57 protein-coding genes, 1 tRNA gene and 5 pseudogenes are annotated in these 55,629 nt (G+C 62.7%); 38 read left to right on the plus strand and 25 right to left on the minus strand.

Features of this window, described 5'->3' with window-relative positions; all coding sequences use genetic code 11:
* The 8 genes and pseudogenes from X756_RS01000000166050 to X756_RS139540 all read right to left on the minus strand — a co-directional run.
* The coding region (locus tag X756_RS01000000166050) for a hypothetical protein (RefSeq protein WP_032999637.1) at positions 1–381 on the minus strand (381 nt) is incomplete at its 3' end.
* Between the two features lie 107 nt (positions 382–488).
* Positions 489–1,652: an isovaleryl-CoA dehydrogenase gene (locus X756_RS139575; protein ID WP_023731403.1), complete on the minus strand. Its 1,164-nt coding sequence runs from the start codon at positions 1,650–1,652 to the stop codon at positions 489–491.
* Positions 1,653–1,718: 66 nt separating this feature from the next.
* Positions 1,719–2,375, minus strand: a complete 657-nt coding sequence (locus X756_RS139570; protein ID WP_023731404.1) for a TetR/AcrR family transcriptional regulator — start codon at positions 2,373–2,375, stop codon at positions 1,719–1,721.
* Positions 2,376–2,444: 69 nt separating this feature from the next.
* Positions 2,445–2,735 carry an acylphosphatase gene (locus tag X756_RS139565; protein WP_023731405.1) on the minus strand — a complete coding sequence of 97 codons (291 nt, stop codon included), beginning with the start codon at positions 2,733–2,735 and terminating at the stop codon, positions 2,445–2,447.
* Between the two features lie 146 nt (positions 2,736–2,881).
* The gene (locus X756_RS139560; protein ID WP_023731406.1) at positions 2,882–3,994 is read right to left on the minus strand and encodes a pyridoxal phosphate-dependent aminotransferase; all 1,113 of its coding nucleotides are present in this window, start codon (positions 3,992–3,994) and stop codon (positions 2,882–2,884) included.
* Between the two features lie 295 nt (positions 3,995–4,289).
* A pseudogene (locus tag X756_RS139550) lies at positions 4,290–5,544 on the minus strand (porin).
* 122 nt (positions 5,545–5,666) lie between these two features.
* On the minus strand, positions 5,667–5,909 hold the full coding sequence (locus tag X756_RS139545; protein WP_023731409.1) for a GIY-YIG nuclease family protein: 243 nt from the start codon (positions 5,907–5,909) through the stop codon (positions 5,667–5,669).
* Between the two features lie 271 nt (positions 5,910–6,180).
* Positions 6,181–6,271, minus strand: a tRNA-Ser gene (locus X756_RS139540).
* A gap of 464 nt (positions 6,272–6,735) precedes the next feature.
* Between X756_RS139540 and X756_RS139535 the strand changes: the two genes are divergently transcribed.
* On the plus strand, positions 6,736–7,950 hold the full coding sequence (locus X756_RS139535; RefSeq protein ID WP_023731410.1) for a porin: 1,215 nt from the start codon (positions 6,736–6,738) through the stop codon (positions 7,948–7,950).
* A gap of 240 nt (positions 7,951–8,190) precedes the next feature.
* Positions 8,191–9,267 (plus strand): site-specific integrase, encoded by a 1,077-nt coding sequence (locus X756_RS139530; protein WP_023731411.1) that lies wholly within the window; start codon positions 8,191–8,193, stop codon positions 9,265–9,267.
* A 59-nt stretch (positions 9,268–9,326) separates the two neighbouring features.
* Here the strand turns inward: X756_RS139530 and X756_RS139525 are convergent, their stop codons facing one another.
* Together X756_RS139525 and X756_RS139520 are read right to left on the minus strand one after the other, a co-directional pair.
* Positions 9,327–10,229, minus strand: coding sequence for an alpha/beta hydrolase (locus X756_RS139525; RefSeq protein WP_023731412.1), 903 nt, complete (start codon positions 10,227–10,229; stop codon positions 9,327–9,329).
* 276 nt (positions 10,230–10,505) lie between these two features.
* Positions 10,506–12,539, minus strand: coding sequence for a lytic transglycosylase domain-containing protein (locus tag X756_RS139520; protein ID WP_023731413.1), 2,034 nt, complete (start codon positions 12,537–12,539; stop codon positions 10,506–10,508).
* Between the two features lie 278 nt (positions 12,540–12,817).
* On the opposite strand from X756_RS139520, the gene dapA reads away from it, so the two are divergent.
* The 3 genes and pseudogenes from dapA to X756_RS01000000166060 all read left to right on the plus strand — a co-directional run bounded on the left by dapA (position 12,818) and on the right by X756_RS01000000166060 (position 15,103).
* Entirely contained in the window at positions 12,818–13,699 is an 882-nt protein-coding gene (gene dapA / locus X756_RS139515) for a 4-hydroxy-tetrahydrodipicolinate synthase (RefSeq protein ID WP_023731414.1), read from the plus strand.
* Between the two features lie 25 nt (positions 13,700–13,724).
* Positions 13,725–14,204, plus strand: coding sequence for an SsrA-binding protein SmpB (gene smpB / locus X756_RS139510; RefSeq protein WP_023670226.1), 480 nt, complete (start codon positions 13,725–13,727; stop codon positions 14,202–14,204).
* 82 nt (positions 14,205–14,286) lie between these two features.
* Positions 14,287–15,103 (plus strand): annotated as a pseudogene (locus X756_RS01000000166060) (GH25 family lysozyme).
* Between the two features lie 36 nt (positions 15,104–15,139).
* On the opposite strand, the gene X756_RS139505 reads toward X756_RS01000000166060, so the two are convergent.
* Positions 15,140–16,039 carry a DMT family transporter gene (locus tag X756_RS139505; RefSeq protein WP_245260212.1) on the minus strand — a complete coding sequence of 300 codons (900 nt, stop codon included), beginning with the start codon at positions 16,037–16,039 and terminating at the stop codon, positions 15,140–15,142.
* A gap of 138 nt (positions 16,040–16,177) precedes the next feature.
* Between X756_RS139505 and X756_RS139500 the strand changes: the two genes are divergently transcribed.
* Positions 16,178–16,666: an Lrp/AsnC ligand binding domain-containing protein gene (locus X756_RS139500; RefSeq protein WP_050587694.1), complete on the plus strand. Its 489-nt coding sequence runs from the start codon at positions 16,178–16,180 to the stop codon at positions 16,664–16,666.
* Positions 16,667–16,703: 37 nt separating this feature from the next.
* Here the strand turns inward: X756_RS139500 and X756_RS139495 are convergent.
* Positions 16,704–16,859: pseudogene (locus tag X756_RS139495) on the minus strand (winged helix-turn-helix transcriptional regulator); the annotation flags it as partial.
* A gap of 8 nt (positions 16,860–16,867) precedes the next feature.
* Between X756_RS139495 and X756_RS1000000168135 the strand changes: the two are divergent.
* Positions 16,868–17,331, plus strand: a pseudogene (locus tag X756_RS1000000168135) (zinc-binding dehydrogenase); the annotation flags it as partial.
* Positions 17,332–17,341: 10 nt separating this feature from the next.
* Here the strand turns inward: X756_RS1000000168135 and X756_RS139490 are convergent.
* Together X756_RS139490 and X756_RS139485 are read right to left on the minus strand one after the other, a co-directional pair.
* Positions 17,342–18,007 carry a uracil-DNA glycosylase gene (locus X756_RS139490; protein ID WP_023731417.1) on the minus strand — a complete coding sequence of 222 codons (666 nt, stop codon included), beginning with the start codon at positions 18,005–18,007 and terminating at the stop codon, positions 17,342–17,344.
* Positions 18,004–18,585, minus strand: coding sequence for an NYN domain-containing protein (locus tag X756_RS139485; RefSeq protein ID WP_023670234.1), 582 nt, complete (start codon positions 18,583–18,585; stop codon positions 18,004–18,006). Before X756_RS139485 ends, X756_RS139490 begins: the two co-directional genes overlap by 4 nt.
* Before the next feature lie 330 nt (positions 18,586–18,915).
* Between X756_RS139485 and rpoZ the strand changes: the two genes are divergently transcribed.
* From rpoZ to recO, 11 genes are all read left to right on the plus strand, one after another.
* Positions 18,916–19,317 carry a DNA-directed RNA polymerase subunit omega gene (rpoZ, locus tag X756_RS139480; RefSeq protein ID WP_023670235.1) on the plus strand — a complete coding sequence of 134 codons (402 nt, stop codon included), beginning with the start codon at positions 18,916–18,918 and terminating at the stop codon, positions 19,315–19,317.
* 127 nt (positions 19,318–19,444) lie between these two features.
* Positions 19,445–21,676, plus strand: coding sequence for a bifunctional (p)ppGpp synthetase/guanosine-3',5'-bis(diphosphate) 3'-pyrophosphohydrolase (locus tag X756_RS139475; protein ID WP_023670236.1), 2,232 nt, complete (start codon positions 19,445–19,447; stop codon positions 21,674–21,676).
* A gap of 87 nt (positions 21,677–21,763) precedes the next feature.
* Positions 21,764–22,342, plus strand: a complete 579-nt coding sequence (pyrE, locus tag X756_RS139470) for an orotate phosphoribosyltransferase (protein ID WP_023731418.1) — start codon at positions 21,764–21,766, stop codon at positions 22,340–22,342.
* An 11-nt stretch (positions 22,343–22,353) separates the two neighbouring features.
* Positions 22,354–22,734 (plus strand): VOC family protein, encoded by a 381-nt coding sequence (locus X756_RS139465; protein ID WP_023731419.1) that lies wholly within the window; start codon positions 22,354–22,356, stop codon positions 22,732–22,734.
* Between the two features lie 274 nt (positions 22,735–23,008).
* The gene (locus X756_RS139460; protein ID WP_023670239.1) at positions 23,009–23,593 is read left to right on the plus strand and encodes a DUF2062 domain-containing protein; all 585 of its coding nucleotides are present in this window, start codon (positions 23,009–23,011) and stop codon (positions 23,591–23,593) included.
* Positions 23,590–24,003, plus strand: a complete 414-nt coding sequence (gene acpS / locus X756_RS139455; protein ID WP_023670240.1) for a holo-ACP synthase — start codon at positions 23,590–23,592, stop codon at positions 24,001–24,003. The genes X756_RS139460 and acpS overlap by 4 nt, the downstream gene beginning before the upstream one ends.
* Positions 24,004–24,093: 90 nt before the next feature.
* Positions 24,094–24,843: a signal peptidase I gene (lepB, locus tag X756_RS139450; RefSeq protein WP_023670241.1), complete on the plus strand. Its 750-nt coding sequence runs from the start codon at positions 24,094–24,096 to the stop codon at positions 24,841–24,843.
* On the plus strand, positions 24,843–25,559 hold the full coding sequence (gene rnc, locus X756_RS139445) for a ribonuclease III (RefSeq protein ID WP_023684493.1): 717 nt from the start codon (positions 24,843–24,845) through the stop codon (positions 25,557–25,559). Before lepB ends, rnc begins: the two co-directional genes overlap by 1 nt.
* Positions 25,556–26,482: a GTPase Era gene (gene era / locus X756_RS139440; RefSeq protein ID WP_023670243.1), complete on the plus strand. Its 927-nt coding sequence runs from the start codon at positions 25,556–25,558 to the stop codon at positions 26,480–26,482. The genes rnc and era overlap by 4 nt, the downstream gene beginning before the upstream one ends.
* 44 nt (positions 26,483–26,526) lie before the next feature.
* Positions 26,527–27,420, plus strand: coding sequence for an aminoglycoside phosphotransferase family protein (locus tag X756_RS139435; RefSeq protein WP_023731420.1), 894 nt, complete (start codon positions 26,527–26,529; stop codon positions 27,418–27,420).
* 102 nt (positions 27,421–27,522) lie between these two features.
* Entirely contained in the window at positions 27,523–28,314 is a 792-nt protein-coding gene (gene recO / locus X756_RS139430) for a DNA repair protein RecO (protein ID WP_023731421.1), read from the plus strand.
* Between the two features lie 99 nt (positions 28,315–28,413).
* Here the strand turns inward: recO and X756_RS139425 are convergent, their stop codons facing one another.
* Positions 28,414–28,878 (minus strand): NUDIX domain-containing protein, encoded by a 465-nt coding sequence (locus tag X756_RS139425; protein ID WP_023687287.1) that lies wholly within the window; start codon positions 28,876–28,878, stop codon positions 28,414–28,416.
* A gap of 247 nt (positions 28,879–29,125) precedes the next feature.
* On the opposite strand from X756_RS139425, the gene X756_RS139420 reads away from it, so the two are divergent.
* The 8 genes and pseudogenes from X756_RS139420 to X756_RS139390 all read left to right on the plus strand — a co-directional run bounded on the left by X756_RS139420 (position 29,126) and on the right by X756_RS139390 (position 37,098).
* A complete protein-coding gene (locus X756_RS139420; protein ID WP_023731422.1) occupies positions 29,126–31,900 on the plus strand; it encodes a DUF2339 domain-containing protein in 2,775 nt (924 codons plus the stop codon).
* Positions 31,901–31,947: 47 nt separating this feature from the next.
* On the plus strand, positions 31,948–32,190 hold the full coding sequence (locus X756_RS139415; protein WP_023731423.1) for a type II toxin-antitoxin system VapB family antitoxin: 243 nt from the start codon (positions 31,948–31,950) through the stop codon (positions 32,188–32,190).
* Complete coding sequence (locus X756_RS139410; RefSeq protein WP_023731424.1) at positions 32,190–32,606, plus strand: type II toxin-antitoxin system VapC family toxin; 417 nt, start codon at positions 32,190–32,192, stop codon at positions 32,604–32,606. The genes X756_RS139415 and X756_RS139410 overlap by 1 nt, the downstream gene beginning before the upstream one ends.
* Positions 32,607–32,768: 162 nt before the next feature.
* On the plus strand, positions 32,769–33,287 hold the full coding sequence (locus X756_RS139405) for an RNA polymerase sigma factor (RefSeq protein ID WP_023692862.1): 519 nt from the start codon (positions 32,769–32,771) through the stop codon (positions 33,285–33,287).
* Positions 33,284–34,066, plus strand: a complete 783-nt coding sequence (locus X756_RS139400; protein ID WP_023731425.1) for an anti-sigma factor — start codon at positions 33,284–33,286, stop codon at positions 34,064–34,066. The genes X756_RS139405 and X756_RS139400 overlap by 4 nt, the downstream gene beginning before the upstream one ends.
* A gap of 159 nt (positions 34,067–34,225) precedes the next feature.
* A complete protein-coding gene (locus X756_RS139395) occupies positions 34,226–35,323 on the plus strand; it encodes a peptidase C39 family protein (protein ID WP_023692865.1) in 1,098 nt (365 codons plus the stop codon).
* Between the two features lie 5 nt (positions 35,324–35,328).
* Positions 35,329–36,787, plus strand: a pseudogene (locus X756_RS01000000166070) (RimK family protein).
* Between the two features lie 38 nt (positions 36,788–36,825).
* The gene (locus X756_RS139390) at positions 36,826–37,098 is read left to right on the plus strand and encodes a DUF3303 family protein (protein WP_023670254.1); all 273 of its coding nucleotides are present in this window, start codon (positions 36,826–36,828) and stop codon (positions 37,096–37,098) included.
* Positions 37,099–37,111: 13 nt separating this feature from the next.
* Here the strand turns inward: X756_RS139390 and X756_RS139385 are convergent, their stop codons facing one another.
* A complete protein-coding gene (locus tag X756_RS139385; RefSeq protein WP_023731426.1) occupies positions 37,112–38,011 on the minus strand; it encodes a LysR substrate-binding domain-containing protein in 900 nt (299 codons plus the stop codon).
* Between the two features lie 86 nt (positions 38,012–38,097).
* Here X756_RS139385 and X756_RS139380 point away from each other — a divergent pair, with 86 nt between their 5' ends.
* Positions 38,098–39,015, plus strand: a complete 918-nt coding sequence (locus X756_RS139380) for a fatty acid desaturase family protein (RefSeq protein WP_023692868.1) — start codon at positions 38,098–38,100, stop codon at positions 39,013–39,015.
* Between the two features lie 12 nt (positions 39,016–39,027).
* Here X756_RS139380 and X756_RS139375 read toward each other — a convergent pair whose 3' ends face one another.
* Positions 39,028–40,194 (minus strand): amidohydrolase, encoded by a 1,167-nt coding sequence (locus X756_RS139375; RefSeq protein WP_023731427.1) that lies wholly within the window; start codon positions 40,192–40,194, stop codon positions 39,028–39,030.
* A 91-nt stretch (positions 40,195–40,285) separates the two neighbouring features.
* On the opposite strand from X756_RS139375, the gene X756_RS139370 reads away from it, so the two are divergent.
* On the plus strand, positions 40,286–41,134 hold the full coding sequence (locus X756_RS139370) for an AraC family transcriptional regulator (RefSeq protein WP_245264580.1): 849 nt from the start codon (positions 40,286–40,288) through the stop codon (positions 41,132–41,134).
* Here X756_RS139370 and X756_RS139365 read toward each other — a convergent pair.
* From X756_RS139365 to X756_RS139355, 3 genes are all read right to left on the minus strand, one after another.
* Entirely contained in the window at positions 41,103–43,235 is a 2,133-nt protein-coding gene (locus tag X756_RS139365) for an EAL domain-containing protein (protein ID WP_023692871.1), read from the minus strand. The two genes, X756_RS139370 and X756_RS139365, sit on opposite strands and share 32 nt — an antisense overlap.
* Positions 43,236–43,302: 67 nt before the next feature.
* On the minus strand, positions 43,303–43,941 hold the full coding sequence (locus tag X756_RS139360; RefSeq protein ID WP_023670260.1) for an HD family hydrolase: 639 nt from the start codon (positions 43,939–43,941) through the stop codon (positions 43,303–43,305).
* A complete protein-coding gene (locus X756_RS139355; protein WP_023731429.1) occupies positions 43,941–44,801 on the minus strand; it encodes a folate-binding protein YgfZ in 861 nt (286 codons plus the stop codon). The genes X756_RS139360 and X756_RS139355 overlap by 1 nt, the downstream gene beginning before the upstream one ends.
* An 82-nt stretch (positions 44,802–44,883) precedes the next feature.
* Here X756_RS139355 and X756_RS139350 point away from each other — a divergent pair, with 82 nt between their 5' ends.
* The 3 genes from X756_RS139350 to X756_RS139340 all read left to right on the plus strand — a co-directional run bounded on the left by X756_RS139350 (position 44,884) and on the right by X756_RS139340 (position 47,294).
* Positions 44,884–46,215 (plus strand): dihydroorotase, encoded by a 1,332-nt coding sequence (locus X756_RS139350; protein ID WP_023731430.1) that lies wholly within the window; start codon positions 44,884–44,886, stop codon positions 46,213–46,215.
* 54 nt (positions 46,216–46,269) lie between these two features.
* A complete protein-coding gene (locus X756_RS139345) occupies positions 46,270–46,497 on the plus strand; it encodes a hypothetical protein (protein WP_031239468.1) in 228 nt (75 codons plus the stop codon).
* Positions 46,498–46,559: 62 nt separating this feature from the next.
* Complete coding sequence (locus X756_RS139340) at positions 46,560–47,294, plus strand: nucleotidyl transferase AbiEii/AbiGii toxin family protein (RefSeq protein ID WP_023731432.1); 735 nt, start codon at positions 46,560–46,562, stop codon at positions 47,292–47,294.
* A gap of 21 nt (positions 47,295–47,315) precedes the next feature.
* Here the strand turns inward: X756_RS139340 and X756_RS139335 are convergent, their stop codons facing one another.
* The 4 genes from X756_RS139335 to X756_RS0135450 form a co-directional block, all read right to left on the minus strand.
* Positions 47,316–48,119 carry a hypothetical protein gene (locus X756_RS139335; RefSeq protein ID WP_023692874.1) on the minus strand — a complete coding sequence of 268 codons (804 nt, stop codon included), beginning with the start codon at positions 48,117–48,119 and terminating at the stop codon, positions 47,316–47,318.
* Positions 48,120–48,225: 106 nt separating this feature from the next.
* Positions 48,226–48,483 (minus strand): hypothetical protein, encoded by a 258-nt coding sequence (locus X756_RS139330; protein ID WP_023673564.1) that lies wholly within the window; start codon positions 48,481–48,483, stop codon positions 48,226–48,228.
* 328 nt (positions 48,484–48,811) lie between these two features.
* A complete protein-coding gene (locus X756_RS139325) occupies positions 48,812–49,189 on the minus strand; it encodes a TIGR02301 family protein (protein ID WP_023731433.1) in 378 nt (125 codons plus the stop codon).
* Between the two features lie 67 nt (positions 49,190–49,256).
* Complete coding sequence (locus X756_RS0135450) at positions 49,257–49,664, minus strand: NUDIX domain-containing protein (protein ID WP_031239471.1); 408 nt, start codon at positions 49,662–49,664, stop codon at positions 49,257–49,259.
* A gap of 123 nt (positions 49,665–49,787) precedes the next feature.
* Here X756_RS0135450 and X756_RS139320 point away from each other — a divergent pair, with 123 nt between their 5' ends.
* The gene (locus tag X756_RS139320) at positions 49,788–50,546 is read left to right on the plus strand and encodes an SOS response-associated peptidase (protein ID WP_023731434.1); all 759 of its coding nucleotides are present in this window, start codon (positions 49,788–49,790) and stop codon (positions 50,544–50,546) included.
* A 136-nt stretch (positions 50,547–50,682) separates the two neighbouring features.
* Here the strand turns inward: X756_RS139320 and X756_RS1000000168140 are convergent, their stop codons facing one another.
* Complete coding sequence (locus tag X756_RS1000000168140; protein ID WP_023673568.1) at positions 50,683–50,838, minus strand: hypothetical protein; 156 nt, start codon at positions 50,836–50,838, stop codon at positions 50,683–50,685.
* A gap of 391 nt (positions 50,839–51,229) precedes the next feature.
* On the opposite strand from X756_RS1000000168140, the gene cysS reads away from it, so the two are divergent.
* The 6 genes from cysS (at position 51,230) to pip (ending at position 55,541) form a co-directional block, all read left to right on the plus strand.
* Entirely contained in the window at positions 51,230–52,663 is a 1,434-nt protein-coding gene (gene cysS, locus X756_RS139315; protein WP_023731436.1) for a cysteine--tRNA ligase, read from the plus strand.
* Positions 52,664–52,786: 123 nt separating this feature from the next.
* Positions 52,787–53,191, plus strand: a complete 405-nt coding sequence (locus tag X756_RS139310) for an endonuclease domain-containing protein (RefSeq protein ID WP_023731437.1) — start codon at positions 52,787–52,789, stop codon at positions 53,189–53,191.
* Positions 53,188–53,574, plus strand: coding sequence for a VOC family protein (locus X756_RS139305; RefSeq protein ID WP_023673572.1), 387 nt, complete (start codon positions 53,188–53,190; stop codon positions 53,572–53,574). The genes X756_RS139310 and X756_RS139305 overlap by 4 nt, the downstream gene beginning before the upstream one ends.
* 22 nt (positions 53,575–53,596) lie before the next feature.
* A complete protein-coding gene (locus X756_RS139300) occupies positions 53,597–54,103 on the plus strand; it encodes a GFA family protein (RefSeq protein WP_023731438.1) in 507 nt (168 codons plus the stop codon).
* On the plus strand, positions 54,100–54,576 hold the full coding sequence (locus X756_RS139295) for a GFA family protein (protein WP_023687309.1): 477 nt from the start codon (positions 54,100–54,102) through the stop codon (positions 54,574–54,576). Before X756_RS139300 ends, X756_RS139295 begins: the two co-directional genes overlap by 4 nt.
* Before the next feature lie 8 nt (positions 54,577–54,584).
* Positions 54,585–55,541: a prolyl aminopeptidase gene (gene pip / locus X756_RS139290; protein ID WP_023702703.1), complete on the plus strand. Its 957-nt coding sequence runs from the start codon at positions 54,585–54,587 to the stop codon at positions 55,539–55,541.
* Positions 55,542–55,629 lie beyond the last annotated feature (88 nt).

A 55,629-nucleotide genomic window follows, 5' to 3' on the forward strand; every position in this document is an offset into this window, starting at 1 on the left:
TGGCGCTCCCATGAAGAACCTGGCCCATAGCGCATCCTTTGATTCGGACGAAAAGTATGCACCATCAAAGCCTGGGATCAAACACCTAGGTCGTATTTCGGCGATGCCTCGGACAAGCCTGCGTATGGCCGCATCGGCGTCTTCGTCGGGGTATGAGTTCAAGTGCCCGAACACGTTTGTGACGTCTGCCGTCACTTCTGCGCCATCGAGTTTTGCACCGATTTTTGCAGGATCCGATGGGTCTGCGACAGCGCTATCGACACCCGGCTGCCGTTTGAATTCGGCAATTACGAGCTCTCTGAATTCCGCCATATTAGAAAAGCGACGCTTCTGAGCCTTCGCGCGCCCGAGAAAGCCAGCGATTATGGAAAACAAAGCCATCGCAAATATCCCCCGCCTTGTGACTGGATGCCCCGATGACGTAACCATCTATCGCCCTACTTGTCTCTCGATACCCGCAAAACTACAGCCTGCCATCTTGGCAGGCACTAAACCCCTTCCGCCATGATCTCGCGCCCGATCAGCCAGCGGCGGATTTCGCTGGTGCCGGCGCCGATCTCGTAGAGCTTGGCGTCGCGCAACAGCCGGCCGGTCGGATACTCGTTGGTATACCCGTTGCCGCCAAGCAGCTGGATGGCGTCGAGCGCCATCAGCGTCGCCTTTTCCGCGGCAAACAGCACGCAGCCGGCGGCATCCTTGCGTGTCGTCTGGCCGCGATCGCAGGAAGCCGCGACAGCATAAACGTAAGCGCGCGCGGCATTCATCGTCGAATACATGTCGGCGAGCTTGCCCTGTACCAGCTGGAACTCCCCGATCGGCTGGCCGAACTGCTTGCGCTCATGCACATAGGGGATGGCGACATCGAGGCTCGCCGCCATCAGCCCGAGCGGGCCGCCGGCGAGCACGGTGCGCTCGTAGTCGAGGCCCGACATCAGCACCTCAACGCCGCGGCCTTCCTCATGCAGCACATTGTCGTAGGGAACCTCGACATTGTCGAACACCAGTTCGCCGGTGTTGGAGCCGCGCATGCCGAGCTTGTCGAGCTTTGGCGATGCCGAGAAGCCGGCCATCGTCTTTTCGACGATGAAGGCGGTGATGCCGTGCGATTTCCGCTCCGGATCGGTCTTGGCGTAGACCACCAGCGTTTCGGCGTCGGGGCCGTTGGTGATCCACATTTTCGAGCCGTTGAGCACATAGCGGTCTTTGCGCTTTTCGGCGCGCAGCTTGAGCGAGACGACGTCGGAGCCGGCGCCCGATTCCGACATGGCCAGCGCACCTGCCCTTTCGCCCGAGCACAATGCCGGCAGGAATTTCTCCTTCTGCGCCGGCGTCGCCCAGCGGTTGATCTGGTTAACGCAGAGGTTCGAATGGGCGCCGTAGGAGAGACCAACCGAGCCCGAGGCGCGCGAAATCTCTTCCACCGCAATGACGTGGGCAAGATAGCCCATGCCGCTGCCGCCGAAATCGGGATCGGCGGTGATGCCGAGAAGGCCGAGCGCGCCGAGCTCTTTCCACAGATGCGTGGGGAATTGATTGCTGCGGTCGATCTCGGCAGCGATCGGCGCTATTTTCTCCTGGGCAAAGCGGCGCACCAGATCGCGCAGCGCCTCGATGTCCTCGTCATGCCCGAAGCTGAGTGTGTTCGTGTACATGCCGTTCCCTCCTGCCGCATGACCCCGAAAATCGACTTCGATTTTCGGAAAGGATCATGCGCGAAATCAAAATGATACAGCGTCCTTTGCGCGTCCGAAGGGACGCGCGGCGCTGTAAGTCTTGCCGTCGATCTTCGCGCCAACCAGGCGCATTGTCATTGAAAGATATGTCGCCGTGACTTCAGCCATCGACAGCCGCTCGCCCGGCCGGAACCAGACGATGACGCCGGTCATCATCTGGATCAGGGCCATGGCAGTGAGCCCGGTGTCATCGACACTGAAGGCGCCGGCCTCCGCGCCGTCGCGCAGGATGGCGCGCAACTCCTTCTCATAGGCGGTGCGCATGCGAAGGATCTGCGTCAGCCGGTCATGTGACAGGCTGCGCAATTCCATGTTCGAGACATGGGTGCAGTGGCGGCGCTCGATGTGGAAAGCGATGTGGTTTTCGACATAGGCGGCAAGCCGCGTTGCCGGATCGGCGGCATCGGGGCGTGCGGCGTCCCACGCTTCGATCAGCCCTTCCATATGTTCGCGCATAAGCGTGAACAGCAGGTCTTCCTTGGTCGGAAAATAGCGGTAGAGCGCGGCGGCCTGGACGCCGACCTCGGCGGCAAGCTGCCGCATCGACATCGCCTCGTAGCCGAAGCGGGCGATCAGGCTGACCGCTGCCTCGCGGACGGCCGCTTCAGTCTTTTCGCCATCGGATCCCGTTGTGCGTGCCATGATCGTCTCCCGATATTTACCAATAAAACGAACGTTCAATTAATTCAAGCGGCAATAAAGTGGTTCCGTCTAGGCAATGATCCGAAAGTCGATGGGCGCGTCGAGGAGTTCGAATTCTTCGATCTCGACCTTCGAAACCGAAGCTCCCCTTGGCCCTTGCCGGAGCCGTTCGATCATTGTGGAAACCGCAGCATCGGCACCGGCAATCGAGGCCGTCACCGTGCCGTCTCGTTCATTGCGTACCCAACCTACGAGGCCAAGCCCTATCGCTTCGCGTCGCGCCCACATCCGGTAGCCGACGCCTTGCACCTTACCATGCACGCGCGCCTGCACCGCCTTTTGCCGGTCGTTATCTCCCATGCTCAAGAACTGGCGCGGGATTGGACGAAAGCAACAGCCTTGAACGGTTGGATTGTTGTTGGATCGACGGAAGCCGGGGACTCGGCTGATTTTATCGTGGCTTTTGGCGGCGTCGGCAGGCCGTGTCGCGACGGCAATCGGCCGGGCTAGTTTCCCCGCGCCGCGGCGAGTGCGCCGGGCAGTTCCTCGGCAAAGATGTCGAGCTCATGATCGAGGCCGACGCTGACCCTTATGCAACGGTCGAGCCCTGGCGCCATCGGTTTGCGAATGAACACGTCGCGCGACAAAAGATTTTGCAGCACTTTCAGCGCGAAGGCGCCGTCCTTGCCGCAATCGATGGTGACGAAATTGGTCGCCGATGGCAGCGGCTTCAGCCCGTTCGTCTCCGCAGTCCCGGCTATACGTGTGCGGCCGGCAGCGACTCGCGCCACCACGCTGTGCAGCCAGTCCTGGTCGGCCAGCGCCTCGACGCCGGCGATCTGCGCCATGCGGCTGACGCCGTAATGGTTGCGGATCTTCTCGAAATCGCGGATCACCTCAGCCTCGGCCACCGCATAGCCGCAGCGAATGCCGGCCAGCCCGTATGCCTTGGAGAAGGTGCGCATGCGGATGACGTTGGGCCGCGCGACATCGATCGGCGGCAGCGCCGAGGCCGGTCCCAACTCGCCATAGGCCTCGTCGAGCACCAGCATGGTGGTTTCCGGCAACGCTTCGACAAAGCGGGTGATATCTCCTGCTTCCCACCAGCTGCCCATCGGATTGTCCGGATTGGAGAGATAGACCAGCGGCGCCTTATCCTTGATAACTGCCTTAAGCAGTTCGTCCAGACTTTCCTTGTCGTTCTCGTAAGGCACCGTGACCAGCCGGCCGCCGACGCCGGCAATGTGGAAATTGAAGGTCGGATAGGCACCGAGCGAGGTGACCACCGCGTCGCCGGGCGCCACATACATGCGCGCCACCAGGCTGAGCAGCCCGTCTATGCCTTCGCCGACCACGACGTTTTCGGCGCCGACCCCGAGATGGCGGGCGGTGGCCTGCTTCAGATCGTAATTGTCGGGATCGCAATACATCCACTGGTCACGCGCGACGCTCTCCATGCGGGCGATAACGCGCGGTGAAGGCCCGAAACTGCTCTCATTGGCGCCGATGCGGGCGCGAAACGCGCGGCCGCGCTCGCGCTCCTGCGCCTCCGGGCCGACAAACGGCACCGTCGAGGGGAGTGCGCCGACAAGCGGCGTGAGGGCAGGGCGCTGGCGCATGGCAAAGGCTCACGACGAGAAGAGGGGCCTTCTTGCTAGCGTGCCCGATAGGACGGCGCAAGTTCTGGCGCGGCTGGAAATAGCGGCCATGACGCCCGGGATGAAATCGGCGCGGGTGGCCACGCTCTACGACCTGACTGCCGGTAGGCGGCAACCTTTTGAAGGCCAGCACTGCAGCCAATGACTATGGCGACGGATGCTTCAAACTGCAGCCAATGACTATGGCGACGGATGCTTCAAAAAGAAAAACCCGGCGGTTGCCCGCCGGGTTCGATTTTGAGCCAGTCAGAGCCTGTTAGAACGAGCGCTGGAAGCGCAGCAGGCCGCCAATGCTGCTCTTCTTGTCGGCGTTGGTGAAGTTGGAGAAGTTGGCGTCGTCGAACTTGCCTGCGTTGAGGTAGTCGACTTCGGCCGTGACCGTGAAGCCGGGAACAACGTCGTAGGCGATGTTGGCGGCGACGCCGAGATTCTTCCATTCGTCATACGAGACCTGGGCGTTGAACGAGGTCTTCTCGTTGATGGTGTAGGTGCCGCCACCCCAGAATGCCCAGTTGCCGCCCCACTGCTTGTAGAAGCCGCGGCCGCCGGCGTCGATCGCATAGCTCGAGTCCGTCAAATTGTCGTCGGTGCCGTAGCCGCCCATGATGAACAGCGACAGGTTCTGCATCGGGGTGATGTCCAACCGAACCTTGCCGGCGACTTCTTCATAGTTGCTGTCATAAGCGACGACGCCGGTGATGGCGCCCCAGCCCTGCGTGTACTTCACGCCGCCGACGACATGCGGAACGTAGCTGTCGATGGTGTCGAAGCCCGAGCCTTCTTCGAGAGAGACGACGGCCGAGAAGCCGTTGCCCGCATCGAAGTAGTACTGGACGACGTTGGTGTCGAAGTCGCCGTAGGGAACGAGCGTATCCTGAAGGACGTTGCCGGCGTAGCCGATGAACGTGTCGAAGGCCGATTCGTCTTTACCGACGCGCAGACCACCGAGCTGGATCCAGGCGAAGTTCAGCGAAACGTTCTTGTTGCCGGCAGGGTTGGAGTTGAACTCGTCTGCTTCCGTCGCCGGATCGTCTGCCGACGGATAGCCGTTACGATTGCCGAAGTTGAAGCGGGTCTCGGTGTAGGTCTTCAAGGTGCCGAGTTCGGTTTCCTGGCCGGTCCAGGTCTTCAGCGTGAAGCGGGCGTTCTTGTAGAAGGTGTCCTGCTCGTCGCCATCCTTATGGTCGAAGGACCTCGCACCGTCGAACGAGCCGACGTCGCCGGCACCGATGTCGTAACGGACATAGCCGCCAATGCGCAGGCAGGTTTCGGTGCCGGGAATGTAGAAGTAGCCGGCGCCGTAGACGTCGCAGATCTTGACGTATTCAGCCGGTTCCGGCTCGGCGACGACGACGGCGTCGGCGGCGCGCGCACCGGAAACTGCGATCAGGGNAGATCTTGACGTATTCAGCCGGTTCCGGCTCGGCGACGACGACGGCGTCGGCGGCGCGCGCACCGGAAACTGCGATCAGGGCCGCAGCGGAGCCGAGAAGAAGGCTCTTAATGTTCATTTTCTGACCTCCAGTCAGAATCGAACAAGACAGTGAAGCCGGCGACAGGCGTTTTCGCTGTAATCAGTTGTTATTGTTGAGGTTTATTGAAAAAATGGACTTTGCTGCGGGTGATGCGGCCATCACCACAGGCGCTTGTTTGCGAAAGCATGCCCTGAACCGGATTTGAGATAGCGCTCGAATGAAGCTGCCTTGGCCTGGTTCGAAAAGGCCATATAGGTGACGATCCGCCACGGCAGAAACTTGGATGTATGGCTGGATTTCCCCGCATTGTGCTCGACAAGCCGTCGTTTCAGGTCCTTCGTTATGCCGATATAGCGTTCGCCTTCCGCAGCCGTACTCTCCAGAAGATACACATACCACATGAGCTGCTCTCCTTTGCCGGGGCTTCGGAGGGCATCCTCTCCGCCATCTTGCTTCGCGCTGAGGGTTGGGCTTGTCCTGCGAAGCTCGAAGAGCGAAGCAGGACTGCCAATCGAATTTTGCAAGGGGTTCTCTGGGCTTACGCTGTGCGGCACGTAGCACACCACACGGTCCGGCCCTCCTACGCCAAGGCTTCGGAGGGCATCCTCTCCGCCATCCTGCTTCGCGCTGAGGGTTGGGCTTGTCCTGCGAAGCTCGAAGAGCGAAGCAGGATGGCGGAGAGGATGGGATTCGAACCCACGAGAAGCTTTTGACCTCTACTCCCTTAGCAGGGGAGCGCCTTCGACCACTCGGCCACCTCTCCGTTGCGCCGCTGGATAGAGAAAAGCGCCGGCACAATCAACAAGCCGGCGCGATAATCGTTGAAAAATCCGCATTCCGCCGCAGCGGCGCGTTTTGCATGCGGCGATTCTACGGCAGTTCCCTGGCTGGCGAGTCGGCGACATGGCCGCAATTCCGGCCGGCCATCGCCGGATTCGGCCACATTGCGCGGCGCTGGATAAGGCTTGCAGGCCCTTCGATAGTTAATGAGAGCTTTCTGACTGAGGCCAAATCGTGTCATTTGTGCAACAACGCCGGGGGATAGCGTCCGCACAGCCCTTTCGCCCGTACGATCGTGGTTGAACGCCGCCGCCTCATGGGTAATGTCGATTTCGAAGGAGCGGCGCGGTGCGCATCTTTTTCGGTAGTGGGGATGGGGCAGGGAACGCTGTCCTTCAGCAAAGAATACCCAGACCCGTTTTTTAACTTTTGACTGGAGGTCAGAAAATGAACATTAAGAGCCTTCTCCTCGGCTCCGCTGCGGCCTTGATCGCAGTTTCCGGTGCGCGCGCCGCCGACGCCGTCGTCGTCGCCGAGCCGGAACCGGCTGAATACGTCAAGATTTGCGACGTTTACGGCTCGGGCTACTTCTACATCCCCGGCACCGAAACCTGCCTGCGCATCGGCGGCTATATCCGCTACGATATCGGCGCCGGCGACGTCGGCTCGTTCGACGGTGCGACGTCTGCCGACGTTGAGGACGGTGGCAGCAACGACACCTGGTTCAAGCACGCCCGTTTCTCGCTGAAGACCTGGACCGGCCAGGAAACCGAGCTCGGCACCTTGAAGACCTACACCGAGACCCGCTTCAACTTCCAGAACAACAACCGTGATTCGGGCTTCGATCCGGACGGAGCCGGCCCCCTCTTTGGCTCGCCCAATGCTGCTGGCAACGGCGACACTGTCTCGCTGAACTTCGCCTGGATCCAGCTCGGTGGCCTGCGCGTCGGTAAGGACGAATCGGCCTTCAACACGTTCATCGGCTACGCCGGCAACGTCATTCAGGATACGCTGGTTCCCTACGGCGATTTCGACACCAACGTCATCCAGTACTATTTCGATGCGGGCAACGGCTTCTCGGCCGTGATCTCGCTCGAAGAAGGCGCGGGCGGCGGTACTCCCGGTTCCTACGGCGTGGGCACGATCGACAGCTACGTTCCGCATGTCGTCGGCGGCTTGAAGTACACGCAGGGCTGGGGCGCCATCACCGGCGTCATCGCTTACGACAGCAACTATGAAGAAGTCTCCGGCAAGGTTCGTTTGGACATCACCCCGATGCAGAACCTGTCGCTCTTCATCATGGGCGGCTACGGCACCGACGACAACCTGACGGATACGGGCTACGCGTTCCCGGCCGGCGGCCGCGGCTTCTACAAGCCGTGGGATGGCAACTGGGCAGTCTGGGGTGGTGGCACCTACACCATCAACGAGAAGACCTCGTTCAACGCTCAGGTTTCGTATGACGAAGGTGAAAACCTCGGCATCGCAGCCAACATCGCCTACGACGTCGTTCCTGGGTTCACGATCACTGCCGAAGTTGACTACGTCAATGCAGGCAAGATCGATGAGGTCGATACCCTTGGCACGAACCACAACTGGACCGGTATTACTGATGGCGACGACGCCATCGGCGGCATGCTCCGCTTCCAGCGCTCGTTCTAAGGTCTGGCTTTAGGCAAGTGAATACCAGCCCGGGCGCATAAACGCCCGGGCTGTTTTTGTTTCGTGACTGGACAAGACAAGCAGAAGGAACAGGGGGAATCGGCAGCTGAACAGTCCGTAGGGTGCGTTCGTGGGATCCGCTGATGGGCGGATGAATTCACAACTGCGTGATTAAATCTCTTGAAAGGACGCTTCCAAGCGGGTAGGTCTGACTCTATCCACTCGGGGGTGTGGCAATTTATGACCAGCGACGCGATACAAGAGGGCGACCCCTCCGAACATTTCTCAATGTTCTCTTCTCAAAATGCGAAGATAAAATACAGCTACAACAAGATTAGAGAAGTAAAGTCGCACCGGGTCCGAGAGCTTTTTTCAGCGTACCGAGACATACTCTGGGATGATGGGCGACATAAATACAATGTCAGCTCCTTCATCGGCGAAATAGACGAGATTCTCCTCGGAGAACGGTTCAGCGCCTTCGACCAGAGCACCCTGGACAATCTTATCGGCACCTTGCGCCAGCGCGGCAACAGCAACGCAACCATCAATCGAAAGATGGCTGCCCTCAGCAAACTGCTGCGCAAGGCTTACAAGATGGGGGATATCCACAGCCTGCCCGAGTTCCGCCGCCAGAAGGAGCGGGCGGGACGAATTCGTTTCCTCGAAAGGGACGAAGAAGCAAGGCTGTTCGCCGCCATCAGGACCCGCAGCGAAGACGCCTACCGTCTTTCGTGCTTTCTCGTGGACACCGGATGCCGTCTCGGCGAGGGGCTCGGACTGATCTGGAACGATATCCAGGAACATCGCGTCTCGTTCTGGATCACCAAATCCGGCCGCAGCCGCACCATCCCGATGACCGAGCGGGTCAAAGAGGTGATCAAACTGCCCCCGTCAGAGGGCCGCCGGCCCAAGGGTCCGTTCACCAAACTCAGCCAGGCACAATTTCGCGCCATCTGGAACGATGCCAAGGCCGAAGTCGGTCTCGGCGCCGACGACCAGGTGGTTCCGCACATCTTGCGTCACACCTGTGCCTCGCGTCTGGTCCAGGGCGGCATCGACATCCGCCGCGTGCAGATGTGGCTCGGCCACCAGACGCTTTCGATGACCATGCGCTATGCGCATCTGGCCACCAACGATCTCGACGGCTGCGTTGTCGTGCTGGAAACGCCCCGCGGCGAGGGGTTATCCGGCGATGGAAAAAGCTCGGCCTTCGCATCGCCGCTGACCACGGCCTCAGTGCCAGCGCCTGCTCAAAAAAGTAAAGCGGCAGCGGCGAAGGCACCCAAGGCGCCCCGGAAAAGCTCGAAAGCCAAATAGTTACCCAAGGCTTTCATATACTGCCTCGGCAACCCCAGGATCATCTTTGATCTTGGGGTTTACTTTTTCTGGGCCGCATTTGGTACTCCATCCAGGAAGGTCGCGATAGCGCCCGGCAGGTTGCCTGTCTCCAGGAAGGGCGCATGGCCCTGGCCCTCGACGGTGATCGCTTCCATGCCGGAATGACGCTTTTGCATCTCGTCGAGTGTGTCGGCCGACAGGAGTTTCGAGTTGGCGCCGCGAATGGCAAGCAAAGGTATGGCCGCCAGCGCCTCGAACTGCGGCCACAGATCCGGCAACGGCTTGCTGAGGTCGAGGCCCGCCACCGTCTCGACCAGCTGCGTGTCGAAATCCGGCAGCAGGAGGCTTTCGTCCGTCTCGCGGTAGAGGGCCGACACCATCCGCTCCCAATCCGCTGCGGTCAGAGCGGGAAAATCCGCGCCGTGCGCGACGCGTTGGGCATCGATCGCCTCAGCGCGGCTCTTCGGTTTCGGTGCCGGGTCGAGATAGGTTTGGATATAGGCGAGCCCCGCGGCCTCGATCACCGGTCCGATGTCGTTCAGCACGATGGCTTTCAGCGCGGCCGGCCGCAGCGCGCCGAGCACGTGGATGATCAGCCCGCCGCGCGATGTGCCGATAAAGGCCGCTTCCTCGACGTTCAGAGCGGCCAGTCCGGCGAGGACATCGCCGGCTTCGATGCCGACATTGTAGTGGCAGATATCAGGATCGTAAGCGGACTGGCCGCGGCCACGGTAGTCGAAGGCGATGACCTTGCGCGGATTGTCGGTTCGCTGCGACAGATAAAGCGCCAGCTCATGGAAATCGCGCGCGTTGCGGGTCAGGCCGGGCAGGCAAACGACCTGCCAGTCTGCCGAATTGGTCTCGCCATAGACGCGGGCGTGAAGCTTGAGCCCGTCCGGCGCGGTGTAGAAAAAGTCGGAGAAGCCGTCGGTGCTCGACATATTAAAAGGACTCCCTGTCCGGATTGTCTCCGTCTGCTACAGGCGAGGGTGGGAGCGGTCAAATCGAGGGTTGTCGGCAAGCTGACACTCTTGGAAATGCCAGACATCTCCCCCACGAGGGGGGAGATTGGCGGTTCAGGCGCTACGCCCTTCCTTCGACGTTGGAGATCGGCGAAATCGGCAATGACAGCTGATCTCCCCACTCGTGGGGGAGATGGCCGGCAAGGGGGGCGCGAAGGATCGCCAACGTCTGCCCGTGGCGACAGCTCTGCGGCCTCAGCCTCTTCCGTTCACCAAATCCCCAACGATATCGTACTTCCCCGAAATGCGCATCTTGTAGACCTCGTAATTCTCCATCACGCGCTGCACGTAACTTCTTGTTTCGGTGTAGGGAATTCGCTCGATCCAGTCGACGACGGCGTCGATGCCCTTGCCGCGCGGGTCGCCGTACTTGGCTACCCATTGGCTGGCGCGGTTAGGGCCGGCATTGTAGCCGGCGAAGGTCAGCACATAGGAGCCGCCGAAGCGGTCGAGCTGCTCGCCAAGGAAGGCAGCCCCCAGCGTCGCATTGTAACCGGCATCGCTGGTCAGCCGATCCTGGGAAAAGCTCAGTCCTGCCTTCTTCGCCAATTGCTTGGCGGTGCCCGGCATCAGCTGCAGCAGGCCGCGCGCGCCGGCGCTGGAGACGGCGCCGACATTGAATTCGCTTTCCTGGCGGGCGATCGCATAGGCCAGCGCCTTGCCCGAGCCGGATATGTCGGCGGTGTCGGGAATGACGCCCAGCGGATGCGACAGCGCGCCGACATCGATGCCGCGCGCGCCGGCGATCTTGCCGATCTTCAGCGCCATGAAATGATTGCCCTGCTTTTCCGCCAGCACCGCAAGCAGCGCCAGCTCGCCGGGGCTGGTCAACTGCCCGGCGAGGTCGCGGTAAAGCGTCTCGGCATAGCGGTCGTAGCCCGCCTCCTGCAGCCGCTTGATGGCGCTGACGGCTTCGCGGCCGTCAAAGCTTTGGCGGTCGGCAGTGCTTGGCTCGGGATAGACGATGTTCAGCGTGCGCAAGCCAACCCGTTCCGCCGCCAACTGCCCGTAGAAAGTGGTGCCATAGGCTGCCGCCTTGGTGAAATAATCCTTCGCATTGCCGGGACCGCCGACTTCCGCCGCGCGGCCAAGCCAGTAATAGGCGCGTGACAGCGACATCGGTCCCTGCGCGAGATCGGCGATGCGGGCAAAATGGGTCGAGGCCGTCGCAGGATCGTTAAGGCCGCGCAACGCATACCAGCCGGCGTGGAATTCGGCCTCGGAGGCGCTGGCGGGGCTTTCGGCGGCATGCGCGGCAACGATCTTGTAGGCGGTCTTCCAGTCGCCCTGGTCGACCAGTGCGCGCGACAGCACGCGGCGCTCGACCCACCAGGCATCGGGATCGACCAGCGCGTCGCGGCTCGTTGGCGCTTTCATCATCACCGCGGCGGCGTCCGCAAACTTCCGCTGCTTGCGCAGATATTCGGCTTGCGCGAAGAAATAGCCGGCCGATCGCTGCGCGGCAGGCACCGCTTTCAACAGCTTGGCCGCGTTCTTGTCGCCACGCGAGGCGGCGGCCCAGGCATCGGCCAGCGGTTGCGCGCCGGCAAGTGCTGCGACCCGCAGTGCCGAATTCTCCCGGTCGGCATAAAACATCCGTTCCATGCGGAAACGATGGTCGGCAGCCGGAATGATGGCGCCAAACTCCTTGCTGACGGCCGCCTCGTCCCTGGCTTCCAGCTTCTCGGTGCGCCAGAATGGCGACAGCACGGAAAGCGCAGCCTTGGTGTTGCCAAGAGCTACATAAGAACGGGCAAGGATGACCACGCCTTGAAAGGTCAGCGGCTGGCTGCCGTCAAAGGCTTTCACCACGGTCTGCGGCGAGGGGTTTTCGCGATAAAGCGCGCGCTCGCTGTTCTTGCGCAGAGCGATGGTGCCGGGCCAATTCGGCAACATCTTTGCGGTATCGGCAATCTCGCTGCTCGGCACACGGTCGCCGCCATAGAGCGCGATCGCCCAGGCCAGGATATGGCGGTCCAGCGAACTGGCCGGCAATGTTTCGCGCACCGCTCGTGCCGCGGCGATATCGCCGGTCGCCAACGCGTCGAGACTGCCTTTCAACACGGCGATATTGGCGGAGGGCGCATCGGTCTGCGCTCCATCTTGCATGTCAGGCATCGGGATCGATGAGGTCGTCTGCTCGTCGACGCTCTCGTTTGCCGCCGTTCCCACTATCAGCAGGGCAACGGCGCCAAGCAATATGAAGCGGAGTGGCCGACTGGCCGGCATGATCCTGATCTTTCCCTGTTGCGGCACTTTAGATGGCAAGCCCAGGTGCCCGAGAGCCTAGACTTAGGTCGTGAAGAGCTCGTAAACAAAGGGTTATCGAGGCCGTTCGAATTGCGCTTGCTGGCACCATCGGCATGCTTGCCGCGCAACAGTGTCGAGACTATGGTGCGCGGCTTCGCTTTCGGCTAGAAGGCGCCCGATGCATGTCGCCCAAAAGCGGGAACCGGTTTTGGGACGATGACACGCATAAACAAACAAGTTCCAAGGAGTTGGACGACATGCTGAGAGGCTCGCTTACTGCGCTCGTGACGCCGTTCGAAAAGAGCGGACGTTTCGACGAGAAAGCCTTTCGCGCCTTCGTCGAATGGCAACTTGGCGAGGGCACGACGGGCCTCGTCCCGGTCGGCACCACCGGAGAGTCGCCGACGCTGTCGCATGACGAGCATCGCCATGTCGTCAAGGTCTGCATCGATGTGGCCAAGGGCCGCGCTCCGGTCGTCGCCGGCGCCGGCTCCAACAACACCGCTGAAGCGGTCGGTCTGGTGCAGTACGCCGAGCAGGCGGGCGCCGACGCCGCTCTGGTCGTCACGCCTTATTACAACAAGCCAACACAGCGCGGCTTGTACGAGCATTTCGCTGCCGTCGCCAGGGCGACCAAGCTGCCGATCATCATTTACAACATCCCGCCGCGCTCGGTGATCGACATGATGCCGGAGACGATGGGCAGGCTGGCGCACGACTTCAAGAACATCGTCGGCGTCAAGGATGCCACCGGCAAGGTCGAGCGCGTGTCCGAACAGCGCGCCACCTGCGGCAAGGAGTTCATCCAGCTTTCAGGTGAGGATGCCTCTGCCCTCGGCTTCAACGCTCATGGCGGTGTCGGCTGCATCTCGGTGACGTCGAATGTCGCGCCGCGGCTGTGCGCCGAATTCCAGGAAGCCACACTGTCCGGTGACAGCGCCAAGGCGCTGGAATTGCAGGACCGTCTGCTGCCGCTGCACAAGGCCATCTTCCTTGAGCCCGGCCTGTGCGGCGTCAAATACGCGCTGTCGAAGATTGGCAAGGTCGAGAACGTGGTGCGCTCGCCGCTGGTGACGATCGAGCCATCGACCGCCGAGAAGATCGATGCGGCGATGAAGCACGCCGGCTTGATAAATTAAGGATGAGGCGCCACCTCTCCGCATCATGAACCAGGTCAGAAAAGCCGATCCCAACAACAAGACCGTTGCGGAAAACCGCAAGGCGCGGTTTTCCTATGAGGTGCTCGACACGGTCGAGGCCGGCCTTGTGCTGACCGGCACCGAGGTCAAGTCGCTGCGCCAGGGCCAGGCCAACATCCAGGACAGCTACGCCTCGGTGGAGGGCGGCGAGATCTGGCTGATCAATTCCTATCTGCCGGAATACCTGCAGGCCAACCGCTTCAACCATGAGCCCAGACGGCGCCGCAAGCTGCTGCTCAACAAGCGCGAGATGGCAAAACTTGCGCAGAGCATCGACCGCGAAGGCATGACGCTGGTGCCGCTGAAAATCTACTTCAACGACCAGGGCCGTGCCAAGCTGCTGCTCGCCGTCGGCCGCGGCAAGAAACTGCACGACAAGCGCGAGACAGAAAAGCAGCGCGACTGGTCGCGCGAAAAGGGCCGGCTCATGAAGGAACGCGGCTAGAATCTCAGGCAGCCCCAGAAAAGCCAGACATCGGCTTTCAAGTTTCGAACAGCTGCAACAGCAAAACACGATGGGGAAAGGTTTGAAGAACCGGATCATTCTCTGGGGTGCGGCCAGTCTGGTCTTCGCCGGCATCGTCGCCGCAGGTGGCATCTTCTATTTCCGGACGTTCTCGCCGGATCGTGACAGCTATCCGGTCAGGGGTATCGACGTTTCCCATCATCAGGGTGAGATCGACTGGCGGCGCGTTGCCGCCGATGACGTCGCCTTCGCCGTCATCAAGGCGACCNTCCCATCATCAGGGTGAGATCGACTGGCGGCGCGTTGCCGCCGATGACGTCGCCTTCGCCGTCATCAAGGCGACCGAGGGCGGCAACCATGTCGACGATGCCTTCGCCAAGAATCTGCGCGAGGCGCGCGCGGCCGGCCTCGCCGTCGGCGCCTATCACTTCTTCACCTTCTGCCGGCCGGGCGCCGACCAGGCGAAAAATTTCATCGCGGTGGTGCCGCACGACCAGCCGCTGCTGCCACCGGTCGTCGACATCGAATTCGGCGGCAACTGCCCGCAACGCCCGTCGCCGGAGCAGCTGAGCGCGGAACTCCAGGCCTTCCTCGGACCGGTTGAAGCTGCGTTCGGCAAGCCGGCGATCATCTACCTGACCGACGAGGCCGAGGACGCCTATGCCGGGAAAATCGACGTTCGCCCGCTCTGGCGTCGCTCGTTGCTCCTGGAGCCAGGTCGCAACGACTGGATCTACTGGCAGTACCACAATATGGGCCGCGTCGACGGGATCGAGGGCGATGTCGATCTCAACGTCCTGCAGGGTGGGCAGCAAACGCTGGCCGAGCTATTTGCTGCACCCGCATCGCTCTCTTCGCAAAAGCCTCCATCGCCTTGAACGAATCAGCTGGCCTTGAGTTTGGCATCCGCAGTCTTACGCAGGCTTGGGAACAGGCCTGGAAAGAGCCGAAAAAGCCATCCCCGCGGCCATGATCAGTACGGCGGCGAACTGGGCGCCGGTCGGCGTCTCGCCGAGCACCGTCATCGCGATCAGCACGGTTGCGATCGGCACGCATGGCATGAACAGCGATGCCGCCTGCGACCCCAGCTGCCGGACGATATAGGTGTACAGGAACATGGCGGCCGCACCCGCCAAAAACCCTTGAATGACGATCTGGCTGGCAATCTCGGCCACTGATGCCGCGCGGAGGCCGCTTGGGGCAAAGAAATAGAGCAACGGCAGCGGCACGCATGACAGCAGCACCACCGTTGCGGTCGCCGCAACCGGATCGACGCGCCAGCGCCGCACGAGAACGGCATAGGCGGCAAACATCGCGCCGGATCCGACGAACAGAAGATCGCCGAAGAGGACATCCTTCATGCCGCCGCCAGTGCGCACGGGTGCAATGAACAGGATCAGCCCGGCGATGATGGCTGCGACGCCGATGGTTCGCTGGTGCGAGGTTTTCTCCCTCGTGGCGATGCGCGACAGCACGAATGAGAAGAACACGATCGAGGCAGGGCAAAGTGCGGCACCATGCGCTGCCGGCGCATAGGTCAGTCCCCAATTGATGATGATAGGGTAGGGCAGTCCGGCCAGTGCCGCCAGCGTCAAGGCACGCCTCCAGCCCAATGCCTTGCCAGTCGCCCGGCCGTTTCTCCAGACGACCAGCAGCATGACCATGCCGGCGCCGGCAAAGCGCAACGTTGCCAAATCGGTCGCGGTCAAATGTTCCCGCAGGCTGAAGCGGGCGGCGACGAACTGCACGGCGTAGATGCCGATCATGGCCAGGCCAGCAAGGATTGCCGGCTTCGTGTTTCGGTCCTCTGTCACGCGCATTCTTGTCCCGCTCGATCCTGCCAGCGGAAGGGTACTTCCTCCAGACGGCTTTCGTTGAAAACGCAGCCTATTGTCGAAAATGGTGCGTCAAAATATGCTGTTTTCGCAATGTGGAAGTGAAAGTCACGCGATATGGGCGCTGCAAACGTGAATCATGAATCCGATCAGCTCGACGCCATCGATCGCAGCCTGCTTCGGTTGCTGCAGGAGGACGGGCGTCGCACGACGCTTGACCTAGCAGCCCGTGTCGGCCTGTCGCCGACCGGCACCAGCCAGCGCGTGAAGCGCCTTTTCCGTGAGGGTTTCATCACCGCGGTCCGGGCCGTGCTCAATCCGCAAAAGATCGGCCGCGGCACGCTCGTCTTCATCGAAGTCAGGCTCGACCAGGCGGCGCCGCATGTGTTCGACCGTTTCGCCGAAGCGGTAGCAAAGGCCCCCGAAGTGCTGGAGTGCCATATGGTCGTGGGCGGCTTCGACTATCTGGTGAAAGCGCGCATTTCGGAAATGGCCGCCTATCAGGATTTTTTGAAGCGCGTGATCCTGCCGCTGCCGGGTGTCAGGGAAACGCACACCTATGCGTCGATATCGGACGTGAAGCCGGACGCGCTGCTGCCGGTGTGAGGGCCGGACCAACGCAAGCGGTCGCCACGCCTCCGCTTCAAGCGGCCTGGGAAACCTCCGGCGCCAGCGTCACATTCGCATCGCCCCAGACCTTCAGCACGGTGATCACGGGCTCCAGGCTTCGGCCACGAGGCGTCGGGCTGTACTCGACCTTCGGCGGCATCTGCGCATAGACCTTGCGGGCGATGAGCCCAGTCTGGCTCGCTCGGCTATGCGCAGGCGGCAGCACTGCCGACGAGGGCGATCACCGCCTTTGAGGCGCTGTTCGACCGCCTCAATGTGAAGAAGCTAGTCATCGGCGCCGCGAACACCATCCTGATCGTCGGCGGCGCCGGCGGCGTCGGGTCGATCGCGGTCCAACTCGCGCGCCAGCTGACCGATCTGACGATGATCGCCACCGCATCGCGGCCCGAAACCCGCGACTGGGTCGCAAGAGCGTTTCGGTCCACTGGGAGCCGATGTTCACCCGCTCGCTGTATGAAACGCCCGATATGGCCGCGCAGGGCGAACATCTCAACGAACTGGCGCGCCTTGTCGACGCCGGCACCATCCGCACCACGCTGGGCGAGACGTTCGGCCCAATCAATGCCGCCAATCTGAAGCGCGCCCATGCGCTGATCGAGACCGGCAAGGCCAAGGGCAAGATCGTGCTCGAGGGATTTTGAGAGGCAGCGTCTAGTTCCGCAGGAACGACGCGATCTCGCTGAATACCTTGACGAACATCGCTTCGGTCAGCACCCCAGTGTTGGTGTTGTAGCGCGAGCAGTGATAGCTGGAAAACAGCGTGACGCCGCCGGCCGGCAACTGACCGCCGTGCTTGAACGGATAGGCGGCGACGCGCTGGCCCAGCGCCCTGACGGTCGACTGGTGGGCGATGGAGCCCAGCGCCAGCAGGGCGCGCAGTTTGGGAAAGCGTGCAATCGTCGGCACCAGAAAGCTGCGGCAAGTGGCGATCTCGGCGCCGACCGGCTTGTTTTCAGGCGGCACGCAGCGCACCGCATTGGTGATCGCGGTGCCGATCAGTTCGAGCCCGTCATCCGGCCGCGCCTTGAACTCGCCGCGGGCAAGACCGTGAGCGATCATCGTTGAGTAGAGCAGGTCGCCGGCATAGTCGCCGGTGAACGGTCGCCCGGTGCGGTTGGCGCCGCGCAGGCCGGGCGCCAGCCCGACGATCAGCAGCTCGACGGCGTCCTCGCCATCAGGCGGCAGGAAAGTCGGCACCGGCGCATTGAACCACGACGGCTCGCGCTGCCGCCAGTCTGCGATGAAATCATGCAGGCGCGGGCAGAGCGGGCAGTCGCGGTCGGGTTCGGGAGCGGCGTCCAAGGCCGCCGCCGTCAATAGTCTTCCTCTTCGACTTCGGCCGGCTCGGGCCTGCGCACCGGCCGTTCGGAGGGATCGCGGCCGACCTCGTTCTTCAGCGAGGTCAAATCGATGAAATGGTCGGCCTGGCGGCGCAGATCGTCCGAGATCATCGGTGGTTGCGAGGCCATGGTGGAGACGATCGAGACCTTGCGGCCGCGCCGCTGCAGCGCTTCGACCAGTGTGCGGAAGTCGCCGTCGCCGGAGAAGATGACATAGTGATCGACAACATCGGCAAGTTCGAGCGCATCGACGGTCAGTTCGATGTCCATATTGCCCTTGATCTTGCGGCGGCCGGTCGAGTCGGTGAATTCCTTGGCCGGCTTGGTCACCACCTTGAAGCCATTGTAGTCGAGCCAGTCGATCAAAGGGCGGATCGAAGAGTATTCCTGATCCTCGACCAGAGCGGTGTAGTAATAGGCGCGCAGCAAATAGCCGCGCTTCTGGAAGCTGGACAGCAGTTTGCGGTAGTCTATGTCGAAGCCGAGTGCGCGCGAGGTGGCGTAGAGATTGGCGCCGTCTATGAAAAGAGCGATTTTTTCACGGGGGTCGAACATGGCAATATTCCTTTTTCGAAATAGGTGGCGGACTAATCGAAATGGGTCGTTATATCGGTCGGCTCGTAAATAAACCGGCTGACCTTTCGTCAACCGAGATAGCGCCAGTTTTACGGCAATCCAAGGGTGCCGGGGCGCACTGCAAGCAATTGTGATCGGAGCCGTGTCGTCGCCGGTAGGCGGGCTTTGCCGGCAAGGCATTCACCGGCGCCAGAGACTGGCATTCGCCAGCCGATGGGGCCACGGCGCCATAATGCTTGTATTTTGGCGGCGTTCGGGTTATGGACCGCGCCTGTTTTCCATCAAATCCAGGCATGAAAGGGGCAATCAATGGCCCGCGTAACCGTTGAAGACTGCATCGACAAGGTCGACAACCGCTTCGAGCTCGTGCTGCTCGCCGGCCACCGTGCCCGCCAGATCAGCCAGGGCGCGCCGATCACCGTGCCCCGCGACAACGACAAGAACCCGGTCGTAGCGCTGCGCGAGATCGCCGACGAGACGCTGTCGCCCGACGACCTCAAGGAAGATCTGATCCACTCGCTGCAGAAGCATGTCGAGGTCGACGAGCCCGAGGCCGACGGCGAGGCGATCGCCGACCAGACCGGCAACGCAGTTGCAGCTACCGATGCCGACGACGCCGAAGAAAACGTCACCTTCGATCGCATGACCGAGGAAGACCTTTTGGCCGGCATCGAGGGCCTGGTTCCCCCGGAAAAGAGCGACGACTACTAATCGCTGCCCTGGACCTGCCGGGAATATGGTTCCGGCACTTCCGTCCCGTGAGTTTCGTGGCTATCTATGAGATGCGCCGTACATCAGTGCGGCGCATCAATCATTTCAGCACCGTGAGAACCCGCCCATGATGCGTCAGTATGAGCTTGTCGAGCGCGTTGCGCGCTACAAGCCTGACGTCAACGAGGCGTTGCTCAACAAGGCCTATGTCTACGCCATGCAGAAGCATGGCCACCAGAAGCGCGCTTCCGGCGATCCCTATTTCTCGCATCCGCTCGAAGTCGCCGCCATCCTCACCGAAATGCACATGGACGAGGCGACGATCGCCGTCGCCTTGCTGCATGACACGATCGAGGACACCACCGCGACGCGGGCCGAGATCGACGATCTGTTCGGCCCCGAAATGGGCAAGCTGGTCGAAGGCCTGACCAAGCTGAAGAAGCTCGATCTCGTCTCCAAGAAGGCCGAGCAGGCGGAAAACCTGCGCAAGCTGTTGCTGGCCATCTCGGAGGATGTCCGCGTTCTGCTGGTCAAGCTCGCCGACCGTCTGCACAACATGCGCACCCTCGACCACATGCCCGAGGCCAAGCGCCTGCGCATCGCCGAGGAGACGATGGACATCTATGCGCCGCTCGCCGGGCGCATGGGCATGCAAGGCATGCGCGAGGAACTGGAAGAGATCGCCTTCCGCTTCATCAATCCGGAAGCCTATCGCGCCGTCACCGCGCGGCTTGCCGAGATATTCGAGCGCAACAAGGGCGTGCTGACCGACATCGAAAAGGCGCTGTCGGCGCTGTTCGAAAAGCATGCCATCAACGCCGGCGTGAAGAGCCGGCAGAAGAAGCCTTGGTCGGTGTTCCGCAAAATGGAGGCCAAGGCGCTGTCCTTCGAGCAGCTCTCGGACATCTTCGGCTTCCGCGTCGTCGTCGACAGCGTCGAAGACTGTTACCGCGCGCTCGGCGCCATTCACACCACATGGTCGATGGTACCTGGCCGCTTCAAGGATTACATCTCGACGCCCAAGCAGAACGACTACCGTTCGATCCACACCACCATTGTCGGCCCATCGCGCCAGCGCGTCGAACTGCAGATCCGCACCCGCGAGATGAACAAGATCGCCGAATATGGCGTCGCCGCCCATTCAATCTACAAGGACACCGGCGGCAAGACGAACGGTGCCGCCCATGCGATCTCGAAGGAGACCAACGCCTATGCCTGGCTGCGGCGCACCATCGAGCAACTGGCAGAAGGCGACAACCCGGAAGACTTCCTCGAAAATACCAAGCTGGAGCTGTTCCAGGACCAGGTATTCTGCTTCACGCCGAAAGGCATGCTGATCGCGCTGCCGCGCGGCGCCACGCCCATCGACTTCGCCTATGCCGTGCACACCGATGTCGGCGATACCTGCGTCGGCGCCAAGGTCAACGGCCGCATCATGCCGCTAATGACGGAACTTAAGAACGGCGACGAGGTCGAGATCATCCGCTCCAAGGCGCAAGTGCCGCCGGCGGCCTGGGAGTCGGTGGTGGTCACCGGCAAGGCGCGTTCAGCCATCCGCCGCGCCACCAAGAACGCCATTCGCAAGCAATATTCAGGTCTTGGTGCCCGCATTCTCGAGCGCGCCTTCGAGCGCGCCGGCAAGACCTTCACCAAGGAAAGCCTGAAGCCGGTGCTGCACCGGCTGGCGCGCAAGGACATCGAAGATGTGCTGGCCTCGGTCGGGCGCGGCGAACTTGCCTCGACTGACGTCATGAAGGCGGTCTTCCCAGACTACAAGGACGAGCGCGTCACCGTCAGCGCCCCCAAGCAGCGCGAGGAGGGCTGGTCGAAGATCCGCAACGCCGCCGGCATGCTGTTCCAGATGCCCGGCACCCGAGCCGCGCGCAAGGACAAGGACCAGCCGCGCGATGGCGCGGTGCCGATCCGCGGCGTGCGCGGCGACCTGCCGGTGCGTTTCGCGCCGGAAGGGGCCGTGCCTGGCGACCGCATCGTCGGCATCGTCCAGCCGGGCACCGGCATCACCATCTATCCCATCCAGTCGCCGGCGCTGCAGGCCTTCGACGACCAGCCGGAGCGCTGGATCGACGTGCGCTGGGACATTGACGAGCAGACCAAGGAGCGCTTTCCGGCGCGCGTCTCGGTCACCGCCATCAACGCGCCGGGCTCGCTCGCCGACATCGCCCAGGTCGTTGCCTCCAACGACGCCAACATTCATACGCTGTCGATGGTGCGCACCGCGCCCGACTTCACCGAAATGCTGATCGATCTCGAAGTCTGGGATCTGAAGCACCTCAACCGGCTGCTGTCGCAGCTCAAGGATAATTCGAGCGTCAGCGATGCGCGGCGTGTGAATGGGTGAATAGTGAATAGTGAATAGTGAAAGAAGGCGTTCTCACTACCATTCACCATTCACCATTCACCATTCACCATGGACATGGGGCGAGTTATGAATACCGATGAAGTTCTGGGCATTTTCCGCGAGGCAGGCGCTGTTCTGGAGGGACATTTCATCCTGACGTCGGGTCTGCGCAGCCCGGTCTTCCTGCAGAAGGCGCGCGTCTTCATGCATGCCGACAAGACCGAGCGGCTTTGCAAGGCGCTGGCCGAAAAGATCCGCAAGGCGGTGCCGGGCAAGATCGACTACGTCGTCGGCCCGGCGATCGGCGGCCTGATCCCGGCCTATGAGACGTCGCGCCATCTCGGTGTGCCAGCAATCTGGGTGGAGCGCGAAGGCGGCGAGTTCAGGCTGCGCCGCTTCGAGATCGCGCCGGGATCGCGCGTCGTCATCGTCGAGGACATCGTCACCACCGGCCTGTCGATTCGCGAAACCATCGACTGCCTGCGCGCGATTGGCGCCGAGGTCGTGGCGGCGGCCTGCATCATCGACCGCTCGGCCGGCAAGACCAATGTCGGCGTGCCGCTGATCGCGCTTGCCGAATATGAGGTGCCGGCCTATCCCGCCGACCGCCTGCCGCCGGAACTTGCCGCCATCCCGGCGATCAAGCCGGGTAGCCGCAACATTTAGGGGACATCACCATGATCGCCGGCATCGATCATTTCGTGCTGACGGTCCGCTCGGTGGAGGACAGCTGCGCCTTCTACCAGCGGGTGCTTGGCCTCAAGCGCCTCGACGAGCCGGAGCGGCCGACGGCGTTGCTGTTCGGATCGCAGAAGATCAATCTGCATCAGGCAACGCACACTTTTGAACCGAAAGCCAAGATGCCGATGCCTGGCTCCGGCGATTTCTGCCTGATCGCCGCAAGGCCGCTTGCCGAGATTTGCGCCAGTCTGGAAGCCAATGGCGTTGCCATCGAAGTCGGTCCGGTCGAGCGCACCGGCGCCCGCGGTAAGATGATGTCGGTCTATTTCCGCGATCCGGACAGCAATTTGGTCGAAGTCAGCGAATATCGGGAATAGTCTATCCGCCTCGGCGTCGTCTTCCCGGGCAGGCCTGATCGTCGTCATGAAAGTCTCGCTTGGATGTTGTGTTGTCCTCAGTTTCGCCCCAATGGCGCTCTTGTTACCCGCCTGCGGCAGACCATCGCGGCGGCGTTTCATTGTTCCGCCGCAAGGCAGTCGCTATATCAAAGTCGTTGTTGCCTTTCTGCGCCCTCGAAGCGCAAGATGGAGCGACCGCGCCCGGCCAGGGATGGTTGCAATTTGGGCGTGATGAACCGGGAACTGGAACAGAGTGCTTTTTCGACGCCGAAAGCCTGATGGCATTCTGGAGCGGGTGCGTACCTATCTGTGGCCGCGCCGCTCGTTTTCGCGCTCGTTGCAATATTTCTCCAAGCGCATCCTGCGGCTGAAGGCGACACCGCATGCAGTCGCGGCCGGCGTCGCGGCCGGCGTTTTCGCCTCCTTTTTTCCGCTCGGCTTCCATTTCGCCGTCGCCGCCGTGCTCTGCTGGGTGGTCGCCGGCAATCTGGTGGCCGCCGCCCTCGGCGCGGTATTCTTCGGCAATCCGCTGACTTTCCCGCTGCTGTGGGGAGCGTCCTGGGAAGTCGGCAAGCTGATCCTGCATGAACGCCTGCCCAAGAACGGACCGCCTGCGCATCTTGGTGAGATGATGCACACGCTGTCGTTTGCAAAGCTGTGGCACCCGGTGCTCGAGCCGATGCTGATCGGCGCTGTGCCGCTCGGCCTGATCTTCGGGCTGATCTTCTACGGCATTACCCGCTGGGGGATGACAGCCTTTCGCGAGCAGCGCAGGAAGCGCATGGCAGAGCGGGCGCATAAGGCCGGGCACCGCGGACGGGAAGTTCCGGCGGAATGATCATCGGCATCGGCAGCGACCTGATCGACATCAGACGCATCGAAAAGTCGCTGGAACGGCATGGTCAGCGCTTCATCCAGCGCATCTACACCGAGGTCGAACAGGTCCGCTCGGAAGGCCGCAAGGGCCGCGCCGCCTCCTATGCCAAGCGCTTCGCCGCCAAGGAGGCCTGCGCCAAGGCGCTTGGCACCGGCCTGGCGCAGGGCGTGTTCTGGCGCGACATGGGGGTCGCCAACCTGCCCAGCGGCGCGCCGACGATGGCGCTGACCGGGGGAGCGGCGGCACGGCTGGCCAAAATCCTGCCACAGGGGCACAGAGCGGCGATCCACCTCACAATCACCGATGATTTCCCGCTTGCTCAAGCCTTTGTGATCATCGAGGCGTTGCCCGCCGAACAAGCGCCACATTGATTGCATCAGACGACCGCTATCTAACGCCGACTTGACGTTGCCCAGCGCGCGCCGAGACTCTATACCATCCAACGCACAATCGAGGACGACATGAGCGTGGCTGAAAAATCCGAGAAGAAATCCGGCGGGCTTGGCGAAATCGTCAGCGTCATCATCCAGGCTTTGCTGCTGGCCATGGTCATCCGCACCTTGCTGTTCCAGCCCTTCTCGATTCCGTCCGGCTCTATGCGGCCGACCTTGCTCGAAGGCGACTATCTGTTCGTCACCAAATGGTCCTACGGCTTCTCGCGCTATTCGCTGCCATTCGGCCCAGACATCTTTTCCGGCCGCATCTGGGGTTCCGATCCGAAGCGCGGCGACGTGGTGGTCTTCAAGTTCCCGCCGGATCCGTCGCTCGACTACATCAAGCGCGTCGTCGGCCTGCCCGGCGACAAGATCCAGATGAAGGACGGCCAATTGTTCATCAACGGCCAGGGCGTGCCTCGTGTGAAAACCGGCCAGATCCAAAATCCTGATATCACGGAAGTGCCTGAGCCGGTCGACGTCTATCGCGAGACCCTGCCCAACGGCGTCAGCTACGACACGCTCGACCTGACACCGAATTCGATCACCGACAACACCCGCGAGTTCGTCGTGCCCCCCGGCAACTATTTCATGATGGGCGACAACCGCGACAACTCCTCCGACAGCCGCCTCAGCGTCGGCTACGTGCCGGCGGAGAACCTTGTCGGCCGCGCCAACATCGTCTTCTTCTCGATCGCCGGGAAGGCGAGCCCGCTCGAGATCTGGAAATGGCCGTCGCTGGTGCGCCTGTCGCGCCTGTTCCATTTCGTGAATTGATGGCTTTGAAGCGCCCGACGGGTGAAACTCTGGCCGATTTGGTGACAGCCAAAACCGGCCATTCCTTCCGGGACGTCCGTTTGCTCGAGACCGCGCTGACCCATTCCAGCGCGGTCAAGGCAAGCAGCAACAACCAGCGCCTCGAATTCCTTGGCGACCGCGTGCTCGGCCTGATCGTTGCCGACCTGCTTTTTGAAAAGTTTCCTGAGGCGCCGGAAGGTGAAATCGCCCCGCGCTTCAATGCCCTGGTCGATGCGCGGACATGCTCCGAGATCGGCATTGAAATGCAGCTCGAAGATCTGGTTCGGGCCGACGCTGCCTTGAAGGCGCGCTCGCGTGGCTCGGGCGGAAACTATCTGGCGGATGCAGTCGAAGCGCTGATCGCGGCAGTCTATATCGATGGCGGCCTCGATGCGGCAAGGCAATTCGTCCTGCGTTACTGGGAGCCGCGCTCGCAAAAGGTGGTGGCCAAGCCGCCCAATCCGAAATCCGACCTGCAGGAATGGATCGCCAAGACCAGCGATGTCAGGCCCGAATACGCGATCGAGAAACGAGAAGGACCTGAACATCAACCGGTTTTCACGGTGTCCGTGAAGGTCGGCGGTTTTGCGCCGGCAAGCGGCACGGGCGGCTCTCGCCGCGCAGCCGAAGAAGCGGCGGCATCGGCGTTTCTTACGCGCGAAGGCATCTGGGCCAACCAAGGGAGTGCGGCATGACCGGCAGCGAAGATCTCCCTCCGGCAGCGGAGGCCACGCATTCCGGCTTCGTTGCCCTGATTGGGGCGCCCAATGCCGGCAAGTCGACGCTGGTCAACCAACTGGTCGGCGCCAAGGTGTCGATCGTCACCCACAAGGTACAGACCACCCGCGCCATCGTGCGCGGCATCGCCACGCATGACAACGCGCAGATCGTCTTTGTCGATACGCCCGGCATCTTCAAGCCGAAGCGCCGGCTCGACACCGCGATGGTGACCACAGCCTGGGGTGGCGCCAAGGACGCCGATATCGTGCTGCTGCTGATCGATGCCGAGCGCGGCATCAGGGGTGACGCCGACGCCATCCTCGAGCGGCTGAAGGACGTCCGCCAGCCGATGGTGCTGATCCTCAACAAGGTCGACCGGGTCAAGCACGAGGCGCTGCTGGCCCTGGCTGCGGCAGCAAACGAAAAGGTGCCGTTCAAGCGCACCTTCATGGTCTCGGCGCTGACCGGCTCCGGCTGCAAGGATTTGCTCGACTATCTCGCGCAAGCGCTGCCGGTCGGCCCCTGGTACTATCCGGAAGACCAGATCTCGGACCTGCCGATGCGCCAACTGGCCGCCGAGATCACCCGCGAGAAGCTGTATCTGCGGCTGCATCAGGAGTTGCCCTATTCCTCGCATATCGAGACCGAGAAATGGGAAGAGAAACCGGACGGCTCGGTGCGCATCGACCAGACCATCTATGTCGAGCGCGACAGCCAGAAGAAGATCGTGCTCGGCCACAAGGGCGAGACCATCCGCGCCATCGGCCAGTCGGCGCGCATGGAGATAGCCGGCATTCTCGAGCAGAAAGTGCACCTGTTCTTGTTCGTCAAAGTGCGTGAAAACTGGGGCGACGACCCCGAGCGCTACCGTGAGATGGGGCTTGAGTTTCCCCATTGAGCTTCATCGTCTAGAAGTGCCGCCCGGCAGTTTGAGACGATGACATGCCTGATCCAAAACCGACCATCGATACCGATCTCGTGCGCCGGCTGGTCAACGCGCAGTTTCCGCAATGGCGGCATCTGCCGGTGAGCCCGGTGACGTTTGGCGGTTGGGACAACCGAACCTTCCACCTCGGCAATGATATGACTCTGCGGCTGCCGAGTGCCGCACCATATGCCTTGCAGGTCGAAAAAGAGCACCGCTGGCTGCCCAGGCTGGCGCCGCTTCTGCCGCTGCCGATCCCGGTTCCACTGACGATGGGCGAGCCCGGGGAGGGCTACCCCTGGCATTGGTCCGTCAACCGCTGGATCGACGGCGAAACAGCCAAGACCGCCGAAATCGCCGATCGCCCACAGTTCGCGGTCGATCTGGCCAAGTTCCTCATTGCGCTCCGGCGGATCGATCCGGCGGGCGGGCCGCCCGCGGGCCAGCACAATTTCTTCCGCGGCGGATCGCCGAGCGTGTATGACAACCAGACAAGGGAAGCACTCCAGGCGCTGGAGGGGCAGATCGACACCCAGGCGGCCACCGCTGTCTGGGATGCGGCCCTTGCCGCCACCTGGCAAGGGTCGCCCGTCTGGTTTCACGGCGACGTCGCCTGGGGCAACCTTCTGGTCCAAAACGGCCGTTTGAGCGCCATCATCGACTTCGGCACCTCAGGCATCGGCGATCCCTCTTGCGACCTGGCGATCGCCTGGACGTTCTTCCAGGGCGAGAGCCGGGAGGCGTTCCGCGCCGCCATCGACGTCGATGAAGCGACCTGGGCGCGCGGCCGCGGCTGGACGCTGTGGAAGGCGCTGATCACGGTTGCCGGACACGACGCCAACCAAGCCGAAGCCGAGCGATCGCGCCGCGTCATCGACGACGTCCTGGCCGATCACCGGGAATTCGCGTGATCAGAGCCTTTCGACGATGTGTGGGGATCCAATGTCAGCACAGATCGCACGCGGCGCGCCAAAATCTTGATTTAGCCACGCAACCGGTGACAAGCTCCTGCCATGGAATGGCGCGACGAGGGAATCATACTCGGCACCCGCAAGCATGGCGAAACCAGCGCCATTCTCGAGGTAATGACGCGTGCGCATGGCCGCCATCTCGGCCTGGTGCGCGGCGGGCGCTCGCGCAAGCAGCAGCCGGTGCTGCAGCCCGGCAACCGCGTCGACCTTTTGTGGCGGGCACGCCTCGACGAGCATCTCGGCACCTTCCAGGCCGAGGCGATCGAGATGAATGCCGCCCGGTTGATGGACAGCGCAGTCGCCGTCTACGGCCTGCAGACCACGGCCGCGCATCTCAGGCTCCTGCCGGAGCGCGACGCCCATGGCGGCCTGTATGAGACGCTTGCCGTGATGATCGCCCATCTGGACGATTCGGATGCCGCCGGGGAACTGGTGGCGCGCTTCGAACTGCTCATCCTCGACGAACTCGGCTTCGGCCTCGATCTCAGCCAGTGCGCGGCGACCGGCGCCAGGCAGGATCTGGCCTATGTCTCGCCGAAATCCGGCCGTGCCGTGTCGCGAGCCGCCGGTGCGCCGTGGCGCGACAAGATGCTGGCGCTGCCGGCCTTCCTGCAGCGCGGCTCCGGCTTGCGGGCGGACCACGCGGCACTCGAGGACGCCTTCCATCTGACCGGTTTCTTTTTCACCCGCCATGTCTACGAGCCGCGCGGCATTGAACAGCCCGATGCCCGTGCCGGCTTCCTCGCCGCCTTGCGCAAGCATCATTCGGGCGGCAATGCCGCCACTACGGCAGACGCTGCGCCAGAAAGGGGAGGGAGACTCGGTGGGTGCTGACCTCCGCAACCGTCCAGGTTCACAGCAAAAGCTGCATGCGGCAGCATTCCTCCCCCTTGTGGGGAGGGTTAGGGTGGGGGTACTCGTAGGGCAAGAGCCTCAGCCGGCCTTGCGATGCTCCATGAAATCATCGAGGATGGCGCGCTGACCGCCGAGGATCTTGAGGCTGGCCTCCGCGAAGGAAAACCAGCCGGCCCTGTCGATTTCGGGAAATTCCCTCGTCACGCCTGACCTGGGCGGCCATTCCATCGTGAACATGTTGCTTTTAACGGCATCGGGATCGAAATCGGCTTCGACACTCCAGGCGATGACGATCTTGCCGCCGGCTTGCCGATAGCTGCCGACAGGCTCGAAATCACCCTCGATGCTGACTCCGAGTTCTTCCCCAGCCTCGCGCCGGGCGGCGGCCAACTCATCTTCATTGTCCTCGACGAGGCCCTTGGGGATCGACCAAGCGCCTTCATCCTTCCTTGCCCAGAATGGGCCGCCGGGATGGACGAGCAGAAATTCGAGAATGCCGGCCCTTGTCCGGTGGATCAGCAGCCCTGCACTTCGTTTCGGCATTCGATTTCCTCGTAGTTCATCCGAGGATAGCATGGCTCCTGGGCAAGTGGCGGCGGCATGCCATTCCTGGCTATCTCAGATGATGAATGAGGATAAAGACCGTAGGCCGCTGGAATTTGCCGACGAAACATGCTCGATAACTTCTTTTCGGCCACCATTGCGGTGGCGTGACTTGAATAGCCGTCTGGGGTGGCCGTGTGGCCGCCGCAATTGTCAGTGAAAACTGGCCTGGTTTGGGGGAACCGCCATGTTTGAAAGCCTGATTGGCGCCGTCGTCGTTATCGTGCTTTTTGTCCTCGTCTTGCGCCAGCAGGGCCGCGTCAGTCTGATCGAGCGCGAGCTCGGAGCGCTGCGCAGCCTGGTTCTGTCCGGAGTGCATGCGACACCGCCCGTTGCCAAACCGGCCGAGCAGGCTGCAAGCGCACCGGCGGATTCCGCTCACGCTAGCGCACCAGCTGCCGACATAGCTTCGCCAACAACAGCAGACGCGGCACATGCCCAGGCACCGGCCGCCGAAGCCGATGCGGCCACCAGCGAGGCCGTGCCAGAACTGTCAGCCGCGGCCAAGGCGGCATTCACCGGATCCGCGCCTGCCGCCACGGCGAAGGCAGCCCGCCAGTCCGAGGTCGAAACGGCGCTCGGCACCCGTTGGGCGGTCTGGGTCGGCGGCGTCGCATTGGCTTTGGGCGGCCTGTTCCTGATCCGCTACACCATCGAGGCCGGCATTTTCGGCCCCGAAGTGCGGCTGTCCCTGGCGGCGCTGCTCGGCCTGGTGCTGATCGGCGGCGGCGAGTTCATCCGCCGCACCGGCTTCAAGGTGCCGGTGCAAGGGGCTGCAGGCGCCTATATTCCGGCGATCCTGACGGCTGCCGGCGCCTTCATCCTGTTCGGTGCGGTCTATGCCGCGCACGCCATTTACGGTTTCGTCGGCCCGGCCTTCGCCTTCACCGTGCTCGGCGCCATCGGCGTAGCGACCATTGTCGCCGCTCTCGTCCATGGTCAGGCCCTGGCCGGCATCGGCCTTGTCGGCTCGATGGCGACGCCGGCGCTTGTGTCCTCGCAGGCGCCCAACCCATGGGCGCTGTTCGTCTACCTGGCGATCGTGCTTGCCGCCACAGCCGTGATCTCCCGCATACGCGACTGGAAATTCCTGATTGCGGCCGCCTTCTTCGGCACCGGCGCCTGGACCATCGCCTACATGATGAGTACGCTCGTCGCCGACCTTGCCGTCATCCTGTTCATCGACGCGGTGACGCTGGCGGTGCTTGCCTTTATTTGGCTGGGCAGTCGTGGCGGCGAAGCGGAACCTGCAAAGGCGGGCTTCGACTGGCCCTCGATCGTGCCTGGCGTTTTCGTTGCGTTTTCAGCGCTGGGCCTGTCGGTCGACACGACGCTGGTCGCCGCCGGTGGCGCCTTGCCGGGCGCCTTCGTCCTCGTCGCCCTTGTCGCCACCGCACTCTACCGGCCGCGCGCGCTGCCGCTGCTGCATGCCGCCGGCGTGGTGAGCGTGATGATCCATCTCGGCATCATTCCGCCCACCACCATCGGCTCCGACATAACCCAGGGGAATATCGGCTTTGACGGCATGCCGGTGGCGGCCGGAAATCCGTTGACGCTGCGCATCGGCATTGCCCTCGGCCTGGTTTTCATCGGCGCCGGCTTCTGGGCCGCACGCCGCTTCGCCGCCTCAGCACGGGTCCGCGCGGCATGCTGGGCGGCATGGGGCGTCGCTGCGCCGCTGCTTATTCTGCTGACGCTGTGGCTCGCCTACGGCAATCTCGACCGCGACCTTGTCTACGCAGCGATAGCTGCCCTTCTGGTCGTCGTCTTCGCCGCCGGCGGCGAATGGATCGCGCGCGCCGAACAGCCGCCGCTCAAGGGCGACATTGCCGTCTCCTTCGCGCTTTGCGGCTCGGCTCTGGCCGGCCTGCTGATGCTGCACATGGCATTCGGATCCGGCTGGACGACCATTCTTGCCGGCGTTGCCGCCATCGTGCCGGCGCTGGCGACGCGGTGGCGCAGCTATCCGGTGCTTGGCTGGATTTCGGTCGGCGCGGTCGTTGCCGTGCTGGGCCGCGTCGCCTTCGATCCGACCATCGTCGGCGCCGAGTTCCTGACGACGACGCCGGTGTTCAACTGGCTGCTGCCGGGATACGGCGTACCGGCGCTGGCCTTCGGCTTTGCCGCCTGGCAACTCGCGCGTACCACCCCCGCACTACCAACAACTGGCAATGGCCGGCCGCGCCTTGCGATGGAGGCGGGTGCAGCCCTGTTTGCGCTGCTCACCGTCGCCATGCTGGTGCGCCACGCCATGCATGGCGGCGTCATCGACACCGGCCCGGTGACGCTCGCCGAACAGGCGATCTATACGCTGATCGCCATCGGTGCCGGCGCGATACTGGTGGCCATCGACATGCGCTCGCCAAGCTCTGTGCTGCGCTACGGCTCGATGGCCGCCGGCGTGCTCTCGGTCGCCTTCATCGTCCTCCAGCATTTCCTGGTGCTCAATCCGCTGTTCACCGACGAATCGACCGGCCAGATCCCGGTGTTCAACCTCTTGTTCCTGGCTTACCTGTTGCCGGCCATAGCCGCCGGCGGGCTGGCGCTCTATGCCAGGGACAAGCGGCCGCCATGGTATGCGCAGATGCTGGCGGTAGTGGCGGCATTGCTTGTCTTCGCCTACGCCACACTGTCGGTCAGGCGCGTGTTCAAGGGCGAGTTCATCGGCCTGTGGAGCGGCCTCGGGCAGCTTGAGACCTACACCTATTCGGCGCTCTGGCTGGTCATTGGCGTCGTGCTGCTCACCGCCGGCGTCTGGCTGAAGTCGCAGGTGCTGCGCATTGCCTCGGCGGCGCTGATCGCGATTGCCGTGGTAAAAGTCTTCCTGTTCGACATGTCGGAACTGGAAGGCGTGCTCAGGGCGCTGTCCTTCATCGGTCTTGGCGCCGTGCTGATCGGCATCGGCCTGTTCTACCAGCGGCTGCTGACGCGGGCGGCGAGGGAGGCCAACGCTGCAACTTGAAGTGATATACGAGATGGAATATATGAATATCCAACGGAGGATATTCGATGCCGCTCTATATCCGCGACGACGAAGTGGATGCGCTGGCCAGCAGATTGCAACGCGAGACGAACGCTCCGAGCAAAACGGAGGCGGTGCGGGTCGCGCTCGTGCACGAACTTGAGCGCAATCGGGCGAAGGTGCCGCTGCGCGATCGGATCGCCAGTCTTCAGGACAGGGCCAGGAAGCTTGGCCTGCCCAATCCCGATTTCGATATGAAGAAGTTCACCGACGAGATGTGGGGAGACTGATGTTTGTCGACGCGTCGGTGATCGTCGCCATTCTCAACCAGGAACCTGGGTGGGAGGAATTGCTGAAGCAGCTATCCGGTTTTTCCGGGCAGGTCTGGGTTTCTCCGTTGGTTCACTTCGAAGCAACACAGGCATTGGCAAGGGCCGGCGCCGGCCCGCGCAGACCCAGCGCTGAAGCCCTTCTCCATGCCCGCGATCTGATCGATGAGTTCATTGTGGAGATCATGGGAGAGAGTCTGGCCATTGACGACAACATCAGCTCTCGGGCCATTGACGCGAGTGCCCGTTACGGCAAAGCCGTTGGCCACAAGGCGGATCTGAATCTAGGGGACTGTTTTGCTTACGCCTGCGCGAAAAGCCGCGATCTTCCACTGCTATACAAAGGCCATGATTTCGCACAGACCGATTTAGGATAATTCGGCCCTTTTGTTGATTGCGGGGAATAATTTAGCCGATCAACTCGTTATCTCACTGCTTGGGTGACCGGGGCGGCAGACCGCTTCGCGCTGGCCGCTTGCGCCGCGCCGGGAAGGCGCGTTCAATCGGGTTAAACAAGGGCGACCTCAGAACCAGCGGTCATGGACGAAAAGAAGGCAGCAATCCTTGGCGAAATACCGCGCCTGCGCCGCTACGCACGCTCGCTTCTGCGCGACCGCGAATCCGCTGACGATCTCGTCCAGGATTGCCTCGAACGAGCGCTCTTGCGGCTTGAAAGCTGGCAGACGGGAGAAAGCCCCCGGAGGTGGCTGTTTACGATCATGCATCATTTGTTCATCGATCAGATGCGCAAGGTGAACCGGCGCGGTGAGGCGGCGATCCTGCCGCTCGACGCAAACGAGGCGCAGACAGTCCCCGCCGAGCAGGCCGAGAACGCCGCCTCGCGCGAGATCATCGACGCATTGCAGGCGATCAGCCCCGACCGCCGCGCCGCCCTCGTCATGGTCGCCATCGAAGGGTTTTCCTATGCCGAAGCCGCCAACATTCTCGGCGTGCCCGCCGGCACGCTGATGTCGCGCATAGCGCGCGGACGCGAGGAGCTGCGCAGCCTGCTCGATGACACGGCGCGCCGCCGCTCGATAAGGATCGTCGAGAAATGACCCGCCGCGATTTTTCCGAACGCGATATCCACATGGCTCTCGACGGCGAGCTGCCGGGCGACGAGCGCGCCGCCTACGACGCCTGGATCGACGCCAATCCCGAAATGAAGGCGAAAAGCGCCCGCTACACCGCCGACCGCGCCGCGTTGCGCGCCGCCTTTGCCGGTGTGCTCGACGAGCCCGTGCCGGTGCTGTTCAAGCAGATCGTTAGCGGTGAAGGCGCGACCAAAGCGGCGGCGCGGCAGTCGCGCTGGTGGCTTGCGGCCGCGGCGGCCGCAGTGCTCGTCATCGGCGGTCTTGGCGGCTATTTTGCCGGCATCGGCAGGGAAGATGGCGCCGATGACCAACTGGCCGAAGAGGCGATCGCCGCCCATGTCATCTATGCCGCCGAACAGCGCCATGCGGTGGAAGTGCCGGCAAGCGACAAGGATCACCTGCAGACCTGGCTGTCCAACCGCGTCGGCCTGAAACTGGTGGCGCCGGATCTGGTGGCGGAAGGCTTCCAGCTGGTTGGCGGCCGGCTGCTGCCCGCCGGCCAGGGCAAGGCAGCGATGCTGCTTTACGAAGACGCCAAGGGTCAGCGCATCTCCTTGTTCGTTACCGCTGATTCCTCAGCCAAGTCCAAGGGCACCTACATGGCCGACGCCGACGGTCCCGAGGCGGTCTACTGGCTGGACAAGGGCTATGCCTGCGCCGTCGTCGGCTCGCTGCCGCGAGAGCAGCTGGCTGCGGTCGCCAAGCGCGCCTACGGTCAGCTTCTGGCGGGTATCGCCAGTTAAGCGCATTCCGTTTCGGGAATGCGCCTGGGTAGAAAGTGTCACAATTCGGCCCTATTCGAAGTGCGATAGCGCTTGATGGATATCGGCGTTTCGGCTGATGTTTGCGACGTTTTTGACCGCGGCCTTTTCCTCCACCCAATCGAGGTTTTCCAAACCCGCATGCCTGCCGAGATTCGCAAGGCCCGCGCGTCCGACGTCGATGACCTCGCCGCCATCGAGAAGGCGGTCTTTTCCAGTGACCGCATTTCCCGGCGCTCCTTCCGCTTGTTGATCGAACGCGAGACAGCCGAGATGCTGGTCGCCGAAAGCGATGGTCGTGTCGCCGGCTACGCCATCGTGCTGTTTCGCAAGGGCAGCGGCGTCGCCCGGCTCTATTCGCTTGCCACCAGCCCGTTTTTCAGCGGCCGCGGCATTGGCCGCATGCTGCTTGCAGCGGCCGAAGAAGCTGCCTTCGAGCATGACCGCATGATGTTGCGTCTCGAAGTGCGCGAGGACAATCTTCGCGCCATTGGCATCTATGAGCAGAGCGGCTACCGCAAGATCGGTCGCGAGCCTCACTATTACGAGGATGGCGCCACCGCGCTGCGCTACGAAAAGACCTTGCGCGGCGATATTCCGGTCGCCACCAAAGTCCCGTTCTACCAGCAGACCTGCGAGTTCACCTGCGGTCCATGCTGCCTGATGATGGCGATGGCCAATTTCGATTCCGGCTTCGTGCCCGATCCGGTCATGGAAATCCGCCTATGGCGCGAGGCAACGACCGTGTTCATGATGTCCGGCCCGGGCGGCTGCGAGCCCTTCGGCCTTGCGGTTTCCGGCTACGAAAGCGGGCTTGCGGCGGAAATCTTCGTGTCCTTCTATGGCGCGCTGTTCTTGCAATCGGTGCGCAGCGACGACAAGCGCCGGGTGATGGAACTTGCCCAGGTGGACTTTCGCCGCCGCGCGGAACTTTACGGCATCCCGGTGAATTACCGTCCATTCACCATCGACGATATCCGCGGCGCCCTGGCTCAGGGAAAACTGGTGCTGGTGCTGATCAGCGGCTTCCTGATGTTCGGCAAGAAGGTGCCGCATTGGGTGCTGGCTATCGGCGACGATGGCGACCACATCCTGATCCACGATCCCTGGGTCGAGGACGAAAGACAGGAGACCATCCTCGATGCCGCCAACATTCCCGTGCCGCACGGCATCTTCATGAACATGGCGCAATTTGGCCGCGACGGACTGCGTGCTGCCATCACTCTTGGGAAACGCTGATAACAATGACCTGGGTCATCCTCACCGGCCGTCAGAACGATCTCGACCCGGCGGCGACGCCGCACAAGATCATCACCAACCGTGACTATCTTGCGCATCCGGCGCTGTTTCGCGGCCAGCAGCCGAAGGTCATCAACCTATCGAACAATTACGCCTACCAGAGCCGCGGCTATTATGCCTCTCTGCTCGCCGGTTCGCGCGGCCACAAGGTCATCCCGACGGTCGAGACGATGATCGACCTGTCCGAGCGCAAGCTCTACGAGCACGCGCTGCCGGAACTGGAGCTGGCGCTCAACAAATGCCGCAAGGATCTCGGAGGCGTTTTCCCGCAAAAAATCTGCATCTTCTTCGGTATCGGACCGTCGAAGGTCTGGGACCGCTTCGCCAAGCTGTTGTTCGACTGGTTCCGCGCTCCGGCGCTTGAGGTTCACATCAAGGACAGCGCCGAATGGGCCTCGATCCGCAAGATCGGCTTCCTGCCGCTGGCCAGGATGGCCGAGGANAGCCCTCTTCGTGCAGGCGCTCGAGACATACACCAACCGCGAGTGGCGCGACACCAAGGGCCGCACCCCGGCACGGTACACCTTCGCCACGCTGGTCGATCCGCATGAGGAACTGCCGCCGTCGGAGATTTCCTCGCTGCGTTACTGGGCCAAGATCGCCGAAAAGATGGGCGTCGAAATCGAGCCGATCACCAGGAAGGACCTGGCCAAGCTCGCCAATTACGACGCGCTGTTCATCCGCGAGACCACCTCGATCTCAAACCACACCTACCGCTTCGCGCGCCGCGCCCAGCAGGAAGGCATGCCGGTGATCGACGACCCGCTGTCGATGATCCGCTGCACCAACAAGGTCTATCTCAACGAACTGATGGCCTACAACAAGGTGCCGGTGCCGCCGACGGTGATGATAGCCGGCACCTCGGACCTCGAACTGGCGGCGCAGACGCTGGGCTTTCCGCTGGTGCTGAAGATCCCGGATTCATCGTTCTCGCGCGGCGTCAAGAAATGCGGCAACTTCGAAGAACTGAAGACGCTCGCCACCGAGTGGCTGGAGGATTCCGATCTCCTGATCGCGCAGAAATTCATCCCGACCGAATATGACTGGCGCGTCGGCGTGCTCGGCGGGCAGCCGCTGTTTGCCGTGCATTATCTGATGGCGAAAAAACACTGGCAGATCGTCAACCACAAGGCCAGCGGCAAGCCCGACCAGGGCGGCATCAAGACCTTCACGCTGAAAGAGACGCCGCCGCATGTCGTCGACACCGCGGTGAAGGCGGCGCGCTGCATCGGCGACGGGCTTTACGGCGTCGATCTCAAGGAAACCAAGGATGGCGTCTTCGTCATCGAGGTCAACGACAACCCGAACCTCGACCATGGCTGGGAGGATTCCGGCGAAAAGGACGAAGTCTGGGTGCGGCTGACGCAATGGTTCCTGGAGCGGCTGGACCGTCCCGGGCGTTAGTTTGCGGTCCCGGGCGGTAATTCAACCGAGGGGGAAAAATGCAGTTCATCGTCATCGAGGATTTCACCGGCTGCGACCGCAAGGAGATCTACCGCCGTTTCGGCGAGCGCGGCCGATTGAAGCCGGACGCGCTTGTCGTGCACCACTCCTGGATCGCGGCTGATATGAGCCGCTGCTTCCTTTTGGTCGAAGCCGATGACGTCACGCTGCTGCAGCGCTGGGTCATCGAATGGTCTGACCTGGTGGAGTTCGAGATCATTCCCGTGGCGACGAACAAGGACATGGTCGCCGCACTGGCCGGCCATCTCTGAGCAGTTCGGTCCATCAGCCGAGCACCGGCGAACCCACCGACCGCCGGCATTCCTCAATCAGCCAATTGCGAAACGCCGCCACCAGGTCGCGCCTTGCACTGCGTTCCGGGATCGTCAGGCAATATGGCTGACGCAGCGCGATCGATAGGGCATTAGCCCGGACCAAACGGCCCTCTTCCAGCGCCCCGGCGCAATAAATGCCTTGCGCCAGCGCCACGCCCAGCCCTGAAATGGCAAGGTCGAGCGCTGCCCGCGACGAGTTCGCCGACAGGCCGCGCTGCACTGCGCGGCCGGGTTCTATGCCCGCCGCCTCGAACCAGGTGCGCCAAGACGGAAACGACGCGCCGGTCGGTCCCCAGTCGGTGTGAATCAGTGGCAGGCCGGCGAGGCTGTCGGTTTTGGCGGTGAGTTCTGGCGCGCAGACGGGGTAGACGGCGTCCCTGACAATGTCTTCGGTCGGGTGTTCACGATAGTGCGGGCCGAAGGACAGCCGGATGTCGATCAGTTCGCGGTCGAACGGCACCGGATCGTCATCGCCGCGCAGGGATATGTCGACGGCGCCGTGGCTGGCCACAAAGCCGGCGAGACGTTCGGAAAGCCAGCCCATCGCCATGGACGGCGGCACCGATATGACAAGCCGCGGGCGGAAGGCATCGCTGCCACGCGCGATGCTGCCGATCTCCCGAAAAGCCAGGGTCAGCCGGGGCAGCATCTCGACGCCGGCTTCCGTCAGCACCACGCGGCGGTTGACGCGATGGAACAGTTTTCGACCCATCTGCTCCTCGACGGTGCGAATGAGCTGGCTGACCGCAGCCGCCGAGATCGAGAGCTCATCCGCCGCTGCGGCGAAACTCCCCGAGCGCGCCGCCGCCTCGAAGGCTTGAAGTCCTCTCAGGGAAGGAAGCGCGGTCATTGGGTGATCCGATAGGAAGGTCAGCTTATCCATGTCGCAGAAATCCTCGTCTTTCGAAAGCTTTCTTATTCGAGTAGCTTGGCGCCATGACCGTATCGGCCCAGTTTGAACCCAGAGACCATCGCGACGTCATCGCGTTCCTGACCAATGAGCAGCGCAGCCGCCTGACCGGCAAGTCGGACGGGCCGGGTCTGGTCCAACTCGCCTTCCATCTCGGCGCGATTGTGGCTATCGGCGGGCTGATTGCGGCCAAGGTGTCGTACTGGCCGCTGTTGATGTTGCCGCAAGGCATTCTCATCGTCTTTCTGTTCACGCTGCTGCATGAGACGGTGCACAGGACGGCGTTCGAGACGCAGTGGCTCAACGATGCCGCCGCAAGGGTCTGCAGCCTGGCGATCGCGCTGCCCGCCGACTGGTTTCGCTATTTCCACTTCGCCCATCACCGTTTCACCCAGGATCCCGAGAACGATCCGGAACTCGCCTTCCCGAAACCGGAGACGATGCGGCAATACATCGTCCACGTCTCGGGCCTGCCGGTGTGGTGGGGGCATTTGCAGACACTCTACACCAACGCGATTGGCGGCTGCCACGACAGCTACGTGCCGCCGAAAGGCCTGCCCAAGGTGCGCACTGAAGCCCGCGCCATGATCGCTTTCTATGTCGTGGTCGCCGCGCTAGCCCTGTGGTTCGAGGCAAGTGTACTGCTCTATGTCTGGATCGTGCCGGCGCTGCTCGGCCAGCCCTTCCTCAGGCTCTATCTGCTGGCCGAGCATGGCCGCTGCCCGCTTGTCGCCAACATGCTGGAAAACACCCGCACCACGCTGACCAACTGGCTGGTGCGCAAAGTCGCCTGGAACATGCCGTATCACGCCGAGCACCACGCCTATCCCGGCGTGCCCTTCCATCAGCTGCCGGCCTTCCACCAGCTGATCGAGCGCCATCTCAAAGTCGTCGAACCCGGCTATGTCAGCTTCCACGAGAAATACGTCGAGACCTTGCGCTGAGGCGCTCGGCCGTCAGCGTAGCGTCTGCTCAACGAGCGTGACGAAATAGCGGAGCACGGTGGGGACGATGGCGTCGTTGAAGACATAGCGATCGCCGTGCAGCCCTTCGCCCGGTCTGACCGCTCCTGCGCCGACCCAGGCATAGCAGCCGCCGGCTTCGCGGACCATGTAGGCAAAATCCTCGCAGCCGAGGCTCGGGTTGGATGCGGTCTCGACCTGCTCGCGGCCGACAACCGCGGTTGCCGCCTGGACGGCCCGGTCAGTGGCAGCCGACGTGTTGACCAGCGGCGGATAGCCTTTCTTGTAGGCGAGCTTGGCGGTGAGGGCATGCGCCGAGGCAATGCCTTGCGCGATGTCGCCGATCAGCCTTTCGCAATGGTCCGACAAAGCGGGCTCGAAGAAGCGGCAGGTCCCCTGCAGCCAGACCTTGCTTGGCACGATGTTGCCGACGTTGCCGCCATGGATCTGGGTGATCGAGACGACCAGCGCCGCCTGCGGGTCTACCGAACGGCTGACGATGCGCTGCACGGCCTGGACGAAGGCGCCGGCCGCAAGCACGGGATCGTCGCCCAGCTGCGGCATGGCGGCATGCGCGCCGGTCCCCTCGAAGCTCAGTTCGAAAGTGTCGACGGCGGCCATCATCGCGCCGGCGCGGGCCGCGATCGTTCCAAGCGGCAATCCTGGCCAATTGTGGACGGCGTAGGCGGCTTCCACGGGGAAGCGCTCGAAAAGCCTGTCCTCGATCATCCGCATGCTGCCGCCTTCATTTTCCTCCGCCGGCTGGAAGATGAAATAGACCGTGCCGTCGAAGTCTCTGCTATCGGCAAGCAGCTTGGCGGCGCCGAGCAGCATCACGGTGTGGCCGTCATGGCCGCAGGCATGCATCACACCGTCCTTTTTCGACGCGTAGGACAGCCCGGTCTTCTCCAGCACGGGCAAGGCATCGAGTTCGGCCCGAAGCCCGATGGCGCGCACGCCTGGTCGTCCTCTGAGGACACCAACCACGCCGGTGCCGCCTATGCCTTCATGGATTTCGTCGAGCCCGAAGGTGCGCAGCTTGTCCGCAACGAAGCGCGCGGTCTCATGTTCGCCGTAGCCGAGCTCCGGATTGGCATGGATGTGATGCCGCCATTTTATCACCTGCGGGGTGAGGGCGGCGACGGGGTCGTTGTGCAGCATTGCGCTCTCCTTGCCGGCCGTCGTAAATTTGGCCTTGTCGATGCCAGCACCTAAAGGGTCTGCACCGGCGGCGTCTTGAACAGGATTGACCGTGTCTGGAATTCAACAGCCTCAGGAGACGACGCAGTTCTGGCGTCATCCGCGCTTTCGCGATCTTGGCATGCTCAAGGCGCGCTTCACGCGGCATCGCTACCAGTTGCACACGCACCCGACCTATGTCGTCGCGCTGATTACGCAAGGGTGCGAGCGTGTCCGCATCGGCAACGAGACTGTCCTCGCGCCGTCGGGCACGGTTCTGCTCGTCAATCCGGAAGTGTGGCATGACGGCGAGGCGGGCGCCGACCAGGGCTGGGCTTACCGCACCTTCTATCCCTCGGCCTCACTCATGGGCGCGATATCAGGAGAACTCGGGCAGGATCGCCCACCGCTGTTTTCACAAGCGATCGTCGATGATGCCGACACCGTCCAGGCGGTGGCCGTCGCTCACCAAGCCTCGACATCGGGCGATGCCACGAGTGCCGAGACGTCCATGCTGATCGCGCTACGCAAGCTCATCTTGCGCCATGGCGATTGGGGCGGCCGGCGGCGCGAAGCGGTCGAAAGCTTCGGATCGAAAAGCCGGCTCCGGGTCTATGAACAGGTCATCGAAGACCATCTGAACTCGGACCTCGATTTGCAGCGGCTCGCTGAAGCCGCAGGCGTGACGCGCTTTCAAGTTATCCGCGATTTCAGGAAAGTGCTGGGTCTCACCCCTGCTGCCTTCATCCGTGACCGCAGGCTGCGCCGTGCCGATCTCCTGATCCGGCAAGGTTCAGATCTCGCCGGTGCTGCCTTTGCGGCCGGCTTCTCCGACCAGAGCCATCTCTCGCGCACCTTCCGCGCCGCGCATGGAATGACGCCGGGGATGTTCAGGCGCGCCGGGACGCTGCCCTCGTCTTGAGAAGTCGAGCCATGTCGGCGGCCTTTGACGGCATGCCGATCAGAAAGCCCTGCGCCTCGACGCAGCCAGCCTTGCGCAATATGTCGAGCTGCGCTTCGGTCTCGACGCCTTCGGCGGTGACGGTGATGCCAAGTTCGGCACCAAGCCCGATGATCGTGCGCACGATCGCCGCCGTGTCCTTGTTGTCGATATCGTGGATGAAGGAGCGGTCGATCTTGATCTTGTCGACGGGAAAACGCCTGAGATAGCCGAGCGACGAATAGCCGGTGCCGAAATCGTCGAGCGCGATGCGGATACCGAGTTCGCGCAGCTGCCTCAGCGTCTTCAGCACCGTCTCGCTCTCATCCATCAGCACGGTCTCGGTGATTTCCAGTTCGAGCCGGCTGGCCGGCACACCGGAAACGGCCAGCGCCGAAATCACGCTGCGGGCAAAGTCGGCGCTTCTGATCTGCACTGCCGAGACATTGACGGCGATGCGCATTCCAGGCGGCCAGCCGGCGGCCACGCTGCAGGCCTGTTTCAGCGCCCATTCGCCCAGCGGAACGATCAGCCCGCTGTCTTCGGCGGCTGCGATGAAATCGTCGGGCGCCACCAGGCCGCGCGTCGGTGAATTCCACCGCATCAACGCTTCGGCGCCGACGATCTTGCCCGACGCGATGTTGGTGATCGGCTGGAACTCCAGCACGAACTCCCGCCGTTTCAGTGCCGTCTCGAGATCGGTTTCGAGCGCCAGGCGCGCCCGCACCAAGGCATCCATGCCGGGCTCGAAAAAGCGGTAGACGTTGCGGCCTTCGCTCTTGCCGCTGTAAAGCGCCATGTCGGCGTTCTTCAAAAGCGTGTCGGCGTCCTTGCCGTCACCGGGATACAGCGCGATGCCAAGGCTGATGCCGACATGCATGTCGCGGCCCTTGTCGCGAAACGGCTGGCTGACGACAGCGACGATGCGTTTTGCCAGTTGTTCCGCATCGGTGGCGCCTTTGGGATTGAACTGCAGGATGGCGAACTCGTCGCCACCGAGGCGGGCGACCACATCGGTGTCGCTGCGCAGGCTGTGCCGCAACCGCTCCGCCACGCATTTCAGCAGCCAGTCACCGGCCGGGTGTCCCCAGGTGTCGTTAACGGCCTTGAAGCGATCGAGGTCGAGCGAGAAGATCGCCAACGGTGTATCGCCGGTCATCGCCTGGTCGAGCCGTTCGCGAAACATCGAGCGGTTGGGCAGGTCGGTCAGCGTGTCGTAATGGGCAAGGTGGCTCATGCGCTCTTCGGCGCGCCGGCGCTCGGTGATGTCTTCGAAGGTCGCCACCCAGCCGCCACCGGTAAGCGGCCGGCGCGCAACCAGCAGCGTTCGGCCATCGGCAAGGCTGCGGTCTGTCGAACGCTCCTCACCGGCCTGCAGGCTGGCTCTGGTGTTGGCGATCTCGCCGTCGATGTCCATCGACGGATAGATGCGCAGTCGCACCATCTGTTCGAGCAGGGCGCGCTGGCTCATGCCGAGCGGGAAGTCGTCAGGCGTGACCTTGTAGAGGTCGAGGAAGCGCTGGTTGCGCACGATCAGCGTGCCTTCGGCGTCGTACATCAACAGGCCTTGCGACATGTTGGCGAGCGCCGCATCGAAGCGGCGGTGCTGCTCCTTCAGTTCCTGCTCGGCCCGCCTTTGCTCCGTAATGTCCTCATAGATCGACACCCAGCCGCCTGAGGCCAGCGGCCGGTGCGTGATGGAAACGATGCGTCCGTCCGACAGTATTTCCTCGTAGGTCGAGGCTTGCGCGCGCTCGATATAGGGCTTGCGGATGGCATACAGGTCTTCGGCGCTCTGTGAGGCGACACCGATGTCGACGCTGTGCTTTAGAATGTCCAGGAACGCGATGCCGGGCCGCACGATCTTCGCGTCGAGGGAGAAGATGCTGATATAGTTGCCGTTGCAGATGATCATCCGCTCGTCGGCGTCGAACATGCACAGCCCATGCGACATATTCTCGACGGCCGCGGAAAAGCGCTCGTTCTGGTGGCGCAGTTCGTCGGCGATCTGCCGTGGCGCGGCGACGCCTCCGGCTCCCCGTCTGCGGACGGGCGAACCACCCTTGACGTGCGCAACGGACATGAGGCGTGCCTGCTGACCGTGATCGAAACCCGGTACTGTGGTTACCGCTGGTTAATTTAGCGTATGTTCACTGCGCCGAATGCACGGCAACCGTTGCCTGGCGTTGCTTTTCAAGCGTTGCGTAGCGTTTGAGGAAGGCAGCTTGCGCCGAGGTCACCGAGTGCGGCTTAAAGTCGAAGCGGTCGGCATTGAACCCGCGCGGCCGGCCGAAGAACTCGGTTGCTTCCGCGGTCGAGAAACCGGCAAGCAGCGTCGCCTCGTAATAGGCGGCGATCTGGTCGGCGCGCTTGATCTCCTTGCGCAAGCCGACGCCGAGTTCGGGCGGCAGCGAAAAGCGCTGATGGATGGCGCGCTGGAGACGCAGCTCACACTCCTTGTAGGAGCCGCCCATTACCGATTTGAACGGCGAGATCATGTCGCCGATGACATATTCCGGCGCGTCATGCAGCAGTGCTGCCAACTGAGCATTGGCCGAGGCGTCCGGCTGCAACTCGCTGAACAGCGCCTCGACCAGCAGCGAATGCTGGGCGACCGAAAAGGCGTGATCGCCGCGGGTCTGCCCGTTCCAGCGGGCGACGCGGGCAAGCCCGTGGGCGATGTCGGAGATTTCGATGTCGAGCGGCGAGGGATCTAGCAGGTCGAGCCGCCGTCCCGACAGCATGCGCTGCCACGCGCGCGGTGGCGCTCCGACGCGATCGGCAGCCATCAGGCGTCCTCCGCGCCGATGGCTTCCCTGGGAAAGCTGAACTGCGCCCAGGCCGGGATGGCGAGCGAGACGGTGACATCACCGGCCAGTACCGGCTGGCCAGCGTCGAGCGCCGCCTTGACCCGGTCGATGCGGGAAATGGCGAGTCCGGCCGTGCCCGCGGTCGAGCCGAGCGTGCCGACCGGCCGCCCCGCAACCGTCAGCTCCGTGCCGGGCGCGGGTAAGGCGCGGTCGGCCGAAACGATCAGCACGCGGCGCCTGGCGGTGCCGCGATGCTGCATGCGCGAGACCACTTCCTGGCCGACATAGCAGCCTTTCTTGAAGCCGACGCCGCCGGTCTCGTCGAGCAGCACGTCGTGAGGGAAGGCATCGCCGAGCTGATAATCGGAACCGCTTTCGGCAATGCCTTTGGCGATGCGGAGCGCCTTCCACGCAGCCGGGTCGCCACCTGCGGATGCGCCGCCATAGGAACGGCTCACAACCACATCGCGGAAGCGGACATCGGCAAGTGTCGTTGAATTAGAAGGTGAGGCGCTTGAATCATCGCCCCAGGCAACCGTCACAAGCACTTGATCCTGCCTAGCAATCTCGGCCTTGGCGCGCAGCTTGTAAAGCATCAGCCGGCGCAGGAAGTCGTCTGCGATATCGGCACGGCAATCCAGCCGGAATGCGTCTTCGCCGCTACGCGAGATCAGGAAATCAAACAGGATCTTGCCTTGCGGCGAAAGCAGCGCACCGGGCTTTGCCGCGTCGACGGCCAGCGTGTCGAGGTCGGTGGTGAGGATGTTCTGCAAAAAATGCTCGGCATCCGGGCCTGACACGGAAATGAGAGCGCGGTCTTTGAGCAGGGCAAAAGGCATGGGCGGCAAAGAACCTGATCTTGCAAAACGGTCGGCCTTTACGTAAGCCGACGATACTCCCCCCGCAAGAGACCGAACGCCCATGGCCACCACCTACGACCTCATCCTGACAGGCGGCACGGTGGTCAACCATGATGGCGAGGGCGCGCGCGATGTCGGCGTCAAGGGTGGTCGCATCGTCGCAATGGGCGATCTTCGCCAAGCTTCGGCCGGCGAAGCGATCGACTGTCGCGGGCTGCACGTCCTGCCCGGCGTCGTTGACAGCCAGGTGCATTTTCGCGAGCCGGGGCTGGAGCACAAGGAAGATCTCGAGAGTGGATCTCGCGCCGCTGTTCTGGGCGGGGTCACCGCCGTCTTCGAAATGCCCAACACCAATCCGCTGACCACCAGCGAGGCGGCGCTTGCCGACAAGGTGCGCCGCGCCACCAGCCGGATGCATTGCGACTTCGCCTTCTGGGTTGGCGGCACACGCGAGAATGCCAATGATGTCGGTGAGCTCGAGCGGCTGCCGGGTGCTGCCGGGATAAAGGTGTTCATGGGCTCGTCCACCGGCGACCTGCTAGTCGAGGACGACGAGGGTGTCGCATCGATCCTGCGCAACACCCGCCGCCGCGCCGCCTTTCACTCGGAGGACGAGTTCCGGCTGCGCGAGCGCCTCGGCTTGCGCGTCGAGGGCGACCCGTCCTCACACCCCGTCTGGCGCGACGAGATCGCGGCCTTGCGCTGCACCGAGCGGCTGGTGCGCATCGCGCGCAGCACCCGCGCCCGCATCCATGTCCTGCACATCTCCACTGCCGAAGAGATCGTGTTCCTCGAACAGCACAAGGATGTCGCCACCTGCGAGGCGACGCCGCACCATTTGACGCTCACCGCCGACGACTATGCGCGGCTGGGCACGCTGATCCAGATGAATCCGCCGGTTCGCGCGGCCCGCCATCGCGACGGCGTCTGGCACGGCATTGCGCAAGGCATCGTCGATGTGCTCGGCTCCGACCACGCCCCCCACACGCTGGCCGAAAAGGCAAAGCCCTATCCGGCCTCACCGTCGGGGATGACCGGGGTGCAGACGCTGGTGCCGATCATGCTCGACCACGTCAATTCAGGCCGGCTGACCCTGCAGCGCTTCGTCGACCTCTCCAGCCATGGCCCACAGCGCATCTTCGGCATGGCCCGGAAAGGCCGTATTGCCGCAGGCTATGACGCCGATTTCACCATTGTCGACCTCCAGCGCCGCGAAACCATCACCAATGCGCAGGCCGGCTCCAGGGCCGGCTGGACGCCCTATGACGGCAAGGAAGTCACCGGCTGGCCGGTCGGCACGATCGTGCGCGGTCGTCGCGTGATGTGGGACGGCGAGATCGTCACGCCAGGACAGGGCAGGCCGGTGGAGTTTTCCGAGGCGCTGCCGGCTTAGCGGTTTCTTGCTGCGTTGGATTTTTTAAGCGCTATCCACTACGTTAAGGGCATTATGAACGCAGATATCGCGCCCATGATTGTCCCTGCGGAGTTTCCGGAGCTCCAGGCGCTCGCCTGGAACCGCGATGCGGCACGCCCGATTCCGGCCGAAGAGGCATTTGCGCTGTATGAGCGTAATTGGCGGTTTGTCGATCAAAAGCGTCTTACTGTGCGTGAGAAGCTGCTTATCCAAGGTTTGGCAGACAAATTCGGTCACGGCGTGCTCTTGACCGCCGGCTGATTTCCCTCACCTGATCGTTCCTCGCAGCCGGAATATCAACAGGACACACCGCGAGCGTCATGATGGAATTCAAGAGGCCCGAGCACCAGATCATTGCCGAAGCGCTCGGATTGATGGATCGCCATTTCCTGACCGCAAACCAGTGCTGGTTCGGCGGTGGCACTGCGATCGTCATGAAATTCGGGGAATATCGCCGCTCACTGGATGTGGATTTCCTGTGTGCCGACAGCGATGCCTATCGCGAATTGCGGACCTCCGCAGCCGAACGTGGCGTCAGAGCATTCTTTCCTGAGCCGGTCGAGGCTGTTCGGGACTTCCAGATCGATCAATATGGCTTGCGGACGATCGTGCGGTTGAAAGGCCAAACGATCAAGTTTGAAGTCATCCGCGAAGGCCGCATAAAACTGCGAGGCCATTTCGACGACGATCTGAATGTATCCGCCCTGGTCCCGGCGGATATGTTTGCCGAGAAGTTGCTGGCGAACGCGGATCGATGTCAGGACCGTGCAATTGCATATCGCGATGCCATCGATCTTGGAGTGCTGGTTGGCATCTATAAGGAAATTCCGAGCGACGCTGTTGGCAAGGCGAAGGTGGCCTATGGCGTGGATATCGAGCGCAAGGTGGCTTGGGTGGTAAACAGGCTGCGGGACAAGGAAGAATTGCGGCATGCCGCCGAGGTGCTGCAAATGGATCCCAACGCGGCGGTCGAAGCGATTTCGGCCCTTCGATGTGAAGGCGTCCGCATCTGGCCTGACACGGGTATTGCCCCGGAGCTTTCCAGCCCTGGTCAATAGCCGTAAGGGCGTTGCAGAAACTCAATCCCCGGCGACGAAAAACGTCCACTGCCCGGTGGGCGTAATGCCGACGCGGTAGAAGATGTAGGCTCCGAACTGCTTCATGTCGTCATAGTCGCCGGCGGTGACGATCTTGAACAGTTCGACCCGCTGCCTGGCGTTGAGCTTGTCCAGCGGCAGGGCGAAGAAATACGGCCAGACATAGAGTTCCTGCGGTGTGCCGACGTCTACATGGACATAGCCGGCATTGAGCACCTCTTCCAGGATGGCGAGGATTTCCTGACCTTCCTTGTCGCCCGATAGCCCTTTCAGGAAGGCGATCGGGTCGCCCTCGATTTCGCCCAGCGACAATTGGGTCATGGTGTCGCCCTTGCCGATCAGCGGCCGCAGCTTCTCGATGTCGCCGCTGACGCAGGCCTCGACCATCAGATCGCGCATGCGCCTGACGGGCTCGGGCAATTTGGAAAGGTCATAGACGACTTCGGGCACCGGCGCTTCTGGATCGGCACGCGGGTTGGCCACGCCGCCATCGTTGGCGGGGGCTTCCGGTTGGCTTTGTCCGGGCTCCGTGGGCGATTTCGGCTGGCTGGCGGCCGGTGGCGCCGTGCCGGGCAGATCGGGCATTGGCACTGAATTTTCAGACGGCGCCGTCTCACCATTGGCTGGTGGCCCGGCAGGAGCTGGAAGCTCCTCGCGCTTGATCTCGCTCAGCGCATAGGCAGGGTTGCTGGTCAGGACAAGCGCCAGCGGAACCGCGGCGCAAGAGGCGGCAAGCCAGATGCTGAGGACCACGCCGCGAGGCCGGCCTGACATCGAAAAATTCACCGCTTGCCTCTCCTTGGGCCTAGGCTGTTCAGGCATGATGCCCAAACGGCGCGCCGTCGTCAAAGAACCGGTAAGCTGGCGATGCACCCTCTGAGACGCGCGACGCCTAGTGCCGAAACCGCTCCGGCTCGAAGGCGCCGGCGATCACCTTTTCACGCATGCGATCGAGCAGGGCAAGGGCCGAGGTTTCGCCATTGGCTCGCAGCATCTCGCCGAACGCGGTTTCAAGCGCTGCCTCGGCGATGATTTCAGGTTCTATGCCGGCCGACAGACCTTCCGCCCAGGCCTCGCTATGGCTTTCCACCGCGGTCAGGCGCTTTTCTTCCCTGACCAGCGCGTCGATGTCGTTGACGCCATGTTCCATTTGCGATGTCCACCTTTTCAAGCGGCGGTCCGACGGGTCGGATCCGGCTTGGGCTGCCCCTATCTCACGCAGGCTAAGTAAGTATCTGTAAATACGACATTTTTTTGATCGTCTTTACAAACTTCGTCGCCTGCGTTCGGTCCGATTCAAACTTAGCCGATTAGACCGGTGAGCGGGATGAAAACCTTCAGTTTGAGTTAATTCCGCATTCGCGCGCTAACGTTTCGTTAATACTGTTGCGCAAGTGCAACACCAAGATTGCATCAACGTGCCGTGGATACAAGGCGGGTGCTCGAAAAGGCGTTCGCTAAACGCCGTCTGGCGCTCGTCAGTTGCCGTAACGCGAGGCGATGTCGCGCGACAGCGTCTCGCCTTCCTTCATGTAGCGGCTGATGGCTTCGGTCGCTGACGGCGTGCATTGGGTATAGGTGCCGCCGAAGGAACGGTAACCGCGGTTGAAGCTGGCGATGAAGCGGGCACGCCGCTCCGGATCGGGATTTTCCGAATCGATCAGCTTTTCCATCTCGGTGCGCCACTGGTCGCCCTTTTCGCCGCACAGATTGCGCAGGAAATGCAGCGACCCCAGCACCTCGGCCAGTCGCATCAGCCCGGGCTCGAACGGCGACTCGGCGGCCAGCGCCGGCTGCACGGCAAAAGCCGTGGCGGTGGCGATGCATGCGGTAAGGAACAGCGAGGTGCGGGTCATAAGTCTATCTGACGAAACATTTTGTCGCCTGCAAGGCGATTCTCGGAGCGGCAGATATGGGCCTGCTTCAGGCCAAAAGCTCTTCAGCCACCTCCATGACGTCACCCGCGAGCGGCAGCGTCGCCATTTCATCAAGACTATAGAAGGCGGCGGTCTCGGCATCGTCGCTGGCCGTCGCTTCGCCGCCGGCATAAACGGCGCCGAACACGGTCAGCAGATAGTCGACCGGGTGATTCTCGCCGCTGCCGTCGATGTGGATGTCGCGAAGCGGACGATAGTCCTGCGCCCGCAGCCCGGTTTCCTCCAGCAATTCGCGCACTGCTGCTTCTTGCAGCGTCTCGTCGGGCTCGACCTTGCCGCCGGGAAAGGCATAAAGCCCCTGCGACGGCGGCCGCGCCCGTTTGACCAGCAGCACCGTCCTGCCGCGCACGACGGCGACCGAGACTGCGGGAAGTATCTTGCGCTGCTCGTTCATCGATATCGATTCGCTTATGTGAGGCCCACCCTGTGGACCGGCTGGCAGCGAGCAGCTTTAGCGGTTGCGCAGCGCCGGTTCCATCGCCACGTTCGCGATCGGATCAATTCATCGAGCTTGCCAATGTGCGGACGCTTTGCCCTGACCGCGACGCCCGACCAGACCGCCGCCTTGCTCGGCCTGGCGGAGCTGGAGGATTTTCCGGCCCGCTACAACATCGCGCCGACGCAGCCGGTGCTGATGGCGTTGTCGGGGCCGCCGCGCATGCCGGGCTCGAATTTCCCGGATCGCCAGGCGATGCTGGTGCGCTGGGGGCTGATCCCCACCTGGGTCAAGGACACCAGGGAATTTCCGCTGCTCATCAACGCGCGTTCGGAAGGCGCTATTGAAAAAGCCTCGTTCAAAGCCGCCATGCGCCATCGCCGTGCCTTGGTGCCGGCCTCCGGCTTCTATGAGTGGCAGCAATCCGGCAGCGGCAAGAAGGGCCAGCCCTACTGGATACGGCCGCGGCATGGCGGGTTGATCGCCTTTGCCGGGCTGATTGAAACCTATGCCGAGCCGGGCGGTTCGGAAATGGACACCGGCGCTATTCTTACCGTCAACGCCAATGCCGGCATCGCCCATATCCATGACCGGATGCCGGTGGTGATCGCGCCTGAAGATTTTGCCCGCTGGCTGGACTGCCGCACGCTCGAACCGCGCGATGTGGCCGACCTGCTCAAGCCCGCGCTGCCCGATTTCTTCGAGGCAATTCCGGTCTCCGACCTCGTCAACAAGTTCGCCAACACCGGGCCGGAGATACAGGACATGGGCATCGTCGAGCCCGGCAAGGTCAGGCGCCAGAAGCCCGGCGCGGACGACAGTCAGATGACGCTGTTTTAGAGCGCGCTCCCAAGAAGCCATGTCCGGTCTTCGGGAAGAACCTGCTCAATAGGAAGAGCTGCTGTTTTCAGGCGCGCTATGGGGCCTCAGCCTTCCGTTCCGGCGCACGCCTTGTCGGCGGCGGCACGATGCCTGTTCAGGCAGCGCGGGGCGAAGTGATTTTCGGCGCCGGCTTTTTATTCTTCGCGGTATGGAGAAGGGCGGCGACGATCGCGGCCGGGCCGATCGCACGGTAGTGGTTGGCGAGCGCCGGTTGCTTGGCGCGGCTCGATTCCTGCTTGGTTCGTGACATCGATCTCTTCCCTGGTAACATTTCCGTGTCTGCGTTTGCCGGCCGAATCTGACCGAATCGTGACCTATGGTGAACTAGCCGGCGAATGTTTCATGACTGTGCCGACATGTTTAATAAAATGTTTCAGCGGCTCCTGACCTATGAACCAGCGACGCTTTTGCCGGAAGTTGCGACTTGACGGCAACACCGGCCAAGGCGATAAAGCCGCCGATGAAAACGTTTTTCGCCATTTGTGGCATTTGCATTATTGGCTAGCTTCGCGCTGGTCCGGACGTTTTCGCCTCATCTTTCCCCAGAGTGGACAAACGCCCCGGCCAGCAGGCTGGAGCCCGATTTGTGCCTTGGCACAGGTAAGGCTCTCTCCAGAACTTAACGGACCGGAAGGGCACGCATGTCTGACGCATCGAAGGGTCTCAGCCTCTACAACACGCTAACGCGGACGAAGGACGTGTTCGTCCCCATCGACCCGTCGAATGTGCGCATGTATGTCTGCGGTCCGACCGTCTACGACTTTGCCCATATCGGCAATGCGCGTCCGGCGATCGTCTTCGACGTGCTGTTCCGTTTGCTGCGTCACCTCTACGGCGAGGCTGGTGTCACGTATGTGCGCAACATCACAGATGTCGACGACAAGATAAACGCCCGCGCGCTGCGCGATTTCGGCGCCGAGATCGCGTCGGGAAACCTGACGCTCAACGAGGCAATCCGCCGCGTCACCGAAAAAACCGCCGACCAGTACCACAAGGATGTCGCCGCACTCGGCTGCTTGCCGCCGACGGTCGAGCCGCGCGCCACCGAGTTCGTCGCGCGCCGCGCCGACGGCAAGGTTGACATGATCACCCTCATCGAACGTTTGATCGAACGCGGCCACGCCTATGTCGCCGCCGGCGAAGTGCTGTTCGACACCGCCTCGATGCCGGATTATGGCGAGCTGTCGAAGCGCAATCTCGACGAACAGCAGGCCGGTGCGCGAATTGCCGTCGACGCTCACAAGAAGAACCCGGGCGATTTCGTGCTGTGGAAATTGTCGTCACCGGAAGAGCCCGGCTGGGACAGCCCATGGGGCAGGGGCCGGCCGGGCTGGCACATCGAATGCTCGGCCATGTCGGCCGCCTATCTCGGCGACGTCTTCGACATCCATGGCGGCGGCCTCGACCTGATCTTCCCGCACCATGAGAACGAGATCGCCCAGTCGCGTTGCGCCCACGGCACCGACGTCATGGCCAATGTCTGGATGCACAACGGCTTCCTGCAGGTCGAGGGCCAGAAAATGTCGAAGAGCGTCGGCAATTTCTACGCCATCGCCGAACTGCTGGAAACCGACACTTTCGGCGGCCGCAAATGGCCGGGCGAGGTGCTGCGGCTGGCGATGCTGATGACGCATTACCGCGAGCCGATCGATTTTTCCGTACGCAAGCTGGAAGAGGCCGAGAATACGCTGCGCAAATGGAAGCGCGCCGCCGATCTCTCCCCGTCGGCAGGGCAAGTTCCGGCGGAGGTTGTGGCGGCGCTGTCTGACGACCTCGCCACCTATGCCGCCTTCCAGCAGCTCACGCAGCTTGCCGGTGAGGCCGCGGAGGGCAACGAAGCGGCCGCATCGCTGAAGGCATCGCTGTTGTTCCTCGGCTTCGATATCGGCGCGGCCAAGGTCGACGAGGCAGCGATCGCCAAGGCGATCGCCAAGCGCTTGGAACTGATCGCAGCGAAAAACTGGGCCGAGGCCGACCGCATCCGCGACGAGCTTCTGGAGCAAGGCGTGCAGCTGAAGGACGGCAAGGATCCTGTCACCAACGAACGCGTGACGACGTGGGAGGTGAAGCGGTGAGGGTGGCGCGAGACACCGTTGTAAGATTGGCGAAGGCGGCAGCGACAGCCAATCTCCCCGCTTGCGGGGGAGATCAGCCCTCGCCTCGGTTTTCGCTAATCGCCAGCGCGGAGTGGCCTGAGCATGGGTCACGACCTCGTTCCATCGCGTCAGCGCAAGAATGCAAAGTCCATGCGTCGCGTCATGACCGATGCCGAGCTGAAACTGTGGAATGAGTTGCGGGCTCACCGGCTGATGGGGATGAGCTTTCGCCGACAGGTACCGATTGGACCCTACATTGTCGACTTCGCCTGTTCGGCCCACCACCTCGTAGTCGAGGTTGATGGCAGTCAGCATGCCGACGCAGAAGATGCAGAACGCGACAAGGCACGCAGCGCTCAATTGAGTGCCAGTGGCTGGACCATCCTGCGCTTCTGGAACGACGACGTCATCCGCGATATCGACAATGCCTGCCAGCACATCGTCATCGGGGCCGGCTTGGCCGGCGCCGACGTGCCGGCGCCAGCAAGGGAGGAGCTTGTTTCATGATCGACCATCTCGGCATCAATGTCGCCGACTTCGACGCGTCGAAAGCCTTTTATGACCAGGCGATAGCGCCGCTTGGCGCCTCGCTGATCTACATGGTGCCACTGGAATATACCGGCGGCGCCAAGGTCGGTGGCTATGGCCGCGACCGGCCGGTGTTCTGGCTGCAGGCCAGCGATGACAAGCCGAGGACCCATCAGCACGTCGCCTTCACCGCGCGCAGCCGCGCCGAGGTCGACGCCTTCCATGCCGCGGCGCTCGCCGCCGGCGGCAAGGACAATGGCGGGCCGGGGCTGCGCCCGCATTATCACCCGGACTATTACGGCGCCTTCGTCTTGGATCCCGACGGCAACAATGTCGAGGCCGTCTGCCATGCGCCCGAATGACTATGAAACGGAGTGAGACGCCATGAGCCTCGACAACCGGCCGATCTACACCGGTGGCTGCCAGTGCGGCGCGGTGCGCTTTCGCGTTGAGGGTGCGCTGGGTGACGCCTCGGTCTGCCATTGCCGCATGTGCCAGAAGGCGTTCGGCTCATTTTACGCGCCCCTGGTCTCGGTGCGTGGCGCCAAACTCGACTGGACGCGCGGCGAACCGAAATATTTCGCCTCGTCCAGCCATGTCGATCGTGGCTTTTGCGCCAATTGCGGCACGCCGCTGACCTTTACCGCGCCCGACGGCATCGGCCTCGCCATTGGCGCCTTCGACAATCCGGCTGATATCGTGCCGCTGATCCAGTGGGGCACGGAGGCAAAACTTCCCTATGTCGATACCATCCCGCAATTGCCGGCCGAGGACACTATGGCCGACATGTCGTCGGCGCCTTATCTCGCCGAGCTCGTCTCCTACCAGCATCCCGACCATGACACCGACCAATGGGACACCGAACACCGGCCGCCAGAGGGAAAATCATGACGGATGAAGTTCGAACCGGCGGCTGCCAGTGCGGTGCCGTGCGTTTCCGCATCAAGGGCAAGCTCGGCCGGGCGTCCATCTGCCATTGCCGCATGTGCCAGAAACAGTTCGGTTCGTTTTTCGGCGCGCTGGTGACAGTGCCCAAGGATGGCGTCGAATGGATGCGCGAAGAGCCCACCTATTTCCAGTCGTCGGTCAACATCGATCGCGGCTTCTGTGCCCGCTGCGGTACACCGCTGACCTATCGCCAACCTGGCGCACTGGAGATCGCCATCGGCGCCTTCGACGACCGCTCCGATCTGGCGCCGCAGATCCAGGTCAACTACGCGGTCCGATTGCCTTGGGTGGAAACGATCTTTGACCAGCCCATGCATCAGGATCCGGATTTCTACTCCCGCCAGGAGCAGATCATCTCCTTCCAGCATCCCGACCACGAAACCACGGACTGGCCCGCGCACGGCCTGAAGATATGAGCAATGAAATGAACAGTGAACTTCGTACTCTTTATCCAGAGATCGAGGCGTTCGAGTCCGGCATGCTCGATGTCGGCGACGGCCATCATATCTACTGGGAGCGCTCCGGAACCAGGGGCGCCAAGCCGGCCGTTTTCCTGCATGGCGGTCCCGGCGGCGGCTTCTCGCCAAAACATCGGCAATTGTTCGACCCGAAGCTTTACGACGTCATCCTGTTCGACCAGCGCGGCTGCGGGAAATCGACACCCAACGCCTCGCTCGAGGCCAACACCACCTGGCACCTGGTTGCCGACATCGAGCGGCTGCGTGAGATGTGCGGCTTCGAAAAATGGCTGGTGTTCGGCGGCTCGTGGGGCTCGACGCTGGCGCTGGCCTATGCCGAGACGCATCCTAATCGCGTCAGCGAGCTTGTCGTGCGCGGCATCTACACGCTGACCCGCGCCGAACTCGAATGGTACTATCAGTTCGGCGTCTCCGAGATGTTCCCCGACAAATGGGAGCGTTTCCTGGCGCCAATTCCTGAAGCCGAGCGCGGCGACATGATGGCCGCTTACCGCAGGCGGTTGGTCGGCGCCGATGGCAAGGCGCAGCTGGAAGCCGCCCTTGCCTGGAGCCTGTGGGAAGGTGAGACGATCACGCTGCTACCGGAGCCGGAGACCAGCGACAAGTTCGGCGAGGACGACTTCGCCATCGCCTTTGCCCGCATCGAGAACCACTATTTCGTCCACGCCGGCTGGCTGGAGGAGGGGCAGCTTCTGCGCGATGCCTATAAGCTCGCGGATATTCCCGGCACAATCGTCCACGGCCGCTACGACATGCCGTGCCCGGCGCGCTATGCCTGGGCCCTGCACAAGGCCTGGCCGAAGGCGGATTTCCACCTCATCGAAGGCGCCGGCCATTCCTATTCGGAGCCGGGGATTCTGGATCGGCTGATACGCGCGACGGATGGGTTTGCGGGGAAATGACAGCGCGCGGCACCCCCCTCTGTCCTGCCGGACATCTCCCTCTCAAGGGGGGAGATTGGCTGTCATCGGCGCTTTCGCAAATCTTCAT

Origin of the sequence: Mesorhizobium sp. LNJC405B00, assembly GCF_000502615.1 — a bacterium.
GTDB lineage: Bacteria > Pseudomonadota > Alphaproteobacteria > Rhizobiales > Rhizobiaceae > Mesorhizobium.

Coding starts and splice junctions, on each gene's coding strand:
- pip (WP_023702703.1), top strand. CDS start 54,585: ATGAACAGTGAACTTCGTACTCTTTATCCAGAGATCGAGGCGTTCGAG.
- X756_RS0135450 (WP_031239471.1), bottom strand. CDS start 49,664: ATGAACGAGCAGCGCAAGATACTTCCCGCAGTCTCGGTCGCCGTCGTG.
- X756_RS139425 (WP_023687287.1), bottom strand. CDS start 28,878: ATGCCGAAACGAAGTGCAGGGCTGCTGATCCACCGGACAAGGGCCGGC.
- X756_RS139535 (WP_023731410.1), top strand. CDS start 6,736: ATGAACATTAAGAGCCTTCTCCTCGGCTCCGCTGCGGCCTTGATCGCA.
- pyrE (WP_023731418.1), top strand. CDS start 21,764: ATGAATACCGATGAAGTTCTGGGCATTTTCCGCGAGGCAGGCGCTGTT.
- X756_RS139375 (WP_023731427.1), bottom strand. CDS start 40,194: ATGCTGCACAACGACCCCGTCGCCGCCCTCACCCCGCAGGTGATAAAA.
- smpB (WP_023670226.1), top strand. CDS start 13,725: ATGAACCAGGTCAGAAAAGCCGATCCCAACAACAAGACCGTTGCGGAA.
- X756_RS139520 (WP_023731413.1), bottom strand. CDS start 12,539: ATGCCGGCCAGTCGGCCACTCCGCTTCATATTGCTTGGCGCCGTTGCC.
- X756_RS139350 (WP_023731430.1), top strand. CDS start 44,884: ATGGCCACCACCTACGACCTCATCCTGACAGGCGGCACGGTGGTCAAC.
- X756_RS139475 (WP_023670236.1), top strand. CDS start 19,445: ATGATGCGTCAGTATGAGCTTGTCGAGCGCGTTGCGCGCTACAAGCCT.
- X756_RS139395 (WP_023692865.1), top strand. CDS start 34,226: ATGCCTGCCGAGATTCGCAAGGCCCGCGCGTCCGACGTCGATGACCTC.
- X756_RS139575 (WP_023731403.1), bottom strand. CDS start 1,652: ATGTACACGAACACACTCAGCTTCGGGCATGACGAGGACATCGAGGCG.
- X756_RS139405 (WP_023692862.1), top strand. CDS start 32,769: ATGGACGAAAAGAAGGCAGCAATCCTTGGCGAAATACCGCGCCTGCGC.
- rpoZ (WP_023670235.1), top strand. CDS start 18,916: ATGGCCCGCGTAACCGTTGAAGACTGCATCGACAAGGTCGACAACCGC.
- X756_RS139400 (WP_023731425.1), top strand. CDS start 33,284: ATGACCCGCCGCGATTTTTCCGAACGCGATATCCACATGGCTCTCGAC.
- X756_RS139525 (WP_023731412.1), bottom strand. CDS start 10,229: ATGTCGAGCACCGACGGCTTCTCCGACTTTTTCTACACCGCGCCGGAC.
- X756_RS139360 (WP_023670260.1), bottom strand. CDS start 43,941: ATGGCTGCCGATCGCGTCGGAGCGCCACCGCGCGCGTGGCAGCGCATG.
- X756_RS139385 (WP_023731426.1), bottom strand. CDS start 38,011: ATGACCGCGCTTCCTTCCCTGAGAGGACTTCAAGCCTTCGAGGCGGCG.
- X756_RS139345 (WP_031239468.1), top strand. CDS start 46,270: ATGAACGCAGATATCGCGCCCATGATTGTCCCTGCGGAGTTTCCGGAG.
- X756_RS139330 (WP_023673564.1), bottom strand. CDS start 48,483: ATGGAACATGGCGTCAACGACATCGACGCGCTGGTCAGGGAAGAAAAG.
- cysS (WP_023731436.1), top strand. CDS start 51,230: ATGTCTGACGCATCGAAGGGTCTCAGCCTCTACAACACGCTAACGCGG.
- X756_RS139355 (WP_023731429.1), bottom strand. CDS start 44,801: ATGCCTTTTGCCCTGCTCAAAGACCGCGCTCTCATTTCCGTGTCAGGC.
- X756_RS139410 (WP_023731424.1), top strand. CDS start 32,190: ATGTTTGTCGACGCGTCGGTGATCGTCGCCATTCTCAACCAGGAACCT.
- X756_RS139565 (WP_023731405.1), bottom strand. CDS start 2,735: ATGGGAGATAACGACCGGCAAAAGGCGGTGCAGGCGCGCGTGCATGGT.
- X756_RS139390 (WP_023670254.1), top strand. CDS start 36,826: ATGCAGTTCATCGTCATCGAGGATTTCACCGGCTGCGACCGCAAGGAG.
- X756_RS139325 (WP_023731433.1), bottom strand. CDS start 49,189: ATGACCCGCACCTCGCTGTTCCTTACCGCATGCATCGCCACCGCCACG.
- X756_RS139560 (WP_023731406.1), bottom strand. CDS start 3,994: ATGCGCCAGCGCCCTGCCCTCACGCCGCTTGTCGGCGCACTCCCCTCG.
- X756_RS139415 (WP_023731423.1), top strand. CDS start 31,948: ATGCCGCTCTATATCCGCGACGACGAAGTGGATGCGCTGGCCAGCAGA.
- X756_RS139435 (WP_023731420.1), top strand. CDS start 26,527: ATGCCTGATCCAAAACCGACCATCGATACCGATCTCGTGCGCCGGCTG.
- X756_RS139465 (WP_023731419.1), top strand. CDS start 22,354: ATGATCGCCGGCATCGATCATTTCGTGCTGACGGTCCGCTCGGTGGAG.
- X756_RS139485 (WP_023670234.1), bottom strand. CDS start 18,585: ATGTTCGACCCCCGTGAAAAAATCGCTCTTTTCATAGACGGCGCCAAT.
- X756_RS139530 (WP_023731411.1), top strand. CDS start 8,191: ATGACCAGCGACGCGATACAAGAGGGCGACCCCTCCGAACATTTCTCA.
- dapA (WP_023731414.1), top strand. CDS start 12,818: ATGCTGAGAGGCTCGCTTACTGCGCTCGTGACGCCGTTCGAAAAGAGC.
- X756_RS139310 (WP_023731437.1), top strand. CDS start 52,787: ATGGGTCACGACCTCGTTCCATCGCGTCAGCGCAAGAATGCAAAGTCC.
- X756_RS139545 (WP_023731409.1), bottom strand. CDS start 5,909: ATGTGGTATGTGTATCTTCTGGAGAGTACGGCTGCGGAAGGCGAACGC.
- X756_RS139305 (WP_023673572.1), top strand. CDS start 53,188: ATGATCGACCATCTCGGCATCAATGTCGCCGACTTCGACGCGTCGAAA.
- X756_RS139420 (WP_023731422.1), top strand. CDS start 29,126: ATGTTTGAAAGCCTGATTGGCGCCGTCGTCGTTATCGTGCTTTTTGTC.
- X756_RS1000000168140 (WP_023673568.1), bottom strand. CDS start 50,838: ATGTCACGAACCAAGCAGGAATCGAGCCGCGCCAAGCAACCGGCGCTC.
- X756_RS139320 (WP_023731434.1), top strand. CDS start 49,788: ATGTGCGGACGCTTTGCCCTGACCGCGACGCCCGACCAGACCGCCGCC.
- X756_RS139340 (WP_023731432.1), top strand. CDS start 46,560: ATGGAATTCAAGAGGCCCGAGCACCAGATCATTGCCGAAGCGCTCGGA.
- X756_RS139380 (WP_023692868.1), top strand. CDS start 38,098: ATGACCGTATCGGCCCAGTTTGAACCCAGAGACCATCGCGACGTCATC.
- X756_RS139500 (WP_050587694.1), top strand. CDS start 16,178: ATGGGCGCTGCAAACGTGAATCATGAATCCGATCAGCTCGACGCCATC.
- acpS (WP_023670240.1), top strand. CDS start 23,590: ATGATCATCGGCATCGGCAGCGACCTGATCGACATCAGACGCATCGAA.
- X756_RS139295 (WP_023687309.1), top strand. CDS start 54,100: ATGACGGATGAAGTTCGAACCGGCGGCTGCCAGTGCGGTGCCGTGCGT.
- recO (WP_023731421.1), top strand. CDS start 27,523: ATGGAATGGCGCGACGAGGGAATCATACTCGGCACCCGCAAGCATGGC.
- X756_RS139570 (WP_023731404.1), bottom strand. CDS start 2,375: ATGGCACGCACAACGGGATCCGATGGCGAAAAGACTGAAGCGGCCGTC.
- era (WP_023670243.1), top strand. CDS start 25,556: ATGACCGGCAGCGAAGATCTCCCTCCGGCAGCGGAGGCCACGCATTCC.
- X756_RS139365 (WP_023692871.1), bottom strand. CDS start 43,235: ATGTCCGTTGCGCACGTCAAGGGTGGTTCGCCCGTCCGCAGACGGGGA.
- lepB (WP_023670241.1), top strand. CDS start 24,094: ATGAGCGTGGCTGAAAAATCCGAGAAGAAATCCGGCGGGCTTGGCGAA.
- X756_RS139300 (WP_023731438.1), top strand. CDS start 53,597: ATGAGCCTCGACAACCGGCCGATCTACACCGGTGGCTGCCAGTGCGGC.
- rnc (WP_023684493.1), top strand. CDS start 24,843: ATGGCTTTGAAGCGCCCGACGGGTGAAACTCTGGCCGATTTGGTGACA.